This window comes from Streptomyces sp. NPDC045021 (assembly GCF_056432645.1).
This window is the reverse complement of sequence record NZ_JBWKIQ010000002.1, coordinates 798666-856336: the sequence shown is the minus strand read 5'-3', so window position 1 is coordinate 856336 and position 57671 is coordinate 798666. Positions and strand designations below refer to the sequence as shown.

Below are 57671 nucleotides of genomic sequence, written 5' to 3'. Positions count from 1 at the left end.
TCAGATGCTTCAAACGGTTCAGCCGATTCGGATGATTCAGACCTTGAAGACCCGCATCGCGGCCGGAAAGATCAGGAAGACCAGGAAGCCCGCACAGAGCAACAGCTGGGCCACGAGCATGGACTGCGACTTCTCGCCTGCCCCGCCCTCGATCTCGGAAAGCTCCCGGTGCCGCATCGTCTCCGCACGCGAGGCGAGCGACTCGCGCACCTTCGCACCGTCGTCGGCGACCAGCCCCAGCGTCACCGACAGGTCCTTCAGCTCCTCGACCCCCAGCTCGTCGCCGAGCCGCCCCAGGGCGACCCACTGGCTCGTACCGGTGATCCGCGCGTCCGCGAGGGCGTTGCGGATGCGCAGCAGCGCCCAGCCGTCGCCGATCTCGGCGGCGGCCATGAGCGCCTCGGGCAGGCCGCGGCCGCCCGCGAGGTTCATGGAGACCAGGTCGAGGTACGCACCGATGACGCGCCGCAGGTCGCGGCGCTTGTCGACGGCGTCCCGCCGTACTTCCACGTCCGGCAGGAAGAAGAAGAGACCGCCGAAGAGCAGCGCCATCCAGAGCGGGATGATCGGATTGCTGCCGACGCCGAGCTGCCAGGCGATCGCGAAGAGGAACGGGCCGAAGAACACGCCGACCGCGGACAGCATCACCTTCGTGGCGAGGAAGCCGTCCCAGCTGCGGTCGAGCACGGCGAGGTCCGCCCGCAGGGACCGCTGTTCCCAGCCCTGTTGCAGGTAGAAGGCCGAAACGCGCTGGCCGAGCCGGCCCTTGACGTCGGTGGCGCGCGGCGCGGGACCGCTGGACGGCCCCGCCGCGCGCAGCGCGTCGATCTGCGCGACGGTCGCGACCGCGCCACGGCGGTTCGGCATCAGCGCCCGGACGAGGGCGAAGACGCCGAGGCCCGCGATGGCCCCGACGGTCACGGTCAGGAAGATGCTGTTCATCGGAGGCCCATCTCCTGTCGCTCGGGTGCGTGCGTCAGGAACCGGTCCGGCGTCTCGATCTTCGACAGGTTGCGCAGCCACCAGAACCCGGCGGCGAACAGCGCGCACACGACGCCCAGCACCAGCTGGCCGACGGCGGTTCCGTAGGGCTCCACGAAGCTCCGGTTGAAGATCGCCAGCCCCAGGACGAAGGTCACCGACACCACGATGACGATCTGCACGCTGCGCCGGGTGCTCGCCCGCTGCGCCATGACGCGCTGGCGCATGTCGACCTCCTCGCGGGCCGACTTGGCGAGGGCGCCGAGGACCTCGCGCAGACCGGGGCCGCGCAGCCGGGAGTTGAGGATGAGCGCCGCGATGATGATGTCGGCGGAGGCGTCGTTGATCTCGTCGGCGAGGTGCTGCAGCGCGTCCGGCAGGGGCGTACGCGACCGCAGCCGGTCGACGAGCGCCTCAAGGTGGGCGCGGAGCGCCGGGGCGGCGGCCCGTGCCGAGGCGGGGATGGCCTGCTCCAGACCGACGGCGCCGGCGATGGTGTCGCGCAGCGATTCGGTCCAGGCGGCGAGCGCCTCGACGCGCTTCATGGCGGCGCGCTCCTCGGCGGCGCCGCCGAAGAGGCGGTCCCAGGTGAAGACGAGGATGCCGGTGGCGGCGCCCATCACCATCCACCGGGTCAGCGCCAGGACGACGAGTGCGCCGCCGATGGCCAGCGAACCGCGGGTGGACAGGAAGCGAGCCACCTCGGCGGCGCGCTTGCCGTTGTCCTTGCCGGCGCCCGGCTTGGGCGCCCAGCCGCGCAGCGCGACGACGAACAGCGCGATACCGCCGCCGACGGCCGTGCCGGCCAGTAGTCCGTACAGCACGGGCAGGGAGAACACACCGGTCATCATCGCCACACCCCCGAGGGCTGGTAGCCGTTGGCGAGGAGTTCGTCCAGGCAGGACAGGGGCGCGTGCGGGTACGCCCGCCCGTCCTGGCCCTCCGCGAAGACCTCGCTGGACAGGACGCGGCCGTCGATGCCGTTGACCTCCCGGATGGATGTGACGACGCGGCGCAGCGTGCCGCCGCGTTCGAAGTCGTTGCGCCGTTGCACGAAGACGACGAAGTCGATGGCGCCCGCGACCAGCATCTGGGACGCCTCGACGGGCAGCCGCTCCTTCGCCTGGAGGGCGTACGTCGAGATGCGGTTGAAGACCTCGGCGGAGCTGTTGGCGTGGATCGTGGAGAGTGAGCCGTCGTTGCCCTGCGACATCGCGTTGAGCATGGTGACGATCTCGTCGCCGAGCACCTCACCGACGATGACGCGCGAGGGGTTCATACGCAGTGACCGCCGCACCAGCTCGGCCATCGAGATCATGCCCTGGCCCTCGGAGTTGGGCAGCCGCTCCTCGAACGCCACGACGTTCGGGTGGAGTTCGGGGAACTGGTCGAGGCCGAGTTCCAGCGCCCGCTCGACGGTGATCAGTCGCTCGGTCGGCCCGATGACGTTGGCGAGCGCGCGCAGCAGCGTCGTCTTTCCGGCGTTGGTGGCGCCCGCGATCATGATGTTCTTGCGGGCCAGCACGGCGGCGCTGAGGAACGAGTGCAGCTCGGGGGTGAGCGTGTTGTTGCCGACCAGGTCGGAGAGGAAGACCTTGCCGAGGCGGGCCCGGCGGATGGAGAGCGCGGGACGGCGCGTGACGTCCATGACGGCGGACAGACGCGAGCCGTCCGGGAGCCGCAGGTCGAGCTGCGGGTTCGCCGAGTCGAAGGGGCGGGAGGACAGGCCCGAGTACGCACCGAGCACCTGGATGAGTTCGATGAGCTCCTCGTCGGACTCGGCGACAGGGTCGGCCTGCAGCTCGCGGCCGTCGGAGTACCCGACGAACACCTGGTCGCAGCCATTGATGTCGATGTTCTCGACCTCGGGGTCGTCGAGCAGCGGCTGCAGCCGGCCGACGCCGAACAGCGCGGCGTGCACGGCCGCCGCGTACGCCTCCTCGGCCTCCGCGTTGGGCGGTGTGCGGCCGACGTTGATCTCGGCCCGCGCGTAGTCCTCAAGGATCTGCGCGATGACCGCGCGGGCGAACTGCCGCTCGTCCTCGGGGGACATCGCGGGCACGCCGGACACCTGGTCGAGGCGGCGCTGCTCGGATATGCGGTCACCCGCGTCCTGCCGGAACCGCTTGACGAGCTGGTGGTCCATCGCGCTCATCGAAGAACCCCGTACCGGTGCGGCACGTCGGCGGTGATCTGCCGGGCCGAACGGATCAGGAGCGACTTGTCGAGACGGCCGCGGCGGCGGCCGGCGAGCTGTTCCGCACCCGCCGGGTCGTGCGCGAGGGTGCCGACGACGCGGGCGGCGATCTGCGACGCGACGAGCATGTCGTTGACCTGGCTGACGATACGGGCGCTCTGTCCCGGTTCGGTGACCAGCAGCACGCCGATCGGCGGATAGCCGAGCGCGGCCGCGCCGCGCTGCGAACCGTGCAACTTGGCGGAGAGCGCCGCGGCGCGGTCCCGCACCCTGGCGAGCTGTTCGGGCTCGGTCCGGGACACCAGCAGGACGAGCGCGGCGTGCGAGAACAGCTCCAGCGAGGGCGAATCGGCGCCGATCCGGCCGCAGTCGGCGAGCACGTCGGCCGCGCCGTTCGGCGACTCGGCGAGCGTCGCGAACGCCCGGCCCAGCGTCGGCCACAGACCGACCAGCCCGGCCGCCTGCTCGGAACTGCCGAGCCCGACGACGACATCGAGGCCCCCGGCCAGCGGCTGCGCGTGGTCCCACAACTGCTCGGCAGCCAGCCCGCGGCGGGCCGTCGCGGCCAGCGACAGCATGCCGGTGTTCGGGTCGAGCACACCGCCGTGCGCGGCCTGGCTGCGGTAGACGAGGTCACCGCCCGACGGGTCCGCCTCGACGAGCAGCGCGCGGCGCGGCCAGACGGCGGAGAGGGCGACGGCCGCCGTCGTCACCCCGGGCGACCCCTTGTCCGCCGCGATCGCGATAAGTGCCATGGCGGGCCTCAGCCCTTGCTGGCGGGAACGAGCACCAGCGAGACCTCGCCGGCGGACGCGGCCAGCGTCAGCGGCCCGGCGTCGCTCTGGTCGACGACGATCGAGTACGCGCTGCCGCTGCTGCCGAGCCCGTCGCCCCCACTGCCCGGTACGGCCTTGACCTTGGCGTTGTCGGCGAGCAGCGTGTTCGCCCCGCCGCCGGAACTGCCGGAGTTGCCGGAGCTTCCGGCACCGGACTTCGCCGCGTCGTTGCCCACGCGGTAGACGGCGACCGTGTCGCCGACCTTCAGCCCTTCGGGGAACTGCCCGCCCTTGAGCGAGAGTCCGATGACGGCTTTGCCCGTCTTGAGCTGGTTTTCCTCGCTACTGAGCATCGGCCCGACAAGAACGGACCCCTTGACGAGGTCGGTAGCGGCCCGGTACTTGCCCAGCAAGCCCTTGTCGCTCCACCGTACGTACTCAATATCCGAACCATCGGCGACCATTACTTCGCGGATCGCCGAAGCCGGAATGGCCTCTCCCGCCGGCACGGCTTCTGTGATCTCGATCGCCGAAATCCGGTCCCCGGCCCGCATGACCAGCACGGTCGCACCCAGCGCCCCAACGAGGATGAGCAGTACGGCCAGCGCGGCCAGCGCCGGCTTCCGCTCCCGCGGCGCGATCGGCAGCCGCTCACCCGTCGGCCCACCCATCGTCGGCCCGGGCACAGACGGCCTACCACCACTGCCACCTGCAGCGGAACGTTCCCTGATCTTCACGTCAATGCCCCCGTCGAGCTGGCGTGCTTGGACTCCTGGCTGCATGGGGAGAGGGTCGTCGCGCTCCGGATGGCGACAGCCCGCAGGCCGGTGTCAAGTCACCGCACGCTATCAGCGCCGCATAAACACCCTCAAGGCGCATCGTGTGACAGGAGACTCACGGAACCGCAACAGACCCGTCCGTGATCATTTACCGGATGACAGCCTCCTAGGGATTGTGACTCCGGCGTGCGGACCCGGTCACAGAACGGGGAGGGTCCCTATAACCGCTGGGACATCACCGGTAGCGTCGAGCCTCAACGCTCTGTCCGCGCATCACACGGGGGACCCCATCGTGACCCGCAGCACGCCGCCCATCGCCGCCGCCCTCGCCATGGCCACGGCCCTGGCCCTGGCCCTGACCGCCTGTGGCAGCGACGCCAAGCCCTCCGACAAGATCAGCGGCGTCCCCACCACCGCCCCAACCACAGCACCCACCACACCGAGCGCCTCCGTGACGGCGGCGGGCGCGCCGACGTTCAAGCTGCCGGCCGATGTCAAGGTGAAGATCGACGGCTTCGAGAGCAGCGATGCCGCGAAGAAGGCGGTGCTCCGGGACAGCTCCTACGCGATGACCTCGTGGGTCGAGGCAAAGGCCAGCGGAGACGGGAAGAGCGTGAACCTCAAGCGCTACTTCACCGGGCTCCAGGGCGCCGAACTCGCCGACGCGGTCATCAAATACGGCAAGACCGGGATGACCGTCACCGGAACGTACCGCTACTACGGGCCGACGGTGCAGATCAACAGCAACGGCACGGCGAGCGTGCTCCTCTGTGAGGACCAGAGCAAGGCGTTCTCGAAGAATCGCAAGACGGGCAAGGCTGAAGCGACGACTCCGTCCCTCGCAGACTTCAGCCGCTGGAACATGGTCCTGTCCAAGAACACAGCGGGTGATTGGCAAGTACTGAACTACACCTACACGGAGGGGGTAAAGGAATGCCGCAACGGCTGAAGTCCCGGTACAAGTACAGCATCACTGGCCTGGGTGTGTCCCTGGCCATCCTGGCCACGACAGTGTCGCCCGCCCTGGCCAAGGACAAGCTGCCGCCTCCTCCCCCGAAGCCTTCCCCGGGCAACACCAAGATCGAGTCCCGAGTCGAGTGGAGCGGCAGCAACGACGGCAAGGCAGCCAAGCCCATCGCCTCCTCCGACGCGCACTGGACCGCCCCCCCTTGCTGGTACGAGCCCTTCTACAGTCCCGAAGAGTTCGATGCCTATCTCATGGCTAAATACACCGAAGCCGGACAGAACAACTCGGGCACGGTCTATGAGTACTACAACCAAATACGATCCCAAATGGAGGCAATTCACTACCACAAGGGCGAAAAAGGCACGTGGTGGATGCTCGTACAGAACAACCGCCTCCCACCCGGCTCTCCGTTGTGTCAGGCATCGCCTTCCTGGCAATGGGTCGGGCCCGCCAATCCCGTTCCCACCGGTCCTGCCATAACCGCTGAGATGCTCTCCCAAGCCGCCTACGGCGCAACTATGTTGCCCTCCCGCGAAGTGACCCTGAGCCCCGCTGCAGGGAGCCAGAAGGTCAACCTCGCCACCTATGTCAAGTTCGATGACCCGGTGGATCCGGTATGGGTGACCGCCCAGTTGCCGGCCTTGAATCTCGCCGCCACCGTGGTCGCCGTCCCCTCCGCGCTGCACATCGACGCAGGTACGTCCTACGCCGACCCGCAGTCGTGCGACTACCACTTCGTCAAATCCGGGGCCGCGTACCAGGTCGACAGCTCGAGCGCGGCCTGCAACATCACCTACCGCAAGGCGACCACCGGAAGCGGCGGATACACCTTCAAGGCCCAGATCACGTGGACCGTCAGCTGGACCCCGACCGCTACCCCTCAGCCTGGTGGCCGGCCCATGAACGACGGCTATTCGACGTCTGATCAGCCCGTCGCTGTTCAGGAGATCCAGGCGGTCGTCAAACCGACCTCGTGAAGACCGGCGAGTGCTCCGACGCAACCTGGTGCTGACCAAAGACAACTCGTCCATCGGCGTCTGGCAGACGCCAAGGATCACCGCTCTCGAAGGCGCGGGCTCGCTGCAAGGGCCCGGAGCGCAGGCGGCCCGCCGGCCTACCCGATCGGCACTGCCCGGATGTGTGTCGGCGCGCACCCCGCGTACGTGGTCAGGGACTGGGCGATGTGGCGGATCACGTCGTTCGGGGTGTGGCGGAGTTGGGCGGGGGTGAAGGCCAGAGGGTGGAGGCCGTGGGACGCCAGGTGGTTGCGGCGGTTCATCGTGCGGTGCCAGTCCGCCGGGCTGAGGTGGTACTCGCGGGAGTCGATCTCCAGGACCACCCCGGTGTCCGGCCAGTAGCCGTCCGGGGTGGCGAGGAACGTGCCGTCGGCGAGCAGCAGGGTGGCGTTCCACAGGGGTTGCGGCAGGCCGCCCGTGCGCAGCACGTCGCGGGCCTGGGCCTCGGAGACGGAGCGGACTCCGGCGAGGAGCTCCTGTATGACGGCACGGATCGGCGCGATGCCGCGGGCCGAGGTGCCGAGGATCTCCTCGGTGAGCGCTTCGACGGAGCAGCGGCCGCGCTGAACGGCCTCGGCGCAGGCCGCCCGGACCTGCTGGAGGTCGGCGCCGAGCCGCGTGGTGTCCACCAGTGCCCGCGGCAGCGGCGCGGTCGGGAACCCCGCGACGTTACGGGGCCGCGGGACGTGGCGGGCGCGCAGCACGGTGACGAAGTCGCGGCTGCCGGTGTACCGGTTGTGGGGAACGAGAACATGCGTCCCCGGCAGCGGCGGGACGTAACGCAGCCCGAAGAGCCGTAACGCCTCGGGCCCGGTGAGCATCGCGCCCTCGCCCGCGTACAGGAGCGCCGCTCTGGTCCGTTGTCGCGCGGTCGGCGGCCCGTTGTGGAAGAGATAGGTACGGGGAAGCAGCCGCTGCCACGGACCGCCGGGGCGGCACCGGCGGGCGAGAGTCCCGGTTCCCACTCCGAGGGCCCGCAGTTGCCGGGCGGTCGCGACGCCGTCCTGGCGGAGATGTGTGAGGGCGTGGGAGTTGCGCGGAGCGGCGCCGGCGGAGACGCGGGACGGAATGTGGTTCCTGGTCATGGATTAATCATGACCCGTCCCTTTTCCTCCCTGAATTCTCCTGTGGATAACTCCTCTTCGGTCCGACCAACCCGACCAAACCCGACCAACTCGACCCACCCGACCAACGCCACCAACCCGACCTCCCACGGTGCGGCCACCGTTGGCCAGGGACCAGGTCAGCGAGTGTGACCTTGAAGTGGGGGCCCGGTCTACAGCTACGCCTGGACCAAGGGCGCGAAACAGTGCCAGATCGGCTGAGGCCCGTGCTCTGGCGCACTGCCGGCGATCCCTAGGGGCCGGCGGCCGTCACGGCCTCCCCGTCTTCCTCGGGAACTTGGCCCGGGATAGCCTCGGCTGGCAAGTGCGCGAGCAAGGTCCCGCGGGACCGACGGGGAGGAAGACGGCCCATGCGGGTAACTGTGACGGTCATCCGCCAGGGGGATGAGCCGCAGGATGTGATTCTCGCGGTGGACGAGACCACTACGGGCAGCGATGTGGCGCAGGCCCTGACCGGCCGGCCGAGTGCGCCGGTGCCGGCACCGGTGCCGGGCCATTCGTCCGTCACGAATCTGTTCCCGTCCAAGGAGGCTCCTCCGCGGATACCGACCCTGTGGGCCGACGGCCATCCCTGCCCGCCGGACGAGCCGGTCGGCCATCTGCTCCGCGACGGGATGCGGGTCTCGGTGGACGACACCATCGGCCCGTACCTGCGCGCGGGAGAGCCGGCCGGGCGGTTCGAGCTGCGGATCACCGGCGGGCCCGGCGCGGGCCGCGTCGCCCGGCTGTCGCTCGGTGTCACGTCCGTCGGCTCGGCCGAGGTCTGCACCGTTTCCGTCGAGGACCCGCAGCTCCCGCCGGCCGCCCTCGTGATCAGCGTGGACATGAACGGTGCCGTCAAGCTGACGCCGCAGCCGGGCGTGCCCGTGCTCATCGACAACACCCCGGTCACGGGAGAACAGCCGTGGCCGACCGGTGCGTTGGTCAAGGCGGGCTCATCGCTCTTCGTACTCGACGTACCCGGTGAAGCGGACGCCCACCTCTCGGCGATGGGAGAGGGCGGTCTGGCCTACAACCGGCCGCCCAGGCTCTCCTCGTTGCCGCCGCGCGCCCGCCTCGTCATCCCGACACCCCCGACCAAGGGCGAACGCGCCCGGTTCCAGCTCCTCGCCTCGTTCCTCCCGGCAGTCTTCGGCCTGGGCATGTACTTCATGACCAAGCAGGTCTACATGCTGCTGTTCTGCCTGATGAGCCCGGTGATGATGATCGGCGAGTGGTTCAGCGAGAACCGCCGCGGCAAGCAGAAGCACCGGACGTCGATGAAGGACTACAAGAAGGAGAAGGAGGAGCACGACAAGGACCTCGTCCGGCTCAGCTCGATGGACGAGAAGGCCAGGCGGGACGCCTTTCCCGACCCCGCGGCGATCCTGCTCTTCGCCACCGGCCCGCGGCGCCGGCTCTGGGAGCGCCGCATCACGGATCCCGACGCGATGATGCTGCGGATCGGGGTCGCCGACCTCCCCGCCGACATCGAACTGGCCGCTTCCGGTCAGGCCCACGACGCGGAAGCGCCGAAGCCGCCCACCGTGCACGATGTGCCCGTACCGCTGCCGTTCACGAAGCTCGGCGTGGTGGGACTCGCGGGCGTACGGCCCCGCGCGCTGGCCACGGCACGCTGGCTCGTCACCCAGGCCGCCGTCCTGCACAGCCCCCGTGACCTGTCGGTCGTCGTCCTCTCCTCCGTGCCCGACGCGGGCGCCGTGTGGGACTGGGCGCACTGGCTGCCCCACACCGCGCCGCAGCAGGGACAGGACTGCGTCGCGCTCGTCGGCTCGGAACCCGACACCGTCTCCCGCCGCGTCACCGAACTGCTCAACGAACTGAACCGGCGCAAGTCCGTCAGCTCCAGTTCCATGAGCGGGGGCGGCGCACCGCTGCGGCCCGACCCGTACGTCCTCATCCTCCTCGACGGCGCGCGGCTGCTGCGCCGCACGCCCGGAGTGCCCCAGCTCCTCCAGGAGGGGCCGCTGCACGGCATGTTCGCCCTGTGCCTCGACGAGGACGAGCGGCTGCTGCCCGAGGAGTGCCGCGCCGCCATCTGCTGGCCGCTCGACTCGACCGGCCGTCTGCACCTGCGGGGAGCGGGCCTGGAGGCCGTCGGTGACGTACTGGCGGACCAGGTCTCGCACGCCTGGTGCGGGCTGGTGGCACGTTCGCTCGCTCCCGTGCGCGACGTCAGCCGTGACGACGCCGACAGCGCCCTGCCCACCGCCGCGCGGCTGCTGAACCTCCTCGGGATGCCCGATCCGACCGGGGCCGACATCGAGCGCATCTGGCTGCACGGCGGATCGACGACCACGGCGCCCATCGGGATCGGCGCCGACGGCCCGTTCCACCTGGACATCCGCAGGGACGGACCGCATGCCCTGATCGCCGGCACCACGGGCGCCGGAAAGTCCGAACTCCTCCAGACGATCATCACGTCGCTCGCCGTCCACAACCGCCCCGACGCGCTGAACTTCGTCCTCATCGACTACAAGGGCGGCAGCGCCTTCCTGGACTGCTCCCGCCTCCCGCACACCGTCGGCATGGTCAGCGACCTCGACGCGCACCTCACCGAACGGGCCCTGGCATCCCTGGCCGCGGAGCTCAAGCGCCGTGAGGAGATCCTCTTCGAGGCCGAGACGAAGGACATCGAGGACTACGGCGACACCCGCCGGGTGCGGCCCGAACTGGAGCCGATGCCACGACTCGTCCTGATCATCGACGAGTTCGCCTCGCTGGTCGCCGAACTCCCCGACTTCGTCGCGGGGCTCGTCGACATCGCCCGCCGCGGCCGCTCGCTGGGGGTGCACCTGATACTCGCCACGCAGCGTCCCGCCGGTGTGGTCAGCGCCGACATCCGGGCCAACACCAACCTGCGGATCGCCCTGCGCGTCACGGGTCCCGACGAGTCCTCCGACGTCATCGACGCCCCTGATGCCGGCGCCATCAACAAGTCCACCCCGGGACGCGCCTATGTGCGGTCCGGCGCCCAGGCGTTGGTCGCCCTGCAGTCCGCGCGGATCGGTGGGCGGCGGCCCAGCACGTCGTCCGGGCCCCGGGCGAGCGCCGTTCCGCTGTCCTGGTCCGCGGTGGCGCGACCGCCGGCCCGCGCGGCGGACGACGGGGACGACGGCACGCTCGTGACCGACCTGGCCGTCCTCGTCGACGCGATCGCGTCGGGCGCGGAGCGCATGCGGTTCGGCAAGCCGCGCAGCCCCTGGCTGCCGCCGCTGCCCGAACACATCACGCTGGAGGAGGCACCGCAGCCCGCCGCGCCCACGCACGGGGACGTACCGCCCATCGTGTTCGGTGTCACCGACGTACCCGCCCGGCAGGCGCGTTCACCGCTCGCTCTCGACCTGGTCGACGGGGAGAACCTCCTGATCATCGGTGGACCGCGCTCCGGCCGGTCCACCGCGCTGCGCTCACTGGCCGGCGCCCTGGCCAAGACCGCCTCCCCCGCCGACGTGCACCTGTACGGCGTCGACTGCGGCGCGAACGTCCTGCTGCCGCTCACCGGGCTGCCGCACTGCGGCGGTGTGGTCACCCGGGACGAGCCCGAGCGCCTGGTCCGGCTGCTCGCCAGACTCCAGGGAGAGGTGACCCGGCGCCAGCAACTCCTCGCGCGGCTGGGCGTTTCCAGCACGGCCGAACAGCGCGCGTCAGCGGCGCCGGAGGACCGGCTGCCGTGGATGGTCCTGCTCCTGGACGGCTGGGAGGGATACACCTCGACGTTCGAGAACTACGACTACGGCAAGCTCATCGACGCCATGGTGCGGCTCTTCCGGGAAGGACCCGCCGTAGGGCTCCGGGTGGTGATGTCCTCCGACCGCAGCGGCTTCATGGGCACCGTGACGTCCTCCTTCGGAGACCGGCTGATTCTGCGCCTCACCACCGTCGACGACTACTCCTCCGCCGGCATGTCCCCTCGTGACATCCCTAAGGACATGGCGGCCGGCCGGGCGCTGGGTGCCACCGACAACGGGGTGCAGGAGAGCCAGATCGCGCTGCTCGCAACCGATCCGTCGGGCAAGGCGCAGGTCGAGGCGCTCCGCCGGATCGCCGACGACGCACGGGCCCGGCATCCCCGCCCGGCGAAGAGCCTGCGTGCCATGCGGGTGGACGCGCTGCCCACGCAGATCAGCACGACCGAAGCGCGCGCTCTGGAACCGGAGTTCACCGCGCCGTCGGATCTGTGGGCGCTGATCGGGGTCGGTGGCGACGAGCTCACACCGCTCGGAGTGGACCTCGGCGAATCGGGGCCGGGATTCGTCGTCGCGGGGCCGCCCAAGTCCGGACGGTCCACCACCTTGATCACCATGGCCCGGTCGCTGCTGCGCGGTGGACTGCCCGTGGTCCTGGTGACGCCGAAGCGTTCCCCGCTGCGGGCCCTGGAGGGCGAGGCCGGCGTGCTCGGCGTGCTCGGCGCGGACTCCTCGGACGACGACCTGCAGGAGCTGTTGGCCAAGGCGCACGGCGGCCGCTACGCCGTCATCGTCGACGATGCCGAACTGCTCCACGACGGGCCGCTCGACGACGCACTGGCCGAGGTGATCCGCACCGGGGTCGACGGCGACCACGCCGTCGTCGCGGCCGGGGCGGCGGACACCATGACGTCGCAGTACCGCGGGTTCGCGGCCGAAGCCCGTCGGTCGCGGCACGGCCTGCTGCTGGCCCCGGAGGGCGACGCGGGCGATCTGTTCAACGTCCGGCTCCCGCGCGGCCTCGCGGGCGGCCCCACCGGCTGCGGCGTCCTGGTGCGGGGCGGGGAGATCCTGCCCGTGCAGGCGGCGATCGAGGTCTGAGCGGCGCGCAGGAGGCGGCACACGAAGCGGCCCGGCCCCCCGTCCAGCATTGCTGGGTCGGGGAGCCGGGCCGCTTCGGTGGTCTACGACGGTGGGTCGGTGACCGATGGGTCTACGACGTTCGGTCGGTGACCAGTGGATCAGTGACCTAGGGGGTCAGTGATCAGTGGGTCGGTGACCGGGTGGGGTCAGTGACCGGTGGTCGCGCGGCTGATGTTGCCGTGGTGGGTGTCCGTCGCCCGCTTCGCGTCGTCGAGCAGGTTGATGATCTTCGTGATGCTCGGCTGAAGGGCTTCCCAGTCACGGCGGAAGTTGTCGGCCAGCGGGCCGGACCAGTAGCCGTGGCTTTCCTTGGAAGCGGAGTTCAAAGACTTGATCAAGCCGTCGAGAGTTACGTGGTCCTTGCCGAAGCGAGTGGACAGCTTTCGCAACATCTCAAGGTCTGCGCCGCTCATGGCCATGGAGTGCTCCCCGTAAGTTAGGACGCGCGGCGAACGTATCGTCCAGCTGAGCGGACGACAGCACACCGCACGCGGGCGTGTGAGTCTACGAAAGTCCTATCACACCACACGCCACCCACGGCATCCTGGTTCCCACGGAGCATCCCGCAATTCGCTGCGCACCACCGGGAGTCCGGGAAGCGGGAGTAGGGCGAGCGGCAAGGACCCCGCGGAATCACGATTCGAAGCGGACAATGCGCACGTGTCGTTATTTAAGGCATCGAAGCCTCAGTTGACCGGGGCCCCGCGCACGCCGCTACGGACCGCCCCGCAAAGTTACCGAAAAACAGCAGCCACGATGAGGCAAAGGCAGAGCCGTTGAACCCATGGGGTCAGTCAACTGTGTGCGGGCGCCGTACGGCAGCGTACGGCCGACGCCACGGGGAGATGCACGACGCATGGGTGACTTTTCGGGGATCGACCCCCAGTCCCTGCACGAAATGATCACGTCGTACGACGCGGACAAGAACCAGCTGCGGCAGAGCGTCTCGTCGATCAAGTCGCAATTCGCGCGGTATGGGCTGGACACCCAGCCGATGACCGAAATACTCGGAATCTGCGGCTGGCTCGACGACCAGCTCCCCATGCTCAAGCGCCGCCAGGGACTGGCGGCGGCCCTGGAGAAGGGCCCCACCGGCGTCCACGGGATGGTGCAGGTCCCGGAACCGGTCATCACCCCCGCCCAGGCCCAGGCGGACGGAAAAGCCCTCGCCGACCAGCTCAACAAGAACCAGAGCGGCGACACCAAGGCCGGCCAGAAATACCATGACATCGCCGACATTCTCGCCGCCCACAGGGACGACCCGGACTTCGTCTCGGCCTTTTACGCGGGCATCAATCCACCCATCCAGGCCGAGACCCTGCCCGACCTGATGGCGACCACGGGCAGTCCGACGGCCGCCGCGGACCTCAAGGTGTTCAGCGAGGCCCTGGGGACGGCCATGAGCACCGACTTCCCCGCTCCCGGCTTCGACAAGGTCAGGGACATGTACCTCAAGCCGGTCCCGAAAGGCGCCTACTCGATGGGCTGGGACCGCGCCGCGATGCTGCGCTACGGCACGTTCCCCTCCGACTTCATCACCAAGGCCACCCGCGCGAACGTCCTCGACCAGCTGGCCAAGGACAAGAACCAGAACTTCGACGGATCCAGCAACGCGGGCGCCCTCGGCCTGCCGCAGGACACCGTCGCACTGAACCTCGCGGTCCTGGGCAACAACGGCCGGGCCGCCTTCGACGCCATCGCACAGATGGGCGACCCCCAGAGCCCCGACCTCGAAGGTCATCTCAAGCTGCTCATGCAGTACGGCAAGATGAGGGCCGACGTCCAGACCGCGCTCGGCGACGCCATCGACGCCGGCGCCGGCGTACGCGGTCACACCGACGCGTCCGGCGCCTGGCATCCCGACGTCACCCAGCACAACGAATACGAGAACGTCTTCGCGTACGCCGCGATCCTGGCCGCCGGCCACAGCGACGTCCGCAACTTCGACGGCCTGTTCAAGGCGGACATGGGCCGACTGGCCGCCTCGTACGCACCGGAGATGCTGACCGGCGGGCACAACGTGAATGAGAACAGCGGTGATTCCTCCCTGGGCCAGCCCGTCCCCTACGACGCGATTCCCGGTGTGGATCCCGGCTTCTACCTCAGCCCGCAGGACACGTACCGGTTCATGAAGACCTTCTCCGACGACGACAACATGACCGCGCCCTTCGACGAGGCCATGGGCAAGCTGCAGCACGACGTGCTGACGCAGGCGGCGAAGTTCGACCATGATGCGATCGCGGCGGGAAAGCAGGACCCGCGCGCCTACGATTACGCGGCCGCCGCGTTCGGCAACACCCAGCGTCTGGAATACGACGCCGAAATGAAGATCCGTGGCGATATGGACGAATCGGAGAAGGCCTTCAAGGAGCACCTCAAGCAGGCGGGCATCCTCGCCTCGGAGATGGTCGGCGAGCCCGAACTGCCCGCCGCCTGGCAAATGGCCTGGCGCGGCGGAATGTTCACGGTCAAGGAGTTCGGTGGAGGGGCGTACGTCGAATCCGGGACCGAGCTGACGGAGAAGGTGGACGAACGGAACCTGGAGATGATCGTTCAGGCCCGCTACACCATGGCCTCTACGATGATGGAGGGTGGCTGGACGACTACGCCGCTGCCCGAAGGTCTCAAGGGCGAGGACGGCAAGCTCAAGTCGTTCGAGGAGCTCTCGAAGGACCACCAGATCGAGGCCTTCAACGACTGGGCGAACGAGCAGCGCGAAGGGGCCGTGCCGTTCCACACGAAGCAGGTCCTGTCAGCCGCTCTGCTCACCAACACGATGGTGGACCCCATCACCAAGGAAGTGGACGGCGAATAGAGCCCCGCTCCTCCCCCGGCTCCTCCCCCGGCTCCTCCCCCGCCTGCCTCCGGTACCTCATGTGCTCCGCAGGCAGTCGGTGGTGCCGGTGACCAGGTAGTCGATCGCCTGGGCACCACTGGGAGTCAGCGTGACGGTGATGTGCACCCCCGCCTTGCTGTCGATCATCGAATCGACGTATTTGGTGTCGCTCCTCCGGACCGGGCCGGCGTCCGTGTCCAGCTGATAGCCGTGTTGCACGAGATAGCCGTTGGCCTCGCCCGAAGTGAGTGTCAAACCCCTTCGGAGATCGGGCTTCGCCGGCACCTGCATCCTGGCGGAGAATGCCCTCTTCTCCTTCCCGTCGCCGCAGGAGACGCCGCGGGAGGCGTTGTCCGTGACGACGTACGGCGCCTTGGCCTCAAGCAGCGGCTGCATGTTGTCCAGCAGCGCCGTCGCGTCCTTCGACAACTTCGCACCCGCCTGGACGGCCGTCGGCCCGGAAGGGGACGAGTCGCACGCCGATGCGACGCCGAGCGTGAGGCCGACGGCTACCAAGCAGAGGGCGCCTCTGCGCGCGTGTGACCGGACCGCGAATTCCACGTCGTACTCCTGTCCTTGAGGCCCGCCCACCCAGTGCGGCCATCAGCCGGTCGAGGCGGACTTGAGATCACGTGCGCTGGACGTCGCGGGCTTACCCGTCACCGTCTGGAGGACGCGCTCGCCCTCCATCCTGGCCAGCCCGTACAGGAACGACGGGTCCACCGGCTGGCTCCTGTCACAGGTGACCACCACGACGAGGGTCCCCACCCTGGCCACCGACATCGAGGGCCTCGGCCCCCACGTGCCGCGGTGCGCGTGGCTCACGTTGCCGACCTTGCTCAGCGTGAGCGGTTCTGTCGCCAGAACGGGCTGGTCCGCGACCTTGAATGCCGCATCCGCCACCTCCTTGTCGGTGTAGGAGGAGATCTCGAACTTGGCCTGCTCGACGCCACCCGTTTTCTCGAACCGCTCGCTGGCCATGACCTTGATGCCGCACGGCTGCGGCTTGCTCCGGCACGCCCACCCGTCGGCCAGATGAGGATTGTTGCTCACGTCCTCCGCCTTCGCGGCCTGCGTCACCGTCCAGCCCGCCGGCAGGTCCGTCGCTCCCGGGAGCGTCGTCTTGACCTGAGCGACGTCCAGAACCGCGTCCGGGTCGTCCTTCCCCAGCTCGGCGGCCCCGCCGCTCTGGCCCCCGCACCCGGCGAGCAGCGGCAGGAGCGGCAGCGTGACGGCAGCGGCGGCATCGGTGGCAACGCTCCGAACGGCACTCTTGTCCACGCCAGCACTCCCCGTGATCCATTTCGCCCGGCCCCAGCCGACACTCCGCTGCGGATCTCGCGGACACCGGGGCCCACGGAGTCACTCAAGGTAGTGGGACTTCCCCAAGGTCACCGAAGACGTGAAAGGTTCTTTGGAACATCTTTACGACCGGATCAAGCTGAAAGGGCTCGTCATCAACAGCGCAACGTCACCATCACGCCGTCGCAGGGTTCTCGTCGCGGCGGGCACCGCTGTCGCCGTTGCCGCCGGCATCGGGATCTATCTCGGCATCCGGTCCACGGGTTCGCCCGGCCCCGCGGTCGAGTTCGTACTCGGCGGCGGCACGGCCGGTACGGGCAAGGGCCCGCAGGTGAAGGTGCCAGGACAGCTCCAGGCCATGACGGTCGACCAGCACGGTACGGTCGCCCTCTTCACCAACGACGCGCAGGGCTACAAACTGTGGACCCTGCCACCCGGCGGAACGGCCACGTCCGTCCGCGTGCCGGCCCTCGACAGCTCGGCCGGAGCCGCAACCAGTCAGGCCCAGCAAGCCGCCACCGCCCCGGACGGGACGTACTACATCGCGCTCGAAGGGAACGGTCTGTGGCAGGTCGCGAAGGACGGCAGCGCGAAGCAAATCATCCAGACAGGGAGCGAAGATGTCCCTGACAGCTCCGACGTAGGGCACTTCACCGCGTCATGGGTGAGCGGTGTGGCGGTGGCTGACGACGGCACTGTGTACTTCACTGATCCGCAGGTCCGGCGTGGGTCGCTCCTGGTCCATCAGCTGGAGGCCGGAATCGTCACAAAGATCGCCGGAAAGACGCTGAGTGACGGGCAGACGGTGCAATTGGGTGAGGACAAGCGCCCTGTCCCCCAGACCGGCGGCCCGGCCAAAGGCACGCTCATTCCCAACGACTTCAACTCGGGCCCCTTGGCCTGGACCAAGGACTCCCTCTACCTGCACACCGGCCGGGCAGTGTTCCGGATCAACGCGGAAGGTCGCATCCTCCCGATGGTCTCGGGCGGAGATCCCGCGAATCTCGGCACACCGGAGAAGCCGTTCGCTCCGTTCGGCAAGGCAATTGACGGATATGTGAGAGCACCGTTTCCGGGCGACGAAGACCATGCTTCCAGCATCGCTGCGGATCCCGCGTCAGGTGACGTCTACTACGGCGCGGGCAACCCAACCGACAGGAAGACCAGCACCGGAGAACCGGCGCGGATCAGTTCCGATTTCGACTGGACCGGGACTTTCACCGCAAGCCAACAGAACTTCATCGACGGCTCCGTCGAAGAGCAAGTGGTCTACCAGGCAACCAAGGCTGGAGATCTCGCAGCGGTGACCGCCAGAAACAAGATGCTCGCGATATCCGGGAACTACCTGTATCTGGCTGCCGACTCCTGCAGCGGAGGCTTCAACACAGGAACCTGCGCGGAGTCCGATCGCTCCACCGCAGTGGTCAGGCTGCTCCTGCCGAACACCTGAGGCACGCCGCTCAGCACCGAGTAGCCCGAGTAGTCTCAAGCATTCTGCGCGCTGCTCGGTACCCGAAAGCCTTGCGCCAACGCGTTCCCAGGAGAATCCGTGCCGCACAGCACCCCGGACGACGACCCGATCACGCTGACACCCATCAACATCCCGGATCCCGAAGCCCGGGAGAGACGCCGTCGGCGGCGGGTCATCGGCGGCACCATCGCCCTGATAGTCGTCGCGGGTGGCGGCATCGGATGGGCGGTCGCCGCGAACAGCAAGGACGACAAACCGGTCAAACACGCAGCCGTACTACCGACCTCGTTCGGCAGGTACACGCAGTCGAAGCCGGGCGAATCGGAGTGGGGCCCGCTGGGCAACGTCAACACCGATTCCGAAAAGGGACACACACGGCTCAGTTACCAAGCGCCTGGCGGCCGGGCGCTGCTGGTCACCGTCGAACTGGATCCGCCCGTCACCCACGATTTGGGCGGGTCGGATGACGCACTCTCCGCGATGGTGGGAACGAACGTCGACTCCAGCCAGATCAAGAAGTACCCGGCGGGCGACGTGGGAGGCGAAATCCAATGCGTCGACATCGCCGTGAACCAGGGCGCCTTCACCAAGTGCCTCTGGCAGAACTCCACCGCCCACATCACTCTGGCGCCCGTACTCAACCACCACACCATCGTCGCCAAGGACGCCCCGGCCGATCTGCGCGCCTTCCTGGGCGCCCTGAAGCTCCAGCCGAAGTAACCAGGCGCTGAAGGCCCCCGGCCCTCCACGCTCCGCGTGTCAGCCCGGCAGATTCCGGGACAGGGCGGCCATCCTGCTCACGCCTACACTCACCGTGCCGCCTCCCGAGGGGATCGGACCGGCTCTTGATCCGGGGACCCAGGTCCGCGAGGGTGGTCACACGGACCAGCATGCACCGGTCGAGTTCGGCAGAGCGCTGACCAAGAAGAAGGACTCGTGCCCGGGTAGGGTCGGAATCCGAGCTGCCCGGCATCCTGATGCCTTGCCCCTACCTGCTCCCAGGAGTATCCCGTGTCGCAGAGCACCCCGGACGACGACCGGATCACGCTGACACCCATCAGCCGCCCGGATCCCGACGTCCGGGAGGGACGCCGCCGGCGGCGGGTCATCGGCGGCACTGTCGCCCTGATAGTCGTCGCGGGTGGCGGCATCGGGTGGGCGGTTGCCGCGAGCGGCGAGGACAACAAGCCGGTCAAGCACACGGCTGTACTGCCGGAGTCCTTCGGAGCGTATGCCGCTTCGAAGCCGAACGAATCCGAATGGGCCGGACTGAGCGGCGTCAACACCGACCCGAACAAAGGCTACGCATACGTTAGTTACACTGCTGCCGGCGGCAAGGGGTTGCGTCTCTCCGTCTACCTTGATCCCCACTTCACAGAAGAACCTGGGGACGCCAACGACTCACTCACCGCGATCTTCGGAACGAAGGTCGACAGCACGAGCGTCAAGGAGTACGACGCAGGATCCGTCGGCGGAAAGATCCTCTGCGCCGATATCAGCTCAGCAAACAAAGCCTTCACTGAGTGCGCCTGGAACGATACATCCGTGAATGTCACGCTGGCGCCCGTACGCGATCACCAGACGGTGGTGTCGCCCGACGCGGCGAACGACCTTCGCTCCTTCCTGCAGGCACTAAAAATCTCCCGGAAGTAACCCGCAAGGGTCAGGAACTCGAGCGGTCGCACCGTTGGGCTCAGTCACTCGGGCAGGTTCTGCATGAGCTCCGTGGTATCGAATCCGTCGTTCTTGATCTTCGTAGTCACGGCATAATCCTGGATCCATCCGGAGTATGCGGCCAGCTGCTGGGGGCTCATCTTCTCCAGAGGCATAACCGAGCCGTCCGTTTGCAGAAAGTTATCCGCCGGCACCTTGATGTATCCGCTCGGATCGCCCGAGTAAGTCGTCGCCTTGCCGTGGATCGGTCCGAAAGTGACGGGCTTGGTGACGGCCGGATCGTATCCGCCCTTGAGGCCGCTCTTCGGGTCGGGGGCAACTTGCAGATCCGCCTTGGTACGGTACGCGGCATACCATGTCGTATCGAGTTTGATGTCCGACAGTGCCTTGTACTTGTCCGCAAGCCCGCCCGGCGCGTCCTCGGGCTTGACCTTGATCAATTCCTGGGCCCATCCGGTGAGCAGCTGCTCTGCGGCATCCTGGCCAAAGCCGGTCGCGGCTTCCTTCCCCGCGGTGGCTGCCGCGGATGCGCCGCCGGTCGCAGCGGCCGTACCGACATCGTATGCTGCCTTGATTATCGCGCTACGTGCGGCGTTGACGCCCTCAGCCCAACTGTTGGCATCGCCCTCAATCGATGCCATCGCGGAATCCATCGCCTTCCCGTACGTCTTGAGCATCAGTCCTTCCTTGATGTTCAAGTACTCGACAGCTCCTGGATCCGACCTCGCGGAGTGCGAGATCGTTGTCTCGAGGTCCATCCGGTAAGCGTCGAAGTGAGCGGTGATCTCACCGGCGCCCTTGGGATCGCGCGCAGCCTCGGACATGAGCGCCTCCCACATGGGCGTGCCTACTTCAAGTCCAGCGCGTGAGGGGTTCTGTTTGCCGAGGAAGTCCTTCTCATCCCACTTCGATGCCTTCTCCGTGTAGCCGCCCGCCGTGGCGCTACCCATCCAGAACCTGTCACCCACAGGCGACGTGATGCCGTACTCCATGTCCTTCCAGTACGCGATCGCGATCTGGGAGTACAGATAGTCCACCCCCTCGACCGGGTGGATTCCTTTCATGTCCCCATTCATGTGACGGTAGTTGTCCATCATGAGGCGCGCGGTCAGCTTCTCAGCCAGGGCCTCATTCGTCGGACGCAGGTCGATGGTGCCCGCGTGTGCGACCTTCATGAAGGCGGCAGCGCGGGACTTGGGTTCGTCGAGTGCCCATGGGCCGTGCGGGTACAGAATGATCTGAATGTCGTCCTGGTTGTGGTCCATCCACTCCCCCGATGCCTCGGGGTTCTGAGCGATGGCGTCGAAGAGCTGCCCGTAGTGGTCCGCCTCCCACGCGTTCTTGCTGTCGCCGCCGCCCATCCACTGCTGTTCGTTCGTCTTCTGGGACTTGGAGAAGACCCGGTCGCCGAGTGAGACGAGGAAGTCCTTGTCGAACGTGCCGCCCTTGAGCAGGGGCATGAGGCGGTCTGGGCGGAAGCCCTGGTGGGGGTCCATGACGAATTTGTCGAACCACTTGTTCCAGTTGGCCTGTTTGTCCTTCTCGCTCTGGCCGTCGAAGGCGACATGGGAGAAGGTGCCGAGGGTTTTGGCGAGGGTGTCGCGGTCATGGGCGAGTTGGTCCGGGTGGTCCTTGTAGCGGCCGTCGTACGGGTGGGCATCGGCGAGGTCGTTGGAGAGCCAGGACAGGCGGTCGGGGCCCAGGGCGTTGTAGAACGACTTGACGAAATCGCCGTCTCCGGCGTTCTGTTCCAGGGCGGCCATCAGGTCCGCCGGGACGGTGTCGCCGTCCTCCAGCGCCTTCTTGACCTTGTCGCCGAGCGCCTTGCCGTTCTTCTCGGCCTCGGCCTGCGAACCGACCAGGCTCTCGTCGACCGAGACCATGGTCTTGATACCCGGATACGGCTTCTCCGCCGCGACGGCCAGGTGATAGCGCCGGGTCAGCATCGGCATCTGGTCGTCCAGCCAGCCGCAGATGGCGAGCAGTTCCGTCAGGTTCTGGGTGTCGATCCCGTACCGCGTGAAACTCGACTTGATCCATGTCGAGCCCTGGCGCAGCCGCTCCTTGTCCGTCTTGAAGGAGCTGATGGTGGCGTTCAGCGCCTTTGCGTCGATCCCCGAGAACTCGCCCATACGCTTTGCTTCTCCCCGTTGTGAATACGTCGGCAGTGAGCCGCGGCCCGCTACGGATCAGTAGCCCTGCATGTCCATACGCCACATCTTCGCCTCGACCGGCGAGACCTTTTCCGGCGCTTTCGCGATCTCCGCGTCGATGGCCGGAATCAACTTGTCGACCAGCGTCTTGATCCTCGCGCGGCGCCCGTCGAGCTCCTTTTGCCAACTCTCGGCCGTCTTACCGACCCAGACCTTCTTGCCGGCCATATCCTTGGACGCCGTCTCGAGCTGCTTCTTGAGCTCTTCCGTCTCCGTCTTCAGGTTGGTCTTCAGCGTCTGAAGCGCGGATCGGTACGGATTGTCCACCTTGGCAACATTCGCGGGCGTTCCCACCAATTCCCCCTTGACGATCTCTTGACACTTTATTTGCATGATGCCATGCGGGGGTGAAGGAGGGCCGGGGAATGTGTGGCGATCTCGGTCCCGGCCCCGCCGCGCCTACCCGCCCCTCAGGCGGCGGGCAGCGCGTCAGACTGCAGGAAGCGCGTCACACCGCAGGAAGCGCGTAGAGCATGTCGCCGTGGACCACCAGCAGGCGCTTTCCCGCGGCCGTGAGGGTCCAGGCTCCGCTGCCGCCCTGGTCTTCGGAGAGGCCGTCGTTCGCGCTGTTCCGGTAGATCCAGCGCGGGGTGCCGTTCTTGGCGTCGAAGGCGAAGATGCCTCCCGTCTGGAAGTACGACACCCCGTAGACGGAGTCACCGGCCCGCACGAACTGCAACGGGGCCGCAGGGTCGGTGAGTTCACGCTGCCAGAGAACGTTCCCGCTCTTCGCGTCGACGGCCCAGACGCCCTTGAGTACCACGGTCGCGTACACCACGCCGTCGGCGACGGAGAGCGGTGAGCTGAAGCCGTTCTTGTGCTGGGCGGGCACCGACCAGCGTTCGGTGCCGTTCTTCAGGTCGAAACCCCGCATGGACTTGCCGCCGATGATGACCTTGTCGCCGTAGAGCACCGGACGATGGGCGGAGTCGTCCCCCACCTTCTTCGTCCACACCTGGTTGCCGTGCGTCACCTCGCGCACGGTGACGTTGTAGTTGTTGTCCGCGTAGACGAGATGGCTGCCGTCGGTCGTCGCCGCAACGTCCCAGTCACCGGCGCCCAGATCGCGTTCCTGGTGCCACAGCACCTGACGCGTACCGATGTCGACGGCTGCCACCACCGTACGGATCTTGCTGCCCCCGGTGGCCGCGGGGTCCTGGATGGTCGCGATGACGTACACGCGCTTGTCGTCGGCGGCGATCGGCCGGGGGTCGGTGAGCTGACCGCCCAGCCGGCTGCGCCAGGCTTCCTTGCCGGTGACCGGGTCGATGCCCACGAAGTCGCCGTTGGCCTGCGGGCTCATGAAGAACATCAGACCGTGGCCGCTGACGATGTCCGACGCGAGGTCCGCGACATCCGGCGTGGACCACTTCTGTTCGCCGTTGGTGATGTCGTGCGCGATCAGCGGATTGCCGCAGACGACCATCAGGTTGCCGAACACCACGGCCGGGACGCCGTATTTCAGGCTCAGCGGCTTGGCCTGCTTGCGCCACAGCGCCTTCGGGCTCATACCGTTCGCCGGGGTGGTGAACACCGGATCCGGCGCGGGCGCGCCGCTGTTCGTCACCTTGCCGGTCGGGTCGACCACCGGATCCTTCCCGCCCTTCCCGCCCTTCCCGTTGAACGCCCACACGGCCCCGCCGCCCGCGGCCGCGACCGCCACGCCCGCGCCCAGGGCGAGGAACCCGCGACGGGAGCGCGAGGCAGTGCGGGAAGCGGGTTCCATCGCCGTCTGGTCGAGGGTGGTCGGGGTCCGGTGCGGAGCCGCTCCGTCGGGCGTCCGGAGCGGCGGCGGCTCGGTGGCCGCACCCGTCCCGTGGGCCGGTGTGTCCAGGTCGAGGATCCGCGAGGCGTGCTGCGCGATGGTCGACGAGACCGGGCCCGGCAGCCAGTTGTGCAGTACGGAGGCGGCTCCGTTCGGGGCCAGCCCCTCGCTGATCTGCTGCGGCGTCGGCCGCTGCGCCGGCTCCTTCTGCAGGCAGGCCAGCACCAACGGCCGTAGCGAAGCGGGCATTTCGGTCAGGTTGGGGGCGCCGTGCACCACCTGGTAGAGCAACGACGCGGCCGTCCCGATCCCGAACGGCTGCTGGCCGGTGGCGGCGTACGCCAGCACCACGCCCAGCGAGAAGACATCGCCCGCCGGCCCGGCGACCTCGCCGACCGCCTGCTCGGGCGGTATGAAGCCGGGCGAGCCGACGACCACGCCCGTACTGGTCATCCGGTCGCCGTCGACGGCCCGCGCGATACCGAAGTCGATCACCCGAGGCCCGTCCGTGGCCAGCAGCACGTTGGACGGTTTCAGGTCCCGGTGCACGAGTCCCGCGCCGTGGATCACCGCGAGCGCCTCGGCCAGGCCGGCGCCCAGCGCGCGCACGGACGCCTCGGGAAGCGGGCCGTGCTGCTCGATGACCTCGTTGAGCGGCGGGCCGAGTACGTACGCGGTCGCCAGCCACGGCAGCCGGCCCTCGGTGTCGGCGTCGACGACGGGCGCCGTATAGGCCCCGGAGACCGCCCGCGCGATCTCGACCTCGTGCCGGAACCGCGCCCGGAACTGCGAGTCCTCGGCCAGTTCGGGACGCACCACCTTCACGGCGACGGTCCGGCCGCCCGGCGAGCGGGCGAGATAGACGCGCCCCATGCCACCGGCGCCAAGCCGTCCCAACAGGCGGTATACCCCTAGGCTCTGCGGGTCTTCCGGCTCCAATGGCTGCATCGACAGCCACCCCCGTCTCCTGTGCGCACGTCCGTATCGTCGAATCGCTCCGACCCGGCAGCCTATTGCGCCGGGTTTCGCACCATCGATGCGGTCCCCCTCGCCCTGCTGGATGTCCATCGGGCCGGACGCCCTTGGCACGGGCTCACAAGCGGCAACGTCCAGGCGGGTGCTCGGTCGACGGCCAGGCGGGGTGCTCGGTCGACGCCCGCGTCCGGCAAAGCTCGGCACGGGTCTCTTCGAGAACCGCACGATCCTTCCGGTCAGTTCGTTCCGGTTCGCTGTCGGGGGATCGCGGACTCTTCGAGGAACCGTTCGACCGTCTCGTACCAGGCGGTGGGCTGGTCCCAGTGGACGAGGTGGCCCGCGTCCGGGATCTCGGCGTAGCTGCCGCGCGGCAGCACGCGGACCATCTCCTGGGCCTCGGCGCGCCCCAGTTCGCCCTCGAGACCGCGGACGACGAGGGTGGGGCAACGGACTTGGGTGAGCTCTTCCCAGTGGGCGTCCAGGATCCAGGGCGCCCGGGAGCGGAGCATGTGGCGGCGGGCGAAGACGGGGCGCCAGCCGTCGCCGCGCTCTTCCATGATCTCGGTGTAGAAATCGCCCCTGGTGGGGCGCGGAGGATCGACCCGGGGGTCGTCCTCGCCGAACCACTTGCGGACGTCGGCGAGGCTGGCGAAGGGCAACGGCCAGGATCGGAACCAGGATTCCCACTCGCGCTGGCTGGCCTCTCCGAGGGCGGCGGCGCGCATGTCGCAGACGACGACGGCCCGCACGAGGTCCGGACGGCGGGCGGCGAGCTGCCAGGCGGTGAGACCGCCCATGGAGTGTCCGACGAGGGCGACGGGGGCGAGGCCGAGCTGTTCCACGGCCGCTTCGGCGTCGGCGAGGTACGCCTCGCGGCTGTACGGGCCCTCGGGCTTGTCGCTGCGGCCGTGGCCGCGCTGGTCCAGGGCGATGGCGCGGTAGCGGGGGGCGAGCCGGCGGGCGGTGCCGGCCCAGTGCGAGGCGCGGCCCATCAGGCCGTGGAGCAACAGGACCCCGGGCCGGTCGGAGCCGGCGGGCGGCGCGGCCACGGTGCCCCGCACCCTGCCGGAAACGCCATGGTGCTCCCCGCCGGGAACACCCTGATGGCCAGCATCGGGAACGCCATGGTGCTCCGCGCCGGGAACGCCCCGATGCTCCCCGCCGGGAACACCCTGGTGGTCGGCACCGGGAACGCCCTGTTCCCGGCTGCCCCGCTGGAAGCCGTCCTGCTTGGAATCGGCGGCATAATCCCAGGCGGCGAGCCGGACGGATCCCGTTCCGGTCACCTCGATACGTCGGATCATGTGCCGCACCCCCTGACGAGCTGGTCGGGTCGTTCAGGCGCCTACGTTATCGAACTTCTATTCGATAAGCCTGTCCACACGCACAACATCGCTCTTTTGAGTGACATCACTCAAGGATTGACCGCCGCAGCCGAGGGGAGATCTCCTGCGGGGCGCGACGTGAAGGGGAAGCGGTCGCGCGGAGTACTCGGGAAGCTCGGGGTCCCGGGTCCTCCGAGGGGAGCACCACCAGGGGAGGGACAAGGGGAGGAGGGCCCCGGCGCCATCAGGCGCCGGGGCCCCCGCCCCCTCCCACCAGGACAAACCGCGGGTCCTACCGCTTGGCCACGAAGACGTGCGAGGCGACTTCGGCTCCCAGCTCGGCGGCCTCGCCGCCACTGCCCACGAGCACCCCGCCCGCCGAGGACGTCACGCTCACCACCGCGCCCGGCTGCACACCGGCCCGCCGCAGCGTGTACATCAGCTGGGCGTCGGTCTGGATCGGCTCGCCGATCCGCTTCACCACGACGCTCGCCCCCGCCGAACCCGGCGACAGCTCCGCCAGGCTGACCATGCCCTCTTCCAGGAAGGGGTCGGCCTCGGCCTTCTCGCCCAGCTCCTCGAGACCCGGGATCGGGTTCCCGTACGGCGATTCGGTCGGGTGGCGCAACAGCTCCAGCACCTTGCGCTCCACCGCCTCGCTCATGACGTGCTCCCAGCGGCAGGCCTCGGCGTGCACCTGCTCCCACTCCAGGCCGATCACGTCGACGAGCAGACATTCGGCGATCCGGTGCTTGCGCATCACGCGCGTCGCCGTCCGCCGGCCTTCGTCGGTCAGTTCCAGGTGCCGGTCGCCGGCGACATGCAGCAGGCCGTCACGTTCCATGCGCGCCACCGTCTGGCTGACCGTCGGACCGCTCTGATCGAGCCGCTCGGCGATTCGGGCGCGCATGGGGACCACACCCTCCTCTTCCAGCTCCAGGATGGTGCGGAGATACATCTCCGTCGTGTCGATGAGTCCGGACATGCGCGCCCCTCAATAGCTAGTGCGTGGCCCTGCACCAATTCTGACGCATCCCACCGACAACCGGCCCCGGCGCGGGATTCTTGACAGCGACGGCAGCGTGGCCGCACGGTGATCCGCATGAGTGAGCCCCGCGACGATCTGGCCGGCGAATACTTCGATGCGGCCATCGCCCTCCTCCGGAGGGTACGGGACGAGGAGTCCGCAGGTATCACAGCGGCCGGGAAGGCCATCGCCGACGCCATCGCCGCCGGCAACCGGATCTTCGCCTTCGGCGCCGGGCACTCCTCGCTCGCCGCCCAGGATGTCGTCTACCGCGCGGGCGGCCTCGCCCTCGTCAACCTGCTCGCGGTGCCCGGCGTCGTCGGTATCGACGTCATGCCCGCGACCCTGGGCAGCGCCCTGGAGCGGGTCGGCGGCCTCGCGGGCGCCGTCCTGGACACGAGCCCCGCCAAGCCCGGCGACGTCCTCGTCGTCATCTCGCTCTCCGGACGCAACGCCCTGCCGGTCGAAATGGCGCAGAACGCCCGCGCGCTCGGCCTCACGGTCATCGGCGTCACCTCCGTGGCGTACGCCAAGGAGACCAAGCCGCGCCACGCGTCCGGCACGTTCCTCAAGGACCACTGCGACATCGTCCTGGACTCGAAGATCGCCGTCGGCGACGCGGAGATCGTCCGCGACGACGTCCCGGCCCCCTTCGCCCCCGCCTCGACCGTGGTGACCAGCGCCCTCATGCAGGCCGTCGTCGCCACCGCGGTCGCGGAGCTCGCCGCCCGCGGCATCACACCGCCGCTGCTGCGCTCGGGGAACGTGGACGGCGGCCATGACTGGAACGGCCGCATCTTCGAGGAGTACGGCTCGCGGATCTTCTTCCGCCACTGAGCAATCCGCGGGTGAACGTGCGCGGGTGAGCGTGCGCCGGTGGACGACGAGCGACGGACGGCGGCCGGCGGACGACACGCGCTACGCGCAAGCCGTCGGACGGGCGGACGGGCCGGCGGGCGGGCGGCAGGAGTTCGGCCGTTCGGGCGGCGCCGCGTCAGCCCAGCTGTTGCGCCAGGTCGAGCGCCGCGGCCACCCGCACCGCCACGTCCTCCGCGTACGCGGCGTCGGAACGGTCGAAGAGACGGCGCCCCGCGCCCCGCAGGAACGTGATCGCGCCCAGAGTGCGTCCGCGGCTCCGCAGGACCGTGGAGAGGCCGTGGACGGTCCCCTCGGGCCAACGGCGGGCCGCCGCCCACTCGTCGATCCTGGCCCGCGAGGCGGGCTCGGCCGCGGCGAGGGCGCCGAAGCTGGCGCGTACGGTGCCGATCCGCTCCACGGCCTGCAGCACGGGGTGCGCCGCCCCGTACGCCACCGGGATCGTGCCGACCGGGACGGGCAGGCACGGACCCGAGGACCCCTCCGGGGTGGAGGCGGCGCGCACCAGCCGGCCGTCGTCGCCGGCGAGGTCGACGAGGGCGTGGTCGGCGAACCCCGCCAGCGCGAAGTCCAGATAGGTGGTCGCCGCCTCCACCGGATCCTCGCACTCGGACGCCGTACGCCCGGCCCGGTGCAGCTGGTTGTGCCGAAAGCGCAGCAACGATCCTTCTTGCTCCGCGAGTTTGGCCTCCGTGACGTCCAGGAACAGCCAGCCGACGCCCAGCGGCACCGGCTCCTCGCCGAGCGGCGACCCGAGGCGGACGAACCCGCTGCGCCAGCACTGCCGCTTGGCGCTCTCGTCGCCGCGCAGGCTCAGCCACAGCTCGGACGGGACCGGCGGGCTGCCCTCCGCGAGCACGTGCTGCAGCGCCGTCTCCAGCTCCTCCAGGCCCTGCTCCAGCAGGTCGCCGAGCGGGCGGCCGAGCAGGGTGTCCCGGCCGGTACGCAGCAGCCGGGCGGCGTGCGCGTTCACGACGGCGGGCCGCAGGTCCGCGTCGATCAGGACGACGCCCCACGAGGCGTCGTCGAAGAGCGCCTCGCTGAGCGCGATGGAGCGTTCCAGGTCGATCTGGGCGTGCACCTCGGAGAACGCGCAGTAGACCCCGGCGGGACGGCCGTCCGGCCCCTGCACGGCTGCGGACTGGGTGCGGACGAGCACCCGGTGGCCGTCCTTGGTCACCAGGGCGAACTCGTGCACCTGGCGGCCGGGGGCCTCCATGGCGCCGAGCAGCCGGGTCTGCACGTCGGGCGCGTCGGCGCTACGGGCCGCCCAGCCCGAGAAGCCGCGACGGCCGACGGCATCGTCCGCCGACCAGCCGAGGATTCGTACTGCTTCGGAGTTCCAGTGGGTGATGACACCGTCGCGGTCGAAGGCACACAGGCCCGCCTCCATACCGTCGAGCAGAGCGGCGAGTAGCTGCTCGTCGCCATCACTGAGCGGCTTCGCATCGAATGGCTGCACGTCGAATCATTCAACCCCGGTGTGACCCAGCCCACACGGCATTTCGATAAATCGGTTGTGCCGTCCGGGACCGGTTCCTAATGTTGCCGTCACACATGAAGGGAGGTGGTTCGCAGCATGATGTGCAGTCGGACACGTGAGGTGACTGCGGGCTAGTCCCGCGCACCAAGCTCGTCGCGCAGACTCCGTGCACGGGGTCGAGGGGCGGGCCAATCCCACGCAGTCACCCGACCCGCGGGCTCGTCGGACTTGTCCGGCCGGTGCCTGGAGGAAACTCCAGGGAGCAGCCCGCGGGTCGTTTGCGTTGCTGTGATGCGCTGGCTCTACGGCCCTCCACGGCTTTCTACAGCCATCCATGGCTTCTACGACTTTCTACGGCTTTCTACGGCGCCAGCCGTACGACGTTCCAGGCGCCCGTTTCGCTGCTCTCCCCGTCGGCGCGCTCGTAGCGCAGCCGGTCGTGCAGCCGGTTCTCGCGCCCCTGCCAGAACTCCACGCTCCGCGCGCGCACCCGGATGCCTCCCCAGTACGGCGGCACCGGGATGTCGCTGCCCTCCGGGTACCGCTCCGCCAGCTCCGCGTAGCGCCGTTCGATCTCCTGGCGGGAGCCCACCACCGAGGACTGGGCGCTGGCCCAGGCGCCCAGCCGCGAGCCGTGCGGGCGGCTGCGGAAGTACGTGGCGGTCTCGTCCGACGAGACGCGTTCCACGGTGCCGGAGACAATGACCTGGCGGGCGATCGGATGCCAGGGGAAGAGCAGCGAGATCTGCGGGTTCTCGACCAGATCGCGGCCCTTGCGGGAGCCGTAGTTCGTGTAGAAGACGAAGCCGCGCGGGTCGAAGCCCTTGAGGAGCACGGTCCGTGAGCTGGGACGGCCCTCGGCGTCGGCGGTCGAGACGATCATCGCGTTCGGCTCGGCGAGGCCCGCGGTCACGGTGTCCGCGAACCAGCGGGTGAACTGCGAGTACGGATCGGTGGCCAGTTCGGCCTCGGTCAGACCCTGGGCGCGGTACTGCTCGCGCATGACGGCGGGATCGGCATGATGCTGCACGCAGACATCTTGCATCCCCCGGGGCGCGTACGTCCCCGGAGTGGGGCACGTGGCCGTCCTGCGGGCGGTCCTGTGGGGTCGGGGCGGGGTCCGGCAGGGGCCCCCTCCACACGTTCCTGCGAGGCGTCCGACGGGGCTTCCTGGCCGGCCGCGCGGAAGAGTGTGCCGTACCTCACGCTTCCCGTCATCTGCCAGAACCGACAGAATTGCGGGTCCGGCAGCTGTGGCCTCTTGACATCAAGAGATACCGTTTCTGACTCCGGCCTCGGGTCTCGGATGGAGCAGGGTGACCATCACCTGAGCGGGGCATTACCGGATTGGCCGGCTAAGCAATCGGCCACTCAAGCACCTGTCGACCACATCACGAGGAGCCGCCTGATGTCCGACTTCGTACCCGGACTCGAAGGAGTAGTCGCGTTCGAGACGGAGATCGCCGAACCTGACAAGGAAGGCGGCTCTCTCCGTTACCGAGGCGTCGACATCGAAGATCTCGTCAGCCATGTCTCATTCGGAAACGTGTGGGGCCTGCTGGTCGACGGCAAGTTCAATCCGGGCCTGCCGCCCGCCGAGCCGTTCCCGATCCCGGTGCACTCCGGCGACATCCGTGTCGACGTCCAGTCGGCGCTCGCCATGCTCGCCCCCGTGTGGGGCCTGAAACCGCTGCTGGACATCGACGTCGACGAGGCCCGTGACGACCTCGCGCGCGCCGCCGTCATGGCGCTCTCCTACGTCGCCCAGTCGGCGCGCGGCCAGGGCCTGGCCATGGTGCCGCAGAAGGAGATCGACAAGGCGCAGACGGTCGTCGAGCGCTTCATGATCCGCTGGCGCGGCGAGCCCGACCCCAAGCACGTGGCCGCCGTCGACGCCTACTGGACGTCCGCCGCGGAACACGGCATGAACGCCTCCACGTTCACCGCCCGCGTCATCGCCTCCACCGGCGCCGATGTGGCCGCGGCCCTGTCCGGCGCCGTCGGCGCCATGTCGGGCCCGCTGCACGGCGGCGCTCCCTCGCGCGTCCTCGGCATGATCGAGGAGATCGAGCGGACCGGCGACGCGAGCGCCTACGTCAAGCGGGCCCTGGACAAGGGCGAGCGCCTGATGGGCTTCGGCCACCGCGTGTACCGCGCCGAGGACCCGCGCGCGCGAGTGCTGCGGCGTACGGCGAAGGAGCTGGGCGCGCCCCGCTTCGAGGTCGCGGAGGCGCTGGAGAAGGCGGCCCTCGCGGAGCTGCACGCGCGGCGCCCCGACCGGGTGCTCGCCACCAACGTGGAGTTCTGGGCGGCGATCGTCCTGGACTTCGCCGAGGTTCCCGCGCACATGTTCACGTCGATGTTCACCTGTGCCAGGACGGCGGGCTGGTCGGCCCACATCCTGGAGCAGAAGCGCACCGGCCGCCTCGTCCGCCCGTCCGCCCGCTACATGGGCCCCGGGCCGCGCGACCCGCGCGACGTCGACGGTTTCGCGGGCATCGGCCACTGAAGCGGATGATTCGCTGAAGCGGTTGATTCGCTGAGGTGCTGAATCGCTGAGGTGCTGAATCGTTGCGCCACTGCGGCGGCTGGTCCTGTGGCCCGCTCCCACCCCCGTACCGGGTGGGAGCGGGCCACAGTTCTTGGCGCCACCGCCGTCCGCGCCACCGCCGTCCGCGCCACCGCCGTCCGCGCCACCGCCGTCCGCGCCACCGCCGTCCGCGCCACCGCCGTCCGCGCCACAGCCGTCTGCGCCACAGCCATCGGCGTCCGCTGCCTCCGGCGGCCCTGCCTCCGGCGGCCCTGCGGGCGCTGGGTTCAGTCCTCGGGCAGCGCCTCCGCCAGGAGTTCGGCGAGGTGCCGGCCCGGCGTGTCGGCCAGCTCCGCGAGCTGGGTGCGACAGGAGAACCCGTCCGCCAGGACGGCGGCCCCCGCGGGCGCCTCCCGGACCGCCGGAAGCAGTTGTTCCTCGGCGCAGGCCACCGACACGTCGTAGTGGCCCCGCTCGAAGCCGAAGTTGCCGGCCAGGCCGCAGCAGCCGCCCGTGAGCGTGCCGGTGAGCCCGGCGCGCTCGCGCAGCCGCCGTTCGGCGGCGTCCCCGAGAACGGCGTGCTGGTGGCAGTGCGTCTGCCCGACGACGGCGCGGTCGAGGCGGGGCGGGGCCCAGTCGGGGGCCAGTTCCTCCAGCGCCTGGGCGAAGGTCTTCACGGAGGCGGCCAGCCGGGCGGCGCGGGGATCGCCGGAGCCGAGCAGTTCCGGCAGGTCGGCGCGGAGCGCCGCCCCGCAGCTGGGTTCGAGGACGACGATCGGCAGCCCGGCGTCGAGCGCGGGCGCGAGTGCGTCGACGGTCCGGCGCATGACCGTACGGGCCCGGTCGAGCTGTCCGGTGGACACCCACGTCAGACCGCAGCAGACGGCCTTCTGCGGCAGGACGACCCGCAGGCCGGCGGCTTCGAGCACCTTCACCGCGGCCTGTCCGACCTGCGGCGAGAGATGGTTCGTGAACGTGTCGGGCCAGAGCACGACGGTCGTGCCGGCCGCATCCGGCGTCGTCGACCCGGCCGGGCGGGCCGCCTGCTCCGGGCGGGCCGCCTGCTCCGGGCGGGCCGCCTGCTCCTGGCGGGCTGCCTGCTCCTGGCGGGCGCGGCGGTTCCACCAGCTGCGGAAGGGCTCGTGGGCCAGCGCGGGGATGTCGCGTTCCGGAGCGATGCCGCCGGCCCGCTTGGCCACGCCGGCCAGCGGCCCGCGGGCCAGGGCGTTCAGGACGCGCGCGTACGGTGCGGCGGCTCGCAGCCAGACCGGGAGCCATCCCATCGAGTAGTGCGAGCGGGGGCGCAGCCGTCCGGCGTAGTGGTGGTGCAGGAATTCGGCCTTGTACGTGGCCATGTCCACCTCGACCGGGCAGTCACTGCGGCAGCCCTTGCAAGAAAGGCACAGGTCGAGCGCGTCGCGGACCTCCTCCGACCGCCAGCCGTCCTCGACGATCTCGCCGGCGAGCATCTCGTGCAGCAGCCGGGCGCGCCCGCGCGTGGAGTGCTTCTCCTCCCCTGTCACGCGGTAGGACGGGCACATCACGCTGTCCCCGCCGGACGAAGTGGTCGTGGACGTACGACATTTGCCGACGCCGACGCAGCGCCGGACGGCCGCGGTGAAATCGCCGCCGTCACCCGGATAGGTGAATTCGACATCGACCGGATGCGAGGCGCGGGGCGGCAGCACGGCGAAGCGGAGGTTGGTATCCATGGGAGCAGGGCGGACGAGCATCCCGGGGTTCATTCCGCCCGCCGGGTCCCAGAGATCCTTGAAAACTCCAAAGAGAGCCACGAGTTCGGGGCCGTACATCTTCGGCAGGAGTTCCGCGCGCGCCTGGCCGTCGCCATGCTCGCCCGACAGCGAGCCACCGTGGGCGACGACCAGGTCGGCGGTCTCCTCGGAGAAGCGCCGGAAGCGGGCGATGCCCGCCGGCGTCAGCAGGTCGAAGTCGATACGGACATGTACGCAGCCGTCGCCGAAGTGTCCGTACGGGGTGCCGCGCAGGCCGTGCTCGCCCAGCAGGGCCCTGAACTCCCGCAGATACCCGCCGAGCCGGGCCGGCGGCACCGCGCAGTCCTCCCAGCCCGGCCATGCCTCGCTGCCGTCGGGCATACGGGTGGCGGTCCCGGCGGCGTCCTCGCGGATCCGCCACAGGGCGCGCTGTGCGGCGGGTTCGGAGACGACGGTGTGGTCCTCGGCGCCGTCGGCGGCGGCCTGGCGGCACAGTTCCGAGGCGCGGGCCCGCGCCTCGGCCACGGTGGCGCCTCCCATCTCCACGAACAGCCAGGCGGCACCGCGCGGCAGTGACTCCCGGGCGGCGCCGCCCACGAGGTCGGCGGCCATCCCCTCGACGGTCAGCGGGTGGAGGGGCAGCAATAGATGCGCGGCGTCGGCGGCCGCGCTCTCGTCCTCGTAGCCGAGCACGGCCAGCGCGCGGGCGCCCGGCGTTTCCACCAGCCGTACGGTCGCCCGGGTCAGCACGCCGAGGGTGCCTTCACTGCCGGTGAAGGCGCGCGCCAGATCCCGGCCGTGCTCGGGGAGCAGCCGGTCCAGGGCGTAGCCGGAGATCCGGCGCGGCAGGTCGGGGAAGCCGGTGCGCAGCACGGACAGCCGCTCGTCGGCGAAGGCGGCGGTCCGGTCGTGGAGCGGTCCCGGCAGGCCGCGGCCGAGCGTGGCCCGCTCCCCGCCGTAGGTCAGCACCTCCAGCTCGCGGACGTTGTCGGCGGTCGTCCCCCAGGCGACCGAGTGCGAGCCGCACGCGTTGTTGCCGATCATGCCGCCGAGCGTGCAGCGGCTGTGGGTGGACGGATCCGGGCCGAAGGTCAACCCGTGTCCGGCGGCCGCCGCCCGCAGATCGTCGAGGACCACACCCGGCTGCACGACCGCAGTGCGCGCCTCGGGGTCGATGTGCTCGATCGCCCGCATGTGGCGGGTGAAGTCCAGCACCACGCCGACACCCGTCGCCTGCCCGGCGATCGAGGTGCCGCCGCCGCGCGGCACCACCGGCACGCCGTACTCCCGGCACACCGCCAGCGCCGCCGCCACGTCGTCGGCGTCGCGCGGCGCCACCACACCCAGCGGGACCCGGCGATAGTTCGACGCGTCCATCGTCATGAGCGCCCGCGCACCCGCGTCGAACGCGACCGTGCCCCGTACCGCCGCCCGCATCGCCCGCTCAAGATCCATGCACCCAACCTTGTCTCACCGGGTGGACCGGTAGCGAGAGCCGCTGCCGGACGGATTACGCTTCGCCCGTGGCTGATATCCAGATTCCCGCTGACATCAAGCCCGCCGACGGCCGTTTCGGCGCGGGCCCCTCCAAGGTGCGGACGGAGGCGGTCGAAGCGCTGGCCGCGACCGGCACGTCCCTGCTCGGCACCTCTCACCGGCAGGCTCCGGTGAAGAACCTGGTGGGCCAGGTCCGCGAAGGTGTCCGGCAGCTGTTCTCCCTGCCCGAGGGCTATGAGGTAGTGCTCGGCAACGGCGGCTCCACCGCGTTCTGGGACATCGCCACCCATGGTCTGATCCGGCAGAAGTCCCAGCACCTGTCGTTCGGCGAGTTCTCCTCCAAGTTCGCGACCGCGGCCAAGCTCGCGCCGTGGCTGGACGACCCGTCGGTCGTCAAGTCCGACCCGGGTACGCACCCGGTGCCGGTCGCCGAGGCCGGTGTGGACGTGTACGCGTTCACGCACAACGAGACCTCGACGGGTGTCGCCGCGCCGATCAAGCGCGTGCAGGGCGCCGACGCCGGTTCACTCGTTCTGGTGGACGCCACCTCCGGTGCGGGCGGCCTGCCGGTCGACATCACCGAGACGGACGTCTACTACTTCGCCCCGCAGAAGTCCTTCGCGGCGGACGGCGGCCTGTGGCTGGCCGCGTTCTCCCCGGCCGCGCTGGAGCGCGCCGCCGAGATCGCCGCGTCCGGCCGGCACATCCCGGCGTTCTTCGACCTGCCGACCGCGATCGACAACTCGTCGAAGAACCAGACGTACAACACGCCGGCGCTCTCCACGCTCTTCCTCCTCGCCAACCAGCTCGACTGGATCAACGGCCAGGGCGGACTGGACTGGGCCGTCGCCCGCACCGCGGACTCCTCGTCGCGGCTGTACGGCTGGGCCGAGAAGTCGTCGTACGCCTCGCCGTTCGTGGCCGACCCCGAGCAGCGCTCGCAGGTCATCGGCACCATCGACTTCGACGACGCGATCGACGCCACGAAGATCTCGAAGGCGCTGCGCGCCAACGGCATCGTGGACACAGAGCCGTACCGCAAGCTGGGCCGCAACCAACTGCGGGTCGCGATGTTCCCGGCGGTCGACCCGGCCGACGTCGAGGCGCTGACGGTCTGCATCGACTACGTCATCGACAAGCTCTGACAGCACGCGACAGCGCCGCGCGGCAGCGGCGCACGCACGAAGTCGAGGGGTCCGGCCGGGTGACGGCCGGACCCCTCGTCGGCCCCTGCGGTCCCCTCGCCGGTCCCGGCAGGACCCTCGTCAGTCGGGGTGGGCCCCCTCGGTCCGGGCGGACTCCGCGTCAGTCGGGGCGGCGGCGGCGCAGTATCCGGCGCAGGCCGGTGGCCCCGATGAAGATGGCGGCGAGCACCGCGAACCCGGCGACGGTCGCACCGTGGCCGGACGAGCCGTCCTTTGCGGCGTCCGCGCCCGCGTCCGGTCCCTTGGCGCCCGGTTGGCCCGTGCCGGCGGATCCGCTGGGGTCCGGGGCCACGTTGTCCGGCAGGTCCTCGCCGTTGAGCGGCGCCCGCCAGACCTCGCTGTCCTTGCCCTCGCTGCCGTACATCAGTGCCCGGCCGTCCGGGGTGAAGGCCACCGACTCGCCCTGCCGCTGCATCGGCACATCGAGGCTGCCGATCTTCGTCGGGGCGTCGCCCGACCACCGCCAGGCGGTCGCCCAGAAATAGCCGCGCAGCACCAACCGGGTGCCGTCGGGCGAGAACGAACCATCGGTCACCCACGGCACCTCGGCGATCCGCCGGAAGACATTGACGCCGTGCGGGCTGAGCTTCTTCGGGCCCGCGTACAGGCCGCCGCCGTCCTCGTTCTTGCTGGCGATGTAGACCCGGCCGGTCTTGGGGTGGACCATCAGCGCCTCCGCGTTCCGCGGGCCGCCCTCGTACTGGACCGTGTAGCGGACGACGTCCACCGTCGTGTTCCCCAGCTTTTTGGGCTCGGCGAACCGGTAGATCCACACATGCGGCCAGGTCCCGCCGAGGTTGTCACCGATGTCGCCGACGTAGATGTCGCCGTCCGGACCGATGGAGATCGCCTCCACGTCGCGGGGGTCGATGCCGCGCATCGTGACCCTGGCGACGGTCTTGCCGGTCGTGGAGTCCACCCCGTAGATGTACGGGCCGTCGGAGCTGTCGTTGTGGGTCCAGTACACGCCCTTGTGGAGGTGGCTGGCGGCCAGCCCGCTCGACTCGGTGATCCTCGGGTCGCTGATGGTGAACGCGACGGCCGGCCCGTCGTCGGCGACGGCCCCCGGCACCGGTCCGAGGACGGCGAACGCCGCGGCGGCGACGGAGGCGGCGAGAGCGATACGGGAACGCGGCATGCCCCCAGCCTGCCATCCCGTCATGTGTCGGGCTTCACGCCGCCGGGCATCGCGGGCGGGGCCGGGTATCCGCGATGATCTCAGCGTGCGTTATATGTTCGTCGGCGATTCCATGACCATCGGCAGCGCGGGCGACTTCACCTGGCGTTACCGCATGTGGCAGCACCTGTGCTCGCTCGGCGAGCCGTTCACGGTGGTCGGCCCGCGCACGGCGCTGCACGAGAAGGAGAGCGGCGAACCCGTCTCGCACGCTTACGCCGATCCGGCCTTCCCGCCGGACGCCCGGCGGCACCTGGCCGGTTGGGGCGAGGGCTGGCTGCACATGGCCCCGTTGATCGGGGACGCGGTGCGCACGCACCGCCCCGACGTCCTGCTGATCTCGCTCGGACTGATAGATCTCGGCTTCTACACGACCGCCGAGCAGACCGCGGAGAACCTGCGGAGCTTCGTCGGCGAAGCACGGGCCGCGAACCCGCGGATCCGGATGGTGCTGCTGCCGGTGATCCCCAACATCCGGGCCGACCTCGACCTCCCCTTCGCCGAGCAGTGCGCGGACCTCAACGTCCGGATGGCCAAGGCCGTCGCCGACCTGGACACCGCCGCCTCGCCGCTGCTGCTCGCCTCCCGTCCGGCCGGCTACAAACTGCCGGCCGACACCTACGACGGCACGCACCCCAGTCCCTCCGGCGAACACCGCCTGGCTGCCGCGTTCGTCGACGCGATGCACCAGGCATGGGGACTCGGCGGACCGTACGTGCGGCAGTAGCCGCGGCGGCCCCGACACGCCCGTCCCAGCGGGCGGCCACCCCCTTGCTTCGAGCGCACTCCAAGAGCTTGGCTTAGGGGTCATGGAGTACACGCAGCTCGGACGCACGGGTCTCAAAGTCAGCCGCCTGGTGCTCGGCACCATGAACTTCGGTCCGCAGACCGATGAGGACGACAGCCACGCGATCATGGACTCCGCGCTCGGCGCGGGCGTCAACTTCTTCGACACCGCCAATGTGTACGGGTGGGGTGAGAACAAGGGGCGCACCGAGGAGATCGTCGGATCCTGGTTCGCCAAGGGAGGCGGGCGCCGCGAGAAGACCGTCCTCGCGACGAAGGTCTACGGCAACATGGCCGCCGAGGGCGACGCCTGGCCGAACTCGGACCGGCTCTCCGCCCTCAACATCCGCCGCGCCGTCGACGCGAGCCTGAAGCGGCTCGGCACGGACTACATCGACCTCTACCAGTTCCACCACATCGACCGGAACACGCCCTGGGACGAGATCTGGCAGGCCATCGACGTCCTCGTCCAGCAGGGGAAGATCCTCTACGCCGGCTCGTCGAACTTCGCCGGCTGGAACATCGCGCAGGCCAACGAGGCTGCCGCCCGTCGGGGCTCGCTGGGCCTGACCAGCGAGCAGTGCCTGTACAACCTGGCCGAGCGGCGTGCGGAGATGGAGGTCATCCCGGCGGCGCAGGCGTACGGCCTCGGGGTCATCCCGTGGTCGCCGCTGCACGGCGGGCTGCTCGGCGGGGCGCTCCGCAAGGAGCGCGAGGGCGGCGGGGCGCGCTCGACGTCCGGTCGCAGCGCGGACGCGCTCAAGAGCGCGGCGCAGCGCGACCAGATCCAGGCGTACGAGGACCTGTGCGACAAGCACGACCTGGCGCCCGGTGATGTCGGTCTGGCGTGGCTGCTGACCCGGCCCGGCGTGACCGGCCCGATCGTCGGCCCGCGCACGCAGGCGCAGCTGGACTCGGCGCTCAACGCGGTCGAGCTGAAGCTGTCGGAGGAGTTCCTGTCCGCACTGGACGAGGTGTTCCCCGGCCCGGGACCGTCCCCGGAAGCCTTCGCCTGGTAGGACCCCGGCCAGGCCGGGTCCCGGTAGGTGTCGGGGCCCGGCAGGCGGGGCCGGACGTCGGCCGACAGCGTCTCAGCGCAGCAGCGCGCCCGCGACCACTACGAGGAGCATCAGGACGAGGGCGGCGGTCACTACGCGGGTTCGGGTCTTGGGGTCCACACGTCGAGGTTAACCGGCCGGGGTCACCGACCCAGCCGCCAGGTCTGCACCGTCTCGTAGCGGGAGCCCGGCGCCGGGTGGCTGCGTACCAGCGCGAGGGTGTCGGCGGTCCAGGGCGTACCCAGGAAACCGTCGAGCGCGGCGGCGTACGGGCCGAGGGCCACGCCGCCGCGGTTGCGGGCCAGCGTGAGGTGCGGGGTGTACGCGTGTTCCTGCGCGGGATCGACGCCGGCCTGCCGGGCGGCGCTCTGGACGGCGTCCGCCAGCTCCGCGAGCCGGTCGGTCTCCCCCGCGGCGCCCGCCCACAGCGCCCGGTCGCCGAACCGGCCGCCGCCGGACAGCCGCAGTTCGCACGGGGCGTGCCGGCCCGCGGCGGCCGCGAGGCCGTCCCGCAGCGCGGGCAGCGACTCCTCGCCGACCTCACCCAGAAAGGCGAGGGTGAAGTGCCATCCGGCCCGTTCGGTCCAGCGCAGGTGCCGGGCTCCGGGGAGCCGGTGGAGCGGGGAGACGGCCCGGCCCAGCTCGTGTGCCACCCGGGCAGGGGGCAGCACCGCGACGAACAGTCTCATGCTGATGGCCTCACGCGGCCGTCACCAGTGGGGCGTCAACGCCCTCACGGGGCACGAACTCGATCAGCCGGTGGTCTTTTCCCCGGTGCAGGTCCACCTTGAGCCGCAGCCCGCCGACCCGGGCCAGCACCAGACCGACACCGACCGCCGCGAGGGCCGCGACGAGGCCGCCGGAGAGGAACCCGACGCGGGCCCCGTAGGTGTCCGTCACCCAGCCGACGACCGGGCCGCCGATGGGCGTGCCACCGACGAAGACCATCATGTACAGGCTCATGACGCGGCCCCGCATGGCGGGATCGGAAGCGAGCTGCACCGAGGCGTTGGCCGAGGTGTTGAACGTCATGCCGAAGACGCCGATCGGCAGCAGCAGGAAGGCGAACATCCAGAAGGACGGAGCCAGCGCGGCCAGCACCTCCAGCATGCCGAAGGCGAAGGCGGCGGCCACCAGCAGCCGCAGCCGGGTGCGTCCGCGCCGGGCCGCGAGCAGCGCGCCGCCGAGCGAGCCCAGCGCGATCACGGTGTTCAGCAGCCCGTAGGTGCTCGCGCCGCTGTGGTAGACGTGGTTGACGAAGCCGGTGAGGATGATCGGGAAGTTGAAGCCGAAGGTCCCGATGAAGCCGACCAGCACGATCGGCCAGATCAGTTCCGGGCGGCCGGCGACGTAATGCAGGCCCTCCCGCAGCTGGCCCTTGCCGCGCGGCACGCGGTCGACCTTGTGCAGCTCGGCGGTGCGCATCATCAGCAGGCCGACGAGCGGGGCGAGGAACGACAACCCGTTGAGCAGGAACGCCCAACCACTGCCGACCGCGGTGATCAGGACACCGGCGACGGCGGGGCCGATCAGCCGGGCGGCCTGGAAGTTCGCGGAGTTCAGCGAGACCGCGTTGCGTATCTCGGCGGGGCCGACCATCTCGACCACGAAGGTCTGCCGGGCCGGGTTGTCGACGACGGTCACCAGACCGAGGACGAAGGCGATGACGTACACATGCCAGACCTGGACGTGCCCGCTGAGCGTCAGTGCGGCGAGCAGCAGCCCGAGCGCGCCGAGCGCGGTCTGGGTGCACAGCAGGATCTGCCGCTTGGGGTAACGGTCGGCGATCACACCGCCGAACAGGCCGAAGAGCAGCATCGGCAGGAACTGCAGCGCGGTGGTGACACCCACCGCGAAAGAAGAACCGGTGATGCTGAGCACCAACCAGTCCTGGGCGATCCGCGACATCCATGTGCCGGTGTTGGACACCACGGCGCCGGTCGCGAAGAGCCGGTAGTTACGAACCTTGAGCGAGCTGAAGGTGCCGCGCTTCGTGGTCGTATCGGGTTCTTGTCCGGGTGCGGTGTCTGAGCCGGCTGCCGAACTCAATCTAGGTTCGCCTCCCCTGAGTGTTGCGTTTCACTGAATGCGTTTCACTATCGGTATTCCATGTTCGCCCCCACCGGACGTCGGCCGGTCGGGTGTCACTACAACTGTGCGAGCTTCTCCAGGACCGGCGCCGCGGCGCGCAGCACCGCACGCTCGTCGTCGCTGAGCCCCTCCGTGAGCTGCGCCAGCCACACATTGCGCTTGCGGCGACTCTCTTCGAGCATCGCCTCGGCCTGCTCCGTCTGGCTGACGACGACCTGGCGGCGGTCGTCGGGGTGCGGGTCCCGGCGGACGAGGTCCTTGGCCTCCAGCATCGCGACGATGCGCGTCATGGAGGGCGGCTGGACGTGCTCCTTGCGGGCCAGCTCCCCGGGTGTGGCGGAGCCGCAGCGGGCGAGGGTGCCCAGCACGGACATCTCGGTCGGGCTGAGCGACTCGTCCACCCGCTGGTGGCGCAGTCGCCGCGACAGTCGCATCACTGCGGAGCGCAGAGAGTTCACTGCGGCGCGGTCGTCCTCGGACAGTTCGGTCACATTCATTAGCGTAGCTCATTACCTAGGCTAAGTAAAACTCACCCATATGAGTGAGTTAGCGCCCGAAAGCGACCCGGGGAACCACCCCTGCCGGGGACCGTTGGCATATGGCATCGAGAGTGCTCAGCCTGCGTATAGACGCCGACCTGCTGGATCGGCTCCGTGACCACGCCGCCAAATGCGGAACGAGCGTCCAGGACTACGTGGTCCGGACGCTCGTTCGCGACGACTTCGACGAGCGGTTCAAGACCGCCGTCGACGAGACGGAACGGTTCTACGCCGCTCCACCGGGCTGACAGCCCGGGAAGGACACCCCGGTCAGGTGAGGCCCAGGGCCGGCATCATGTAGTAGAAGCCGAAGACCGCCGCGACCACGTAGAGCGCCACCGGCACCTCGCGGCCGCGCCCCGCGGCCAGCCGCAGCAGGCAGAAGCTGACGAAGCCGATGCCGATGCCGTTGGTGATGGAGTACGTGAACGGCATCATCACCATCGTCAGGAACGCCGGGACGGCGATCGTGAAATCGCCCCAGTCGATGTCCCGGACGCTGTTCGCCAGGATCAGGAAGCCGACCGCGATCAGCGCAGGGGTGGCGGCCTGGGCCGGGACCATCGTGGCGAGCGGTGTGAAGAACAGCGCGAGCACGAACATCAGCCCGGTGACGATGCTGGCAAGACCGGTCCTGGCGCCCTCGCCGACACCGGCCGTGGACTCCACGAAGCAGGTGTTGGCGGAGCTGGAGGTGGCGCCGCCGACGGCGGTGGCGATGCCGTCGATCATGAGCACCTTGTTCATGCCGGGCAGATCGCCCTTCTCGTCCAGCAGATGCGCCTCGTCCGTGACGCCGAGGATCGTGCCCATCGCGTCGAAGAAGCAGGACAGCAGCAGGGTGAAGACGAACAGCACCCCGGTCAGGACGCCGACCTTGCCGAAGCCGCCGAAAAGGCTGACGTGGCCGATGAGGCCGAAGTCCGGGCTGGCCACCGGATTGCCGGGCCACTTGGGGACGGTCAGCCCCCAGGCCATGCCGGGGATGTCCGCGACCGCGTCGATGACCAGAGCCAGCACCGTCATCGCGACGATGCTGATCAGGATCGCGCCCGACACCCTGCGGATGATCAGGGCCAGCGTGAGCAGCACGCCCACGATGAAGACCAGCACCGGCCAGCCGTGGAGGTGACCGTCCGAACCCAGTTGCAGCGGGACGGTGGTGTGGGCGGCGTCCGGGATGCGGGTGACGAAGCCCGAGTCGACGAGGCCGATCAGCATGATGAACAGGCCGATGCCGATCGCGATGCCCTTGCGCAGCCCCAGCGGCACCGCGCTCATCACGCGCTCGCGCAGCCCGGTGGCGACCAGCAGCATGATCGCGAAACCGGCCAGGACGACCATGCCCATCGCGTCGGGCCAGCTCATCCTGGGTGCGAGCTGCAGGGCGACGACGGTGTTCACGCCGAGGCCGGCGGCGAGCGCGATCGGCACATTGCCGACGACGCCCATCAGCAGGGTGGTGAGGGCGGCGGTCAGCACGGTGGCGGTGACCAGCTGGCCGCCGTCCAGGTGGTGGCCGTACTTGTCCACTCCGGAACTGAGGATGATCGGGTTCAGCACGATGATGTAGGCCATCGCGAAGAAGGTGGCGAGCCCACCGCGGACCTCGCGGGCGACCGTCGATCCCCGCTCGGAGATCCTGAAGAAACGGTCCACCCCGTTCTTGGGTGGTACGGGTGACGGGTTCTTGGCGTCGACCGAAGCGGTGGCCGAGGGGGACATGTGGGTCCTCAAATTTGTGCGTTCGTACGACTGAAACCAGTCACCGGGGGAACTGTTTCAGTATGAACAAACGAATGATCGAGCGCTATCTCCGCGCGTAGACCCTTGTGGCGACCGCGTAATCTGGCTGGATGAGCAAGTGGAAAGCCACGCACGAGACGCCCGAGCCGCTGGAAGCGAACGACATCGCGACCGTCATGGTCGGCACGATCGTCTGGTTCGTGCTCTTCCTCGGCCAGCTCCCCTTCTACAGCTGGTACGCCGACCACGGCCACGCCTGGTGGATCTGGAGCTGCCTCGGCGGCACCCTGCTCGGCCTCTTCGGCCTCTGGTACGTCCGGGGGCGCAATGCGGCCCTGCAGCGGGAAGCCCTGCAGAAGGAAGCCCGGCAGGACGGCCGGTAGAACAGCCGGTAGAACAGCCGGTAGGTCGGCCGGTAGGTCGGCCGGTAGGTCGGCCGAACCTCACCTCGTAGACCGCCCGATCGGTCACCCGGAACGCTCCGTCCGGCGGGTGAACCGGGCGCGGCACACGTAGCGTCGGTGCCATGACGGATCGCACGGACACCCAGGTCGTCGCCCGGAACGCCGGACTGACCAGCAGTGAGGTCGCCGAGCGGGTCGCCCGGGGCGAGGTGAACGACGTACCGGTCCGGTCCTCGCGCTCCACCAGCGAGATCGTCAAGGCCAACGTCTTCACCCGGTTCAACGCCATCATCGGCGTGTTGTTCCTGGTCATCCTTGTGGTCGGCCCGATCCAGGACGGCCTCTTCGGATTCGTCATCGTCGCCAACACGGCGATCGGCATCATCCAGGAGATGCGCGCCAAGCGGACCCTCGACAGCCTCGCCGTCATCGGAGAGGCCAGACCCACCGTGCGCCGCGACGGCGCCGCCGTTGAGATCCACACCTCGGCGATCGTGCTCGGCGACCTCATCGAGCTGGGCCCCGGCGACAAGGCCGTCGTCGACGGCGCGGTCGTCGAGGCCGAAGGGCTGGAGATCGACGAATCGCTGCTCACCGGTGAGGCCGACCCGGTGCTGAAGAAGACCGGCGACCCCGTCATGTCCGGCAGCTTCGTCGTCGCGGGCGGCGGCGCCTTCACCGCCACCAAGGTCGGCCGCGGGGCCTACGCCGCGCAACTCGCCGAGGAGGCGTCCCGCTTCACCCTCGTCAACTCCGAACTGCGCAACGGCATCAGCCAGATCCTCAAGTACGTCACGTGGATGATGGTCCCGACCGCGATCGGCCTGATCATCAGCCAGCTCGTGCTCCAGGACCACGACTGGCGCGAGGCGGTGCGCCGTACGGTCGCCGGAATCGTCCCCATGGTCCCCGAGGGACTGGTGCTGCTCACCTCCGTCGCCTTCGCGATCGGTGTCATCCGGCTCGGCCGCAAGCAGTGTCTGGTGCAGGAACTCCCCGCCATCGAGGGCCTGGCGCGCGTCGATGTCGTCTGCCTCGACAAGACCGGCACCCTCACCGAGGGCGGGATGGACGTCAGCGGGCTGCGGATGCTCGACGGCGCCACCGAGCCCTACGTCCAGCAGGTGCTCGGCGCGCTCGGCGCCTCCGACCCGCGGCCCAACGCCAGCCTCCAGGCGATCGTCGCCGCCTACCCGGCCGCCATCGGCAGCAAAGGCGCCCGCAATGGCGCCGGCAACGGCAGCAGTGACAACGGTGAGGTCGGGGGCGACGGTTGGCGCTGCACCGAATCGCTGCCCTTCTCCTCCGCGCGCAAGTACAGCGGCGCCGCCTTCAACGAGCCCGACGGCGACAGCAGCACCTGGCTGCTCGGCGCACCCGACGTCCTGCTGCCCGCCGGCCACACCGCCCTCGCCGACATCGACGAACTCAACAACCAGGGTCTGCGGGTGCTGCTGCTCGCGCGCACCGGCCGCGAGCTCGACGATCCGTCCGTCGCGGCCGATGTCGTCCCGCAGGCGCTGGTCGTCCTCGAACAGCGGCTGCGCCCCGACGCCGGCGACACCCTGCGGTACTTCGCGGAACAGGGCGTCCACGCCAAGGTCATCTCCGGCGACAACGCGGTCTCGGTCGGCGCGGTCGCCGGAAAGCTCGGGCTGCCGGGCGCGGAGCACCCCGTCGACGCCCGGCAACTGCCCACCGACCGGGACGCGATGGCGGAGGTCCTGGAGAACGGCGCGGTCTTCGGCCGGGTCACCCCGCAGCAGAAGCGCGACATGGTCGCCGCACTCCAGTCCCGGGGCCACAACGTCGCGATGACCGGCGACGGCGTCAATGACGTACTCGCCCTGAAGGACGCCGACATCGGCGTCTCCATGGGCTCCGGCTCCGAGGCGACCCGGGCCGTCGCGCAGATCGTGCTGCTCAACAACAGCTTCGCCACGCTGCCCTCGGTGGTCGCCGAGGGCCGCCGCGTCATCGGGAACATCACCCGGGTGGCGACGCTCTTCCTCACCAAGACCGTCTACTCGGTGCTGCTCGCGCTGCTGGTCGTCTTCTGGCAGGTGCCGTATCCGTTCCTGCCCCGCCATCTGACGCTGCTGTCCACCCTGACCATCGGCGTCCCGGCCTTCTTCCTCGCGCTCGCCCCCAACAAGGAGCGGGCCAAGCCGCACTTCGTACGGCGGGTCATGCGGTACTCGGCGCCCGCGGGCGTCATCTGCGCGGTGGCGACGTTCGGCGAGTACCTGCTGGCCCGCCACCACTACAGCGGCGACGGGGCGCTGGACGCCGAGACCAGCAACGCGACCCTCACCCTGTTCCTGATCTCCGTCTGGGTGCTGGCGATCGTGGCCCGCCCCTACACGCTGTGGCGGGTCTGCCTGGTGCTGGCGATGGGGGCGGGCTTCCTGATCGTGCTGGTCACGCCGTGGCTGCAGAAGTTCTTCGCGCTCAAACTGGTGGGCACGGAGGGTCCGTGGGTGGCGGTGGGGGTCGCCATCGCGGCCGGGCTCGTTCTGGAACTGGTCTGGCGAACGCTCCGGGTCCACGACAGCGACTGACGACCCACCGGGACCCCGACCCACCGGGCGGCCGCGGTTACTTCACGAACTCGGCGGCGTTCTCGGCGGCCCACACCGCGAAGGTGCGGGCCGGGTGCCCGGTCAGCTCCTCGACATCGCGGGTGAGGTCGACGGGCTTGCCGTCGTTGGACCGCCAGTAGGCGAGCAGGCTGTCGGCGTAGGCGGCGGGCACGTACTCCGCCATCTCCGCCTTCCAGGCGTCGGGAGTGACGGCGTTGAACGCGAGGGGCTTGCCGGTGGCGCGGGCGAGCACGTCGATCTGCTCGGCGAAGGTGATGGATGCGCTGCCGGTCAGGGTGTGGGCGCCACCGCGCAGCGCGGGGTCCTTCAGGACGGCGACCGCGGCCTCGGCGATGTCCGACTCGTGGATGGCGTCATTGTGCGCGCCGGGGTACGGCAGGCTGATCCGACCGGTGGTCTTCAACGGCCAGGACCAGTAGAGGGTGTTGCTCGCGAAGGCACCGGGCCGCAGGAACGTGCACGGGAGGGCGGAGGACGTGAGCGCCTCCTCGACCTCCAGGTGCTGGCGGGCGATGGCGTCGTTCTTCGCGTCGGGGCCGAGCACGGAGGACGAGGAGAGCAGCACCACGTGCTGCACCCCGGCATCGATGGCGGCCTTGATGAACTCCTCGATGTGCGAGGAGTTGGCGTACAGGAAGACGTATTCGGCGCCGGCCAGGGCGCCGGGGAACGTATGTGGTTCCGCGAGGTTCAGCTTGACGCCGGATACGCCGTCGGGCAGGGCGAGTTCACCGGGTTCGTTCGAGGCGGCCCGCACTGTGTGGCCCTGTTCGTGCAGGAGGCCGATGAGTGTCGTGCCGACGCGTCCGCGGCTGCCGGTGACGAGGATGGTCATGTCGGTGGTCCTTCCGGGTCGGGGCGCCCCGCTGCGGGCACCCTCAAAGGGGTCGAGCTCGATCATGCTCGGTCGCGCATAAGGATTCTGTGACGTGGTGTCAGTGGTGGTCGTCGGGCTGGGCGTTGCGCGGCATGAGCCACACGAGGCCGGTGCTGAGGAGCGCGACGCAGGCGACGACGATCAGGCTGTAGGTCATGGCGTGGGCCTCGTCGTCGGAGGCGAGGGTCTTGAAGTAGACCGTGGTGACGACGGCGGCGCCGATGGCGTTGGCGAGCTGCTGGACGGCGCTGAGGGAGCCGCTGGCGCTGCCGGCTTCCCTGGGGTCGATGTCACCGATGGTGACGTCGTAGATGGTGCCGAAGCAGGTGCCCATGCCGAGACCGATGATCAGGACCGGGGTGAGGAGCGCCCAGGCGCCGAGGTCGGTGCCGTGGGCGTGGACGAGGGCGAGCAGCCAGCCGGTACCGATCAGGGTGATCAGCAGGCCGATGAGGACGAGGTTGCGTCCGAGCTTGCCGACGAGCTGGTAGCAGGCGATGGAGGCGACGACGATGCCGGCGGCGACGGGGGCGAGGCCGAGCGCGGCGCGCATCGGGGTGTAGCCCAGACCGCTCTGCAGGAAGAGCGAGAGGACGAACAGCAGTCCGGCGTTGGCGGCGAAGAAGACGATGCCGAGGATGAGGCCGGAGGTGAAGCCGCGGTTCTTGAGCAGCGACGGCTGGATGAGCGGGCTGGTGGCGGTGCGCTGGCGGTGGCAGAACAGGCCGAAGAAGACGAGGCCGGCGGCGAGGGAGGCGAACGGGACGGCGGTCCAGCCGTTGGAGGAGCCCTCGATCAGGCCGTACAGCAGCCCGAGCATGGTGCCGGCGAGCAGGCCGGAGCCGATGCCGTCGACGGAGGTGGTGGCGTCGCCGGTGTCCTTCGGCAGCAGGCGGACGGCGGCGGCGATCGCGATGCCGCCGAGGACGATGTTGATGAGGAACATGGAGCGCCAGCCGGCGCCGAAGAGGTCGGCGTCGATGAGGAAGCCGGCGAGGATCGGGCCGCCGACGGCGGAGATGCCGAGCGTCGGAGCGAAGAAGCTGAACGCCTTGCCGATCTGGTCACGCGGGAAGACGGCACCGAGGATGCCGAAGCCCTGCGGGATCAGCAGGGCGCCGAAGGCACCCTGGACGAGGCGGGCGACGATGATCGAGGCGGGGCTGAAGGACAGTCCGCAGGCGACGGAGGCGACGGTGAAGCCGGTGAGGCCGACGAGGAAGACGCGGCGGCGGCCGTACTTGTCGCCGAGGCGTCCGCCGACGACGAGGAGGACACCGAGCGCGAGGGCGTAGGCGGCGCCGAGCCACTGGACGAGGGCGGCGCCACCGTTCAGGTCCTTGCTGATGGTGGGTGCGGCGATGTTGGTGATCGTCGCGTCCAGGAGGTCGAGGACGTCGGCGATGAGGATGACGGCGAGGACGGCCCACCGCCGGTTCGGGGAGGCGGCCTCGGCGGCCGTGGCTGGGGGAAGTGTGAGTGTGGACATGAGACCTGGTCTTTCGGAGAGAAGGGCGCGGTCTCGGCCGCGTAGGATGCAACCGTGGCGACTAGCTTGCGTCGCACACATATTGCGTCACGCACATAAATCTGGAGCAAGAAGGACCCGATGTCAAGCCGAAAAGAACTGCTCGCCCGGATCGCCGACGAGAGCCAGCGCCACTACGCCGCCTGGACGGTCTTCAACCAGGCCATGGCCGACCACCTCGGCCTGCACCCCACCGACCTTCAGTGCCTGGGCCTGCTCGGCATGGAGCCGGCACCGCTCAGCACCGGACGGATCGCCAAACTGACCGGCCTCACGGCCGGCTCCGCGACCCGGCTCGTCGACCGCCTGGAGAAGGCCGGACTCGTCGTCAGGACCGCCGACCCCGGCGACCGCAGGCGCGCGCTGGTCGCCCTCGCGCCGGAGGCGCTCACGAGGGTCGAGGAGGCCTGGGACGAGCCCGGCGATGCCTTCATCGCGGTCCTCGACAGTTACAGCGACCACGACCTCGACGTCATCGCCGATTTCCTGGCCCGCGCCACCGAAGTGGGCCGCAGCCAGGCAGCCAGACTCAGCTCAGGCCCCTGAACCCCGGGGCCCGGCCCAGCACTTGGCCGGGCTCAGTCGAACCAGCGGGCACGGGCCAGCTCCTCCGTGCGGGACGAGTCCTCCAGCAGCGCCGCGAGCTCGAAGCGGCGCTGCCAGTGCCCCGCGGCCCACGCCAGCCCGGCCGCGACCCCTTCCACGGTCGCGGCGTGCAGAACACCGTCCACGTAGCGCCAGTCCAGCTCCGTGCCGCCCGTCACCACGAGCTCCTCGTGCTCGACATACGACCGGGGAGCCGTCGGCAGCAGCTCGTGCACCGCCGCCGGAACCTCGTGGATCTCCCCCTCGGAGACCACCTGCGCGTCGTACGCCTCGCTCAGCCGGCGGACCTGGAACAGCTCCGCCAGATCACCCGCCCGGTACGGCGGCACCGGCAGCAACGGCTGTCCGGCGGCCAGCGGCAGCAGGTCCGGGGCGTCCGCGACCAGCGCGTCACCCGCGTCCACGACGCGCACCTCACCGTCGACGACGGCCCGCAGCTCGTCCGGCAGCGTCACCTGCTCCGGGTCGAGCGCGGCCAGCGCCGCGTACAGCCGCACCAGCTGCGCCGAGGTCACCGGCCGGTCCGGGTCGGCCAGCCGCGCCAGCAGCTCGGCGCCGCCGCCCGGCTCGTCGAGCAGGGCGGACACCGTCGTACGGACGCCCAGCGCGCGCAGCACCTGCTCGTCCACATCGACGTCGGCCTCGTCGTACAACCCCGCCAGCAGCGGATCGCCACCGGCGGCCCGCAGCCCGACCGGGCGGCGGCCGTCCAGCACCGGGTGGTCGCGCAGCCACCAGGCCGAGTACGCGCGCACCGACTCGGTCGTACCGTCCGGCAGCAACACCCGCACGGGCGCGGTGATCGCGTCCCGCAGCGGCGGCCTGGACAGCATCGCCAGCGCCTGCGGCCAGGCGTCGTCGTCGACCAGGTCCAGGTCCCGGACCGCCACGATCTCGGTGGCGACCGGCGGGACATCCGTCTCCGGCAGCCGGTCGAGCACGTCCTCGCACCACACGTCGACGGCGTCCAGCAGACCGACGTCGTCCGGCTCGGCCCAGTCGCTCTCGCGGGGCTCCAGCTCGTCCGGATCCAGCACCACGTCCGCCGCCCGCACCAGCGCGAACGTCGCCAGCACACCCACGGCCGTCAGCGGCTGATCGCCCCAACGGTCGGCCAGCTCCTGGTCCACCGGGGCGAGTTCGCCCTCCCGCAGGACCTGCTCCAGCGCGCTGCCCGGCAGCACCAGCTCGCCCGCCGGAGCCAGCTCGCCCTCGTCGTCGGGCAGCGCCAGCGCCCCGAGCCACGGCTCGTCGCCCGGCGCGAGACCCGCCGCCTTCACCAGCCCGAGCACGACCTCCGCCAGCTCGTCAGCGTCCAGGCCGTCCTCGTCCCACATCTCACCCGAATCCAGCGACCCCGCGACGGCCGCCCGCACCTGCGGGGTCGTCAGCACGGCGTTCGGCGTCGCGGACAGCGCGCCCAGCTTCTCCAGCAGCGGGTGCACCGCCTCGGGATCGGCCACCTTCAGCCCCAGCCTCGCCAGCGGCGCGAGGTCCACCTCGCCGTCGGGCAGCGGCAGCAGCACATGGCGCGGACCGACGACCGTGCGGCCGTCCGCCAGCGGCACCGGCAGGCCCGTCAGCCGGTCCGGATCCGTCCCGGCCAGCGTGTCGTACAGCCTGTGCCACCACGCCGCCGGGCGCTCGGCGCCCGCCAACCGGTCGATGGCGTCGGCCAGCGACAACCGCGTCACGCCCAGCGCGCGCAGCTCCGGGCGGCGTTCGAGACTCGCCGGCAGCAGCGTCGGAAACACCTCGGCGAGCACGCTGACGGCGTCCGCCTGCGCACCCTCCACCACCTCGGCGTCCACCGGCCGCAGCGCCTCGCCCTCGACCACCGGGCCGCCGACACCGCCGTCCCAGCGGCCCTCAGCCACCTCGGGCACGTCGCCGCTCTTCGGCACCGCCACCGCCCGCGGCAGGAACGCCGTACGGGGCAAGCCGTCCAGCACCTGCCGGCGCAGCTCCGCGTCCAGCTCCCCCTTGCCCAGCGGCCCCGGCACCAGGTCCACGATGCCCACACCGACCGGCTGCCAGTCGCGCAGCAGCCCCACGTACGTCTCGGCCGCCCGCGCGACCAGGAAGTCCGTCAGCGGCCCCGGCGCCGCGTGCCGTCGGCTGGGATCCATCGGGAACGACGCGATCAGCAGCGCGGGCAGCCCCAGCGGCTCGTCCGTCGGCGTCGGGGCGTGCACCACGCCCGCCGTACGCGGCCGGCCCGGCGAACCGTCCCCGTCCACCGGCACCGCCCAGGTCACCGACCACACCGGCCGCAACCGCTCCTCGACCGGCCGGTCCGCCAGCAGCCCCGCCGCCAGCGGGCCCGCCGCCGCGGCCACCCGCCACCGGGTCGCGGCACCCGCCGCGCTGTCCTCCACCAGGACCGTCCCGGCGTCCTGACGCTGCGTCAACGTCCGGACGCCGTCCGGCGTGTCGATCACGACCTCGGCCAGCGCCGGCAGCGTCAGCAGCAGCGCGTCGTCGATCCCCGCGAGCAGACGAGCCGCCAGATCCTCCGCGGCCCCGTCCCGCAGCGGCAGCACCACGACCGTGTCGTACCCGGCCGGCGCCGAGCCCTCGGCCGGGAACGGCAGCCGCAGCAGCGGCACATGCCCGTCCCTGCGCCGCAGCTCGTCCGCGAGCCCCGGCGTCTGCGCAGCCAGCGCCCTGGCCTCCGCCAACGACCACCGCACGCCCCCGGCGCGCCCGACCACCGCCGGCTCGTCACTCACCGCCAGCACCGACGCGAACCCCACGCCGAACCGGCCGACGGTGGCCTCCGTGTCCTCCCGCTTCGCCGACGCCCGCAGCGTCGACAGCGACTCCACGCCCGCCGCGTCCAGCGGCGCCCCGGTGTTCGCCGCCGCCAGCACGGCGGGGCTGTCGCCCTGCGCCGCGTGCAGCGTCAGCCGCAACCTGCCGGGCACCCCGGCCCGCACCGCCGCGTCCGCCGCGTTCTGCGCCAGCTCGACGACGAGCCGGTCCCGGTAGCCGCCGAGCGCCAGATCCTCCTCGGCGTTCGCGTCCTCCCTGAACCGCGCCGCCGACGCCGCCCACGCATCCAGCACTCCGCGGCGCAGCCGCCCCGTCCCGAACGCGTCCGCCGCCGCTGCCCCACCGGATTCCCGTACCGCCGCTGCGCCGCTCACGTCGGTGTCTCCTCGCCTCGCGTAATCCCCTGCCCGTGGAAGGTATCGCTACATGCGCCTCCGGCGGGCCTGGCGGGTACGTCAGCGCCTGCCGGCGGGGTGCGGAACGTCAGCGCCCGCGACGCCGTCACGCCTGCGGCGAGCCGCGCCATCTCCGGCGGGGGTGCGGGTACGCGGGCGCCCGCAGCGCCATCACGCCTGCGGCGGGCTCTTCCCCACCCGCCCGCCCTTTTCGCCTGCCGGCGGGGTCCAGACGGGCGGGTGCCCGGAGATCCGCTGCGCCTGCGGCGGGGGTGCGGGTACGTCGACGCCCGCGGCGCCGTCACGCCGGCGGCGGGGGTGCGGGTACATCAGCGCCCGCAGCGCCGTTGCGCCTGCGGCGGGCTCTTCCCCACCCACCCGCCCTTTTCGCCTGCCGGCAGGGGTGCACCGAGCCGGCGCCCGCGACGCCAGCCAGCAGGGGTGCGGGTACAGCGGCGCCCACAGCACCGTTGCGCCTGCGGCGGGCTTTCCCCCACCCACCCGCCCTTTTGCCCGCAGCCAGCGGGACCAGCGTCGGCATCCGGCCCGCCATTGCACCTCCCGCAGGGTGCGGAACTGCCGGAGGAGCGGTGTCGACTCCTGCGTGTGGGAGATTCCGCCCGCCACCCCCCGGTGGCTTGGACGGGAGGGGGACGGGGCCGCAGGTGGGGGGTTCGAAATGCTGCCGAGCTATTTGTGGGCCGCCAGGCCCTAAATAGTCGATTTCGAACCCCCCACCGGAGGACCCGGCCCCCGGACCCACCAACCCAACCGCTAGGAGTGACCCAGCTCCTCCGCCGGCGTCGACTCCTCCACCGACCCATGCCGGTCCGGATGCAACACCAGCGGATCGACCTCATTGATCTCGTCGAGAGTCATCGGCGCCGGCACCGGCGGCTTCGGCATCACCGCTGCCTCCGAATGGCCCCCGCAGCCGTATCCGAGCGACACGACACGCCCGTCCGCCGGCGAGAACTCGTTCCCGCAGATACCGAAGGCCTGACGCAGCGAGCCCGCGATCGGGACGAAGAAGCCGCAGCTGAGGCAGTTGGCCGGGGCCGCCTGCGCCATCGGCGTCTTGGGGCCGAACTCCTCCTCCCAGCGGTCGGCCGCGGCGTGCAGGCCGTAGCGCGAGAGGACCCGGCGCCGGCCCATGCCGATTTCCCCGGCGATCGCGCCGATGCTGCCGATCGCGGGAAGCGCGGCCGCAGGGCCGGACAGCTCCGCGTCCTCGGCCTCGACGACGTCGGCCAGCTCCTCCGAGACCACCGAGTTCGGCAGCGGCGCGTCCTCGCCGCTCCACCCGGGTTCGAGGCGGAGGTCGTCGGACTCGGTCGGGAGCAGGTCCCCGGGCCCCATGTCACCCGGCCGCAGCCGCTCGCTCCACGGCACCCACTCGGGGGCCAGGATCGAGTCGTCACCGGGCAGCAGCACGGTCTCGTCGATCGTGATGTTCTTGGCGCGCGAGGCCCGCGTCAGCGTGGTGGCCCAGCGCCACCCGTGGTACGCGGGTTCCTTGCAGGCGAAATAGTGAGTGACGACGCGGTCGCCCTCGGCGACGACGCCAAGATGCTCGCCGACCGATTGCGGCCCGGCGGCCTGCTCGGTCACAGCCAGCGCGACATCGACTGCCTCGGCGCACAGGCGGTCTGGGGTACGGCTTCGCATCGCAGCACTCACAAGAATCGATTCTCTCCGTTACGCCGTCTCACGTGTGCGCCGCCGGAGGCGGGCGGGGGCCGGAACGGAGCGGACCTGTGGACCGCGTCGACGCTTCTTTCCCTACCCGAACGTCCTCGGGCGCACCTGTTGCCACCCATTCTGCGCGATCGCACGCTACCCGTGCGCACCGCGTGCGCAAAGGAGGGGGTGACAGGCAGCTCATTTGGGGCAGGATGGCCTTCGTGGCAAGCGTAGTGACGTCCGGCCCGGGGCCCCTTCGCAGGGCGGGACGCGCCCTGGTGAGCGCGGCGCGGCGGTCCGGTGGGGCCGTGCGCCGCCGCATTCGGCGGTCCACGCACGCCCACGGGGCGGGCGAGTCCGGACTCGCGAAACTCATCGAACTGCACGCGGTGAATTCTGCGGGCGACATGTTGATCACGATCGCTCTCGCCAGCACTGTGTTCTTTTCGGTACCGACCGGCGAGGCGCGCGGCCGGGTGGCTCTCTATCTTCTGGTCACCATGGCGCCATTCGCGTTGCTGGCGCCGGTCATCGGCCCGCTGCTGGACCGGATGACGCACGGCCGCCGGGCCGCCATGGCGATGGCGATGCTGGCGCGGGCGGTGCTGGCCTGGACGATGGCGTCGGTGGTGACGACGGCGGGTCTCGGCCTGTACCCGGCGGCGCTGGGCGTGCTGGTGGCGTCGAAGGCGTACGGCGTGGTGCGCAGCGCCGTCGTGCCGCGGCTTCTGCCCGGACGGACCACGCTGGTGAAGGCGAATTCCCGCGTCACGCTGGCCGGGCTGCTGGCGACGGCGATCGCGGCGCCGATCGGTGCCGGGCTGCACATGATCGGGCCGCAGTGGCCGCTGTACGGGGCGTTCGTGGTGTTCGCGGGCGGGGCGCTGCTGTCGATGTCGCTGCCGCACAAGGTGGACTCGGCGAAGGGCGAGGCGAAGGCGCGCTTCGCCGAGCCGCGGGCCGCCGACGAGGGCGGTGCGGGCGACGGGATCGACACGCCCGGGAGCGGCCTGCCGGGCGACGGAGTGCGCGGGCGGAAGCCGGGGCTGCTGGGCGTCGGATCGTCGGTGCTGCACGCGCTGCAGGCGAACTCCGGGCTGCGCGCGCTGTCCGGCTTCCTCACGATGTTCCTGGCGTTCCTGCTGCGCGAGCACCCGTTCGGCGGGCTGACCCCGGCGTTCTCGCTGGGCATGGTGGCGGTCGCGGCGGGCGCCGGCAACGCGCTGGGGACCGCGCTCGGGGCGTGGCTGAAGTCCCGCGGCCCGGAGGTCATCATCGCGATGGCGCTGATCGGCGCGGTCGCGGCGACGACGGTCGCCGCGCTCATGTACAGCACGGTGACGGTCGCGGCGGTGGCGGCGGTGGCCGGTATCGCCCAGGCGCTGGGCAAGCTGTCGCTGGACGCGCTCATCCAGCGCGACGTCCCCGAAGAGGTTCGGACGTCGGCGTTCGCCCGTTCGGAGACCGCCCTGCAACTGTCGTGGGTGGTCGGCGGCGGGCTGGGGATAGTGCTGCCGCTGATCGGCTCGCTGGGGATGGCGGTGGGGGCCGGCCTGGTGCTGGTGGGCTTCGTCCTGTCGGTCCGGGGGCTGATGGGCGCGGCCCGGCGCGGAACGGCCCGCCCGCGCGTGGCGTGACGCCGCAGGACGCCAGCCCGCGCGTGGCGCGACGGTGCACGTGACGCCACGCCGTACCCCCGCGCGGCGTGAAGGCAACCGCCCGGTAGCCTCACCTCCATGAGCATTCGCCGCGCTGCCGCCGCCCTCGGTGCCGTGTCCCTCGGGCTGGTCCTCCTCACCGCTTGTGAGAAGCCGACCCCGCTGGCAACCGTGACCGTGGGCACCAAGACCGTGACCACCGAGGCCACTGACAAGTGCTACGCCAAGGGCAAGAAGCTGCCGAGCGCGATCTTCATCGCGTGCCTGAGCGCCACCCCCAAGCACACGATCAAGGTCAAGCCGGGTGAGAAGATCCGGGTCGGCGTCGACCCGTCCATCGGCGAGAAGGGCTGGCTGATCGCCTCGGGCGTCAACCAGAAGACGGACGTCCTGAAGGACGAGACGTACTGGACGCTCACCGAGTCCGCCGGGATCTTCACGGTCAGCGACCCGCAGACCGGCAGCTCGATGCCGCTGAAGAACGCCACGCTGAACATCGTCGGCAGCGCCGACGCCACCGCCGACAACGTCTTCGGTGTCTGGCAGTTCAAGCTGGAGAAGGCCGCATAGCGGGTCCGCGGAGATGCGCCTGCTGGTGGTGACCGCGGTGGCGGCCGAACGGGATGCCGTGACCGCCGGACTGCGCGCGGCCGCGCACCCCGCGGTGCACTGCGACGTGATCGCCGCCGGGGTCGGCCCGGCCGCCGCGGCGGCCGGCACGGCCACGGCGCTGGCCCGCGCGGAGTCCCCGTACGACCTGGTGGTCTCCGCCGGGATCGGCGGCGGCTTCCAGCCCGCCGCCCCCCTGGGGTCGGTGGCCGTCGCGCGGACGATCGTGGCGGCCGACCTGGGCGCGCAGACGCCCGACAGTTTCCTGCCCGTCGCGGAACTGGGCTTCGGAGTGAGCGAGCACCGGCCGCCCGCCGCGCTGAGCGCGGCCGTGGCACGGGCGCTGGGCGCGGTCCACGGGCCGGTCCTGACGGTGTCCACGGTGACCGGAAGCGCCGCGCGGGCCGCCGAGTTGGCGGACCGCCATCCCGGTGCCGTCGTCGAGGCGATGGAGGGGTTCGGTGTCGCGGAGGCCGCGGCGGCGCACCACGTACCGGTGCTGGAGATCCGTACGGTGTCCAATCCGGTGGGCCCGCGCGACCGCGCGGCCTG

46 protein-coding genes (1 of these 46 only partly in view) are annotated in these 57671 nt (G+C 70.2%); 19 read left to right on the top strand and 27 right to left on the bottom strand.

The features are described from left to right. Positions 1-36: 36 nt before the first annotated feature. From AC07DC_RS11040 to AC07DC_RS11020, 5 genes are read right to left on the bottom strand one after another with little or no spacing between them, the layout of a single operon-like run. The gene (locus AC07DC_RS11040) at positions 37-942 is read right to left on the bottom strand and encodes a type II secretion system F family protein (RefSeq protein ID WP_478913939.1); all 906 of its coding nucleotides are present in this window, start codon (positions 940-942) and stop codon (positions 37-39) included. Continuing rightward, positions 939-1829, bottom strand: a complete 891-nt coding sequence (locus AC07DC_RS11035) for a type II secretion system F family protein (protein ID WP_478914118.1) — start codon at positions 1827-1829, stop codon at positions 939-941. The genes AC07DC_RS11040 and AC07DC_RS11035 overlap by 4 nt, the downstream gene beginning before the upstream one ends. Continuing rightward, on the bottom strand, positions 1829-3136 hold the full coding sequence (locus tag AC07DC_RS11030; RefSeq protein ID WP_478913937.1) for a CpaF family protein: 1308 nt from the start codon (positions 3134-3136) through the stop codon (positions 1829-1831). Before AC07DC_RS11030 ends, AC07DC_RS11035 begins: the two co-directional genes overlap by 1 nt. Beyond that, complete coding sequence (locus AC07DC_RS11025; RefSeq protein WP_478913936.1) at positions 3133-3933, bottom strand: hypothetical protein; 801 nt, start codon at positions 3931-3933, stop codon at positions 3133-3135. The genes AC07DC_RS11030 and AC07DC_RS11025 overlap by 4 nt, the downstream gene beginning before the upstream one ends. 8 nt (positions 3934-3941) lie before the next feature. Next, on the bottom strand, positions 3942-4640 hold the full coding sequence (locus tag AC07DC_RS11020) for a hypothetical protein (protein ID WP_478913934.1): 699 nt from the start codon (positions 4638-4640) through the stop codon (positions 3942-3944). 385 nt (positions 4641-5025) lie between these two features. Between AC07DC_RS11020 and AC07DC_RS11015 the strand changes: the two genes are divergently transcribed. Both AC07DC_RS11015 and AC07DC_RS11010 read left to right on the top strand, forming a co-directional pair. Further along, complete coding sequence (locus AC07DC_RS11015; protein ID WP_478913932.1) at positions 5026-5682, top strand: hypothetical protein; 657 nt, start codon at positions 5026-5028, stop codon at positions 5680-5682. Next, positions 5667-6677: a hypothetical protein gene (locus AC07DC_RS11010; protein ID WP_478913931.1), complete on the top strand. Its 1011-nt coding sequence runs from the start codon at positions 5667-5669 to the stop codon at positions 6675-6677. The genes AC07DC_RS11015 and AC07DC_RS11010 overlap by 16 nt, the downstream gene beginning before the upstream one ends. A gap of 137 nt (positions 6678-6814) precedes the next feature. Here the strand turns inward: AC07DC_RS11010 and AC07DC_RS11005 are convergent, their stop codons facing one another. Next, positions 6815-7801: a hypothetical protein gene (locus AC07DC_RS11005; protein WP_478913930.1), complete on the bottom strand. Its 987-nt coding sequence runs from the start codon at positions 7799-7801 to the stop codon at positions 6815-6817. A 389-nt stretch (positions 7802-8190) separates the two neighbouring features. On the opposite strand from AC07DC_RS11005, the gene AC07DC_RS11000 reads away from it, so the two are divergent. Beyond that, the gene (locus AC07DC_RS11000; protein WP_478913928.1) at positions 8191-12630 is read left to right on the top strand and encodes an FtsK/SpoIIIE domain-containing protein; all 4440 of its coding nucleotides are present in this window, start codon (positions 8191-8193) and stop codon (positions 12628-12630) included. Positions 12631-12818: 188 nt separating this feature from the next. Here AC07DC_RS11000 and AC07DC_RS10995 read toward each other — a convergent pair whose 3' ends face one another. Next, the gene (locus AC07DC_RS10995) at positions 12819-13091 is read right to left on the bottom strand and encodes a WXG100 family type VII secretion target (RefSeq protein WP_277438701.1); all 273 of its coding nucleotides are present in this window, start codon (positions 13089-13091) and stop codon (positions 12819-12821) included. Between the two features lie 437 nt (positions 13092-13528). Here AC07DC_RS10995 and AC07DC_RS10990 point away from each other — a divergent pair, with 437 nt between their 5' ends. Continuing rightward, on the top strand, positions 13529-15487 hold the full coding sequence (locus AC07DC_RS10990) for a hypothetical protein (protein WP_478913926.1): 1959 nt from the start codon (positions 13529-13531) through the stop codon (positions 15485-15487). A gap of 57 nt (positions 15488-15544) precedes the next feature. Here the strand turns inward: AC07DC_RS10990 and AC07DC_RS10985 are convergent, their stop codons facing one another. Both AC07DC_RS10985 and AC07DC_RS10980 read right to left on the bottom strand, forming a co-directional pair. After that, the gene (locus tag AC07DC_RS10985; protein WP_478913924.1) at positions 15545-16069 is read right to left on the bottom strand and encodes a hypothetical protein; all 525 of its coding nucleotides are present in this window, start codon (positions 16067-16069) and stop codon (positions 15545-15547) included. Positions 16070-16111: 42 nt separating this feature from the next. Next, the gene (locus AC07DC_RS10980; protein WP_478913922.1) at positions 16112-16789 is read right to left on the bottom strand and encodes a hypothetical protein; all 678 of its coding nucleotides are present in this window, start codon (positions 16787-16789) and stop codon (positions 16112-16114) included. 121 nt (positions 16790-16910) lie between these two features. On the opposite strand from AC07DC_RS10980, the gene AC07DC_RS10975 reads away from it, so the two are divergent. The 3 genes from AC07DC_RS10975 (at position 16911) to AC07DC_RS10965 (ending at position 19934) form a co-directional block, all read left to right on the top strand. Then, the gene (locus AC07DC_RS10975) at positions 16911-18260 is read left to right on the top strand and encodes a hypothetical protein (protein WP_478913920.1); all 1350 of its coding nucleotides are present in this window, start codon (positions 16911-16913) and stop codon (positions 18258-18260) included. A 99-nt stretch (positions 18261-18359) separates the two neighbouring features. Continuing rightward, a complete protein-coding gene (locus tag AC07DC_RS10970; protein WP_478913918.1) occupies positions 18360-19001 on the top strand; it encodes a hypothetical protein in 642 nt (213 codons plus the stop codon). A 291-nt stretch (positions 19002-19292) separates the two neighbouring features. Then, a complete protein-coding gene (locus AC07DC_RS10965; protein ID WP_478913916.1) occupies positions 19293-19934 on the top strand; it encodes a hypothetical protein in 642 nt (213 codons plus the stop codon). Between the two features lie 44 nt (positions 19935-19978). Here AC07DC_RS10965 and AC07DC_RS10960 read toward each other — a convergent pair whose 3' ends face one another. The 5 genes from AC07DC_RS10960 to AC07DC_RS10940 all read right to left on the bottom strand — a co-directional run bounded on the left by AC07DC_RS10960 (position 19979) and on the right by AC07DC_RS10940 (position 27218). After that, on the bottom strand, positions 19979-22087 hold the full coding sequence (locus AC07DC_RS10960) for a hypothetical protein (RefSeq protein ID WP_478913914.1): 2109 nt from the start codon (positions 22085-22087) through the stop codon (positions 19979-19981). Between the two features lie 57 nt (positions 22088-22144). Then, positions 22145-22462 (bottom strand): hypothetical protein, encoded by a 318-nt coding sequence (locus AC07DC_RS10955; RefSeq protein ID WP_478913912.1) that lies wholly within the window; start codon positions 22460-22462, stop codon positions 22145-22147. 154 nt (positions 22463-22616) lie between these two features. Continuing rightward, complete coding sequence (locus AC07DC_RS10950) at positions 22617-24881, bottom strand: serine/threonine-protein kinase (protein WP_478913910.1); 2265 nt, start codon at positions 24879-24881, stop codon at positions 22617-22619. A gap of 263 nt (positions 24882-25144) precedes the next feature. Then, positions 25145-26212 carry an alpha/beta fold hydrolase gene (locus tag AC07DC_RS10945; protein ID WP_478913908.1) on the bottom strand — a complete coding sequence of 356 codons (1068 nt, stop codon included), beginning with the start codon at positions 26210-26212 and terminating at the stop codon, positions 25145-25147. A 313-nt stretch (positions 26213-26525) separates the two neighbouring features. Then, entirely contained in the window at positions 26526-27218 is a 693-nt protein-coding gene (locus AC07DC_RS10940; protein WP_478913906.1) for an iron-dependent transcriptional repressor DtxR, read from the bottom strand. Between the two features lie 117 nt (positions 27219-27335). Between AC07DC_RS10940 and AC07DC_RS10935 the strand changes: the two genes are divergently transcribed. Further along, a complete protein-coding gene (locus AC07DC_RS10935; protein WP_478913904.1) occupies positions 27336-28097 on the top strand; it encodes an SIS domain-containing protein in 762 nt (253 codons plus the stop codon). Positions 28098-28254: 157 nt separating this feature from the next. Here the strand turns inward: AC07DC_RS10935 and AC07DC_RS10930 are convergent, their stop codons facing one another. Next, on the bottom strand, positions 28255-29598 hold the full coding sequence (locus tag AC07DC_RS10930) for a PAS domain-containing protein (RefSeq protein WP_478913902.1): 1344 nt from the start codon (positions 29596-29598) through the stop codon (positions 28255-28257). Between the two features lie 382 nt (positions 29599-29980). Then, positions 29981-30622, bottom strand: coding sequence for a pyridoxamine 5'-phosphate oxidase (pdxH, locus tag AC07DC_RS10925; protein WP_478914116.1), 642 nt, complete (start codon positions 30620-30622; stop codon positions 29981-29983). A gap of 405 nt (positions 30623-31027) precedes the next feature. Between pdxH and AC07DC_RS10920 the strand changes: the two genes are divergently transcribed. Continuing rightward, positions 31028-32128, top strand: a complete 1101-nt coding sequence (locus tag AC07DC_RS10920) for a citrate synthase 2 (protein WP_478913900.1) — start codon at positions 31028-31030, stop codon at positions 32126-32128. A 308-nt stretch (positions 32129-32436) separates the two neighbouring features. Here the strand turns inward: AC07DC_RS10920 and AC07DC_RS10915 are convergent, their stop codons facing one another. After that, entirely contained in the window at positions 32437-35337 is a 2901-nt protein-coding gene (locus tag AC07DC_RS10915) for an FAD-binding and (Fe-S)-binding domain-containing protein (RefSeq protein ID WP_478913898.1), read from the bottom strand. Positions 35338-35405: 68 nt separating this feature from the next. Here AC07DC_RS10915 and serC point away from each other — a divergent pair, with 68 nt between their 5' ends. Further along, positions 35406-36524 (top strand): phosphoserine transaminase, encoded by a 1119-nt coding sequence (gene serC, locus AC07DC_RS10910; protein WP_478913896.1) that lies wholly within the window; start codon positions 35406-35408, stop codon positions 36522-36524. Between the two features lie 160 nt (positions 36525-36684). On the opposite strand, the gene AC07DC_RS10905 is transcribed toward serC, so the two are convergent. After that, positions 36685-37722, bottom strand: coding sequence for a hypothetical protein (locus AC07DC_RS10905; protein ID WP_478913894.1), 1038 nt, complete (start codon positions 37720-37722; stop codon positions 36685-36687). A 94-nt stretch (positions 37723-37816) separates the two neighbouring features. On the opposite strand from AC07DC_RS10905, the gene AC07DC_RS10900 reads away from it, so the two are divergent. Further along, a complete protein-coding gene (locus tag AC07DC_RS10900) occupies positions 37817-38488 on the top strand; it encodes a GDSL-type esterase/lipase family protein (protein WP_478913892.1) in 672 nt (223 codons plus the stop codon). An 82-nt stretch (positions 38489-38570) separates the two neighbouring features. Then, positions 38571-39566: an aldo/keto reductase gene (locus tag AC07DC_RS10895; RefSeq protein ID WP_478913890.1), complete on the top strand. Its 996-nt coding sequence runs from the start codon at positions 38571-38573 to the stop codon at positions 39564-39566. Positions 39567-39748: 182 nt separating this feature from the next. Here AC07DC_RS10895 and thpR read toward each other — a convergent pair whose 3' ends face one another. The 3 genes from thpR to AC07DC_RS10880 form a co-directional block, all read right to left on the bottom strand. Further along, positions 39749-40294: an RNA 2',3'-cyclic phosphodiesterase gene (gene thpR, locus AC07DC_RS10890; RefSeq protein WP_478913888.1), complete on the bottom strand. Its 546-nt coding sequence runs from the start codon at positions 40292-40294 to the stop codon at positions 39749-39751. 10 nt (positions 40295-40304) lie between these two features. Then, a complete protein-coding gene (locus tag AC07DC_RS10885; RefSeq protein WP_478913886.1) occupies positions 40305-41654 on the bottom strand; it encodes an MFS transporter in 1350 nt (449 codons plus the stop codon). Positions 41655-41752: 98 nt separating this feature from the next. Beyond that, complete coding sequence (locus tag AC07DC_RS10880) at positions 41753-42193, bottom strand: MarR family winged helix-turn-helix transcriptional regulator (RefSeq protein WP_138353501.1); 441 nt, start codon at positions 42191-42193, stop codon at positions 41753-41755. Positions 42194-42294: 101 nt separating this feature from the next. On the opposite strand from AC07DC_RS10880, the gene AC07DC_RS10875 reads away from it, so the two are divergent. Next, on the top strand, positions 42295-42483 hold the full coding sequence (locus AC07DC_RS10875; RefSeq protein WP_138353500.1) for a ribbon-helix-helix protein, CopG family: 189 nt from the start codon (positions 42295-42297) through the stop codon (positions 42481-42483). A gap of 22 nt (positions 42484-42505) precedes the next feature. Here AC07DC_RS10875 and AC07DC_RS10870 read toward each other — a convergent pair whose 3' ends face one another. Further along, positions 42506-43960 (bottom strand): NCS2 family permease, encoded by a 1455-nt coding sequence (locus tag AC07DC_RS10870; RefSeq protein ID WP_478913884.1) that lies wholly within the window; start codon positions 43958-43960, stop codon positions 42506-42508. Between the two features lie 131 nt (positions 43961-44091). On the opposite strand from AC07DC_RS10870, the gene AC07DC_RS10865 reads away from it, so the two are divergent. Beyond that, on the top strand, positions 44092-44364 hold the full coding sequence (locus tag AC07DC_RS10865; protein ID WP_478913882.1) for a DUF2530 domain-containing protein: 273 nt from the start codon (positions 44092-44094) through the stop codon (positions 44362-44364). 143 nt (positions 44365-44507) lie between these two features. Further along, positions 44508-46946 carry a cation-translocating P-type ATPase gene (locus AC07DC_RS10860; RefSeq protein WP_478913880.1) on the top strand — a complete coding sequence of 813 codons (2439 nt, stop codon included), beginning with the start codon at positions 44508-44510 and terminating at the stop codon, positions 46944-46946. Between the two features lie 37 nt (positions 46947-46983). Here the strand turns inward: AC07DC_RS10860 and AC07DC_RS10855 are convergent, their stop codons facing one another. Beyond that, entirely contained in the window at positions 46984-47823 is an 840-nt protein-coding gene (locus AC07DC_RS10855; protein ID WP_478913879.1) for an NmrA family NAD(P)-binding protein, read from the bottom strand. Between the two features lie 100 nt (positions 47824-47923). Beyond that, positions 47924-49354: an MFS transporter gene (locus tag AC07DC_RS10850; RefSeq protein WP_478913877.1), complete on the bottom strand. Its 1431-nt coding sequence runs from the start codon at positions 49352-49354 to the stop codon at positions 47924-47926. Positions 49355-49474: 120 nt separating this feature from the next. Between AC07DC_RS10850 and AC07DC_RS10845 the strand changes: the two genes are divergently transcribed. Then, positions 49475-49939, top strand: a complete 465-nt coding sequence (locus tag AC07DC_RS10845; RefSeq protein ID WP_478913875.1) for a MarR family winged helix-turn-helix transcriptional regulator — start codon at positions 49475-49477, stop codon at positions 49937-49939. A 32-nt stretch (positions 49940-49971) separates the two neighbouring features. On the opposite strand, the gene AC07DC_RS10840 is transcribed toward AC07DC_RS10845, so the two are convergent. The 3 genes from AC07DC_RS10840 to AC07DC_RS10830 form a co-directional block, all read right to left on the bottom strand. Continuing rightward, complete coding sequence (locus AC07DC_RS10840) at positions 49972-53148, bottom strand: sacsin N-terminal ATP-binding-like domain-containing protein (RefSeq protein WP_478913874.1); 3177 nt, start codon at positions 53146-53148, stop codon at positions 49972-49974. A gap of 192 nt (positions 53149-53340) precedes the next feature. Then, the gene (locus AC07DC_RS10835; RefSeq protein WP_478913872.1) at positions 53341-53547 is read right to left on the bottom strand and encodes a hypothetical protein; all 207 of its coding nucleotides are present in this window, start codon (positions 53545-53547) and stop codon (positions 53341-53343) included. 396 nt (positions 53548-53943) lie between these two features. Then, positions 53944-54837, bottom strand: a complete 894-nt coding sequence (locus tag AC07DC_RS10830) for a DUF3027 domain-containing protein (protein ID WP_478913870.1) — start codon at positions 54835-54837, stop codon at positions 53944-53946. Between the two features lie 227 nt (positions 54838-55064). Here AC07DC_RS10830 and AC07DC_RS10825 point away from each other — a divergent pair, with 227 nt between their 5' ends. From AC07DC_RS10825 to AC07DC_RS10815, 3 genes are all read left to right on the top strand, one after another. Continuing rightward, on the top strand, positions 55065-56489 hold the full coding sequence (locus tag AC07DC_RS10825) for an MFS transporter (RefSeq protein WP_478913869.1): 1425 nt from the start codon (positions 55065-55067) through the stop codon (positions 56487-56489). 99 nt (positions 56490-56588) lie between these two features. Further along, complete coding sequence (locus AC07DC_RS10820) at positions 56589-57080, top strand: hypothetical protein (protein WP_478913867.1); 492 nt, start codon at positions 56589-56591, stop codon at positions 57078-57080. Between the two features lie 13 nt (positions 57081-57093). Then, a protein-coding gene (locus AC07DC_RS10815; RefSeq protein WP_478913865.1) for a futalosine hydrolase crosses the window boundary here: on the top strand, positions 57094-57671 show its 5' portion. It continues 85 nt past the right edge of the window; 578 of the gene's 663 nt are visible here — the first part of the coding sequence; it begins with the start codon at positions 57094-57096; its stop codon lies beyond the right edge, outside the window.

Bases quoted from the DNA above. Each gene is read 5' to 3' on its own strand.
- AC07DC_RS10875 (WP_138353500.1), top strand. From the start codon at position 42,295: ATGGCATCGAGAGTGCTCAGCCTGCGTATAGACGCCGACCTGCTGGAT.
- AC07DC_RS10825 (WP_478913869.1), top strand. From the start codon at position 55,065: ATGGCCTTCGTGGCAAGCGTAGTGACGTCCGGCCCGGGGCCCCTTCGC.
- AC07DC_RS10960 (WP_478913914.1), bottom strand. From the start codon at position 22,087: ATGGGCGAGTTCTCGGGGATCGACGCAAAGGCGCTGAACGCCACCATC.
- AC07DC_RS11040 (WP_478913939.1), bottom strand. From the start codon at position 942: ATGAACAGCATCTTCCTGACCGTGACCGTCGGGGCCATCGCGGGCCTC.
- AC07DC_RS10855 (WP_478913879.1), bottom strand. From the start codon at position 47,823: ATGACCATCCTCGTCACCGGCAGCCGCGGACGCGTCGGCACGACACTC.
- pdxH (WP_478914116.1), bottom strand. From the start codon at position 30,622: ATGCGCGAGCAGTACCGCGCCCAGGGTCTGACCGAGGCCGAACTGGCC.
- AC07DC_RS10820 (WP_478913867.1), top strand. From the start codon at position 56,589: ATGAGCATTCGCCGCGCTGCCGCCGCCCTCGGTGCCGTGTCCCTCGGG.
- AC07DC_RS10895 (WP_478913890.1), top strand. From the start codon at position 38,571: ATGGAGTACACGCAGCTCGGACGCACGGGTCTCAAAGTCAGCCGCCTG.
- AC07DC_RS11025 (WP_478913936.1), bottom strand. From the start codon at position 3,933: ATGGCACTTATCGCGATCGCGGCGGACAAGGGGTCGCCCGGGGTGACG.
- AC07DC_RS10950 (WP_478913910.1), bottom strand. From the start codon at position 24,881: ATGCAGCCATTGGAGCCGGAAGACCCGCAGAGCCTAGGGGTATACCGC.
- AC07DC_RS10880 (WP_138353501.1), bottom strand. From the start codon at position 42,193: ATGAATGTGACCGAACTGTCCGAGGACGACCGCGCCGCAGTGAACTCT.
- AC07DC_RS10940 (WP_478913906.1), bottom strand. From the start codon at position 27,218: ATGTCCGGACTCATCGACACGACGGAGATGTATCTCCGCACCATCCTG.
- AC07DC_RS10870 (WP_478913884.1), bottom strand. From the start codon at position 43,960: ATGTCCCCCTCGGCCACCGCTTCGGTCGACGCCAAGAACCCGTCACCC.
- AC07DC_RS10920 (WP_478913900.1), top strand. From the start codon at position 31,028: ATGTCCGACTTCGTACCCGGACTCGAAGGAGTAGTCGCGTTCGAGACG.
- AC07DC_RS10865 (WP_478913882.1), top strand. From the start codon at position 44,092: ATGAGCAAGTGGAAAGCCACGCACGAGACGCCCGAGCCGCTGGAAGCG.
- AC07DC_RS10945 (WP_478913908.1), bottom strand. From the start codon at position 26,212: ATGATCCGACGTATCGAGGTGACCGGAACGGGATCCGTCCGGCTCGCC.
- AC07DC_RS10995 (WP_277438701.1), bottom strand. From the start codon at position 13,091: ATGGCCATGAGCGGCGCAGACCTTGAGATGTTGCGAAAGCTGTCCACT.
- AC07DC_RS10915 (WP_478913898.1), bottom strand. From the start codon at position 35,337: ATGGATCTTGAGCGGGCGATGCGGGCGGCGGTACGGGGCACGGTCGCG.
- thpR (WP_478913888.1), bottom strand. From the start codon at position 40,294: ATGAGACTGTTCGTCGCGGTGCTGCCCCCTGCCCGGGTGGCACACGAG.
- AC07DC_RS10990 (WP_478913926.1), top strand. From the start codon at position 13,529: ATGGGTGACTTTTCGGGGATCGACCCCCAGTCCCTGCACGAAATGATC.
- AC07DC_RS10900 (WP_478913892.1), top strand. From the start codon at position 37,817: ATGTTCGTCGGCGATTCCATGACCATCGGCAGCGCGGGCGACTTCACC.
- AC07DC_RS10830 (WP_478913870.1), bottom strand. From the start codon at position 54,837: ATGCGAAGCCGTACCCCAGACCGCCTGTGCGCCGAGGCAGTCGATGTC.
- AC07DC_RS11035 (WP_478914118.1), bottom strand. From the start codon at position 1,829: ATGACCGGTGTGTTCTCCCTGCCCGTGCTGTACGGACTACTGGCCGGC.
- AC07DC_RS10905 (WP_478913894.1), bottom strand. From the start codon at position 37,722: ATGCCGCGTTCCCGTATCGCTCTCGCCGCCTCCGTCGCCGCCGCGGCG.
- AC07DC_RS11010 (WP_478913931.1), top strand. From the start codon at position 5,667: ATGCCGCAACGGCTGAAGTCCCGGTACAAGTACAGCATCACTGGCCTG.
- AC07DC_RS10845 (WP_478913875.1), top strand. From the start codon at position 49,475: ATGTCAAGCCGAAAAGAACTGCTCGCCCGGATCGCCGACGAGAGCCAG.
- AC07DC_RS11000 (WP_478913928.1), top strand. From the start codon at position 8,191: ATGCGGGTAACTGTGACGGTCATCCGCCAGGGGGATGAGCCGCAGGAT.
- AC07DC_RS10935 (WP_478913904.1), top strand. From the start codon at position 27,336: ATGAGTGAGCCCCGCGACGATCTGGCCGGCGAATACTTCGATGCGGCC.
- AC07DC_RS10860 (WP_478913880.1), top strand. From the start codon at position 44,508: ATGACGGATCGCACGGACACCCAGGTCGTCGCCCGGAACGCCGGACTG.
- AC07DC_RS11030 (WP_478913937.1), bottom strand. From the start codon at position 3,136: ATGAGCGCGATGGACCACCAGCTCGTCAAGCGGTTCCGGCAGGACGCG.
- AC07DC_RS11005 (WP_478913930.1), bottom strand. From the start codon at position 7,801: ATGACCAGGAACCACATTCCGTCCCGCGTCTCCGCCGGCGCCGCTCCG.
- AC07DC_RS10850 (WP_478913877.1), bottom strand. From the start codon at position 49,354: ATGTCCACACTCACACTTCCCCCAGCCACGGCCGCCGAGGCCGCCTCC.